We start from the raw sequence: 57530 nt of genomic DNA on the forward strand, positions 1-57530 counted from the left end.
AAGCGTCACGAGTCGTTGATTGCCGCCGAAACGCTGTCGCTTTCGGTCGCGGTTCATGAGGTGGCTGGCGCGGATTTGGGTATTACTCTGTCAGCTAGGCGAGATTAGTTTCTGTGGCGTGAGGCATGTCTATCAGCCCGGTTTTAGCAAAGTGTTTATGTGTCCATGGACATTTAGCGAATCGGGCGAAAGCCTCCAGGTTATGCCTTGAATAGTTCCGAGTGTGTTCCGACCCGGTAGACCATCAAGACCAGCGTGTTACGGTGAATCTCGTAGACTAATAACCAGTCTGGTTCGATGTGGCATTCCCGGGTGCCTTTATATTTCCCGCTGAGTTCGTGGTCTTGGTACTTAGCTTCCAGTGTCTCTCCGTTGGCCAGGCGGTTGATGACCGCGAAGACTTCTTCGAGGTTCCGGTGTTGTTTCTTTGCCAGTTTCAGGTCTTTTTTGAACTGGGTGGTGAACTGGATGTCGTATTTCATACTTCGAGTGCCGCCCGCAGTGCCTCCATGCTGGAATACTTTGGCGTATCAGGGTCGTTTAGCATTGCGCGACCCTCTGCTATAGCTGCTGCTGTGGTCGCATTGGGGTGCTCTAGTTGCAGGCTAAAGGGAATCCCGTTTTCCCTGATAGTAGTGCGCAAAAACAGGTTCACCGCCGTGGTCATGTTCAAGCCGAGCTCGTTGAAAATCGCTTCCGCCTGCGTTTTTACGGCTTTATCCGTCCTGATGTTTAAATTCGTGGAAACCATTTGCTCTCCTTTGCCTCAAATAATATGTGAATCCTCGGTTGTTATCAACACAACAGCTTTATTTTAGCCATACTAAGAGTTGTCATTCCCCGAGTGTGGTCTGACTAGTTCGGTCTGTTACTCGGGTTACGTCCGGTCTGCCTCTCCTTTCGGGGGCATGAGGTGCCAGCCGGGATAGTGGCAGAAATGAGTGAGTATTTCGTTTTTGCGGGAAAAATTCCCTGAAAAACCGCATTTTTCACTTATTTCTGCCAGGCCGGGGATGAGGGGCTTTTCTGGGGTATGGATACATAATCCCCTTATTGAGAATGCTTGATATCGAGGTACTGCGCCGCGCGGCGTTAGCCGTATATCGGCGCAGCCGCTGGTGAAGCCGTTATAAAGTGGCAATGATTTGCCGTTTTAGGCGGAACTCCTTGAGTGGCGAAGCCGCAACCGCGCAGGCGGCGTGTGGCAGCGGTGAATGAAGTGGTCTGGGTTATACTTTCAAAATATAAACCAGATTGCGATTTTGAAAGCAGTTCCGGTTTTCGGCGGTTTCACGAGGATTAGCCCACACTCAGCGGAAGTGGCCGAGGCGGGCTGAACTATTGCCTCCATTATAACGCTAAATCTGGGTTCCTGCGTTTCATCCCGCCCGCGTGCAAAATGGGAGTGCGACATCCTTTAGGGCTGGGATGTAAAGAGAAAACCGTAACCGTATGAAAGGTACGCCGCTCCCGTGGGCCAAGTTTACAGGCATTTGTGTTTTGAAGATTGTGTTGTTATCGAAAAACGTCTAGAAACTGGGGTTCCGGTGGCGGCTCTAGAGGAATCAGAGCGACTGCTGCGCCGTTTGTGGTCGGGTGAAGTCGGGGAAACGTCGCATTCGCACTACAAGCTGATAAAGTCGATAACCCAAGAGAGAACCTGGGCGAGTTCCTCAGGGGTTGCGGTGCCGATGCGTGCTTTTAACCGCTGCTGGGCGATAGTGCGAGGTTGTTCGGTCATCGCCCAAGAGGAACGCGCCAAGTCTGTTAGGCGGATATGATTTGGCCAGCCTCGGTCGGTTGTAGAAATCGGCACCACTATAGCCAAAGCGTCTATAATATCGTGGTATTGCGCGGCGGATATCACCAATACTGGCCGCCGTCCGTTTTGTTCACGCCCTTTGGTGGGGGTCAAGATAAGCCCACCAGATGTCGCCTTGCTGAATCTTGGTTTCGCTAGTCAAGGTGGGCATCCAGCCATTCGTCGCGTTTGCGGGTGTATTGCGCCATAACTGATGCCGGGGTTTGCGCGATGGCTTGACGCAGGGACTCCATCCGGGCGTAGCGTGCGGATTCGCGCAGTAAAGTGTCAATCAGCTCGGCCATAGTTTGACCGTGTTCAGCAGCGCTTCGCTTGAGCCGGTCGCGCAGCTCCACTGGCACCTTGATGGCGGTGCACGGTGGTCGGGTTGCCGGAGCCGCAGTTATGCTAGTCATGCTTACAGTATACCGGGTTCCTTTTCGTGCCGCGTGCCTGATGTGCTGGCCGGGTGCATGAGGTGCCAGCCGGGGTTTTGGACGTTTTTTGAGTTTTTTCTCTGTTTGGCTGCGGAAAAATCGGGTGGGTGTTAGTGTAGTTGCTAAGTTTGTTGGTTTCTGGTCGGGTGCTCTTGGTTTCATGAGGGGCTGGTTGGATTCCGTGATAATTAAGGAGGAATTTGATGGCACGTAGGCGTGCGATAGCTGGCTTGGTTGCCGGGGTTGGCTCGGCGGCGCTGATAGCGGGCGTGGGCGCGGTTCCGGCGGTGGCTGGTGACCTGTCTTTTGAGAGGCTCGCGGGTTCGTCCGGGGTGGAGACCTCAATAGCTGTGGCGAAGCACACTTGGGGCGCGGATTGGAAGGTTGTGTATGTGGCGAGCAACCGTAACCCGGTAGATGCGCTGCCGGCGGCGACTATTGGGGATGGCCCGGTGGTTTTGACGGATGGGAAGAGCCTGAATCTTGGTGGGGTTAAGCCCGGCAAGATAGTCCTGCTCGGTGGTACGGGCGCGGTGCCTCAGGGGATAGAAGACCAGGCGAAAGCCACGGGTGCCGAAGTAATCCGCTTGAAAGGCGCAGACCGTAACGCCACCGCTGCGGAGATTGCCAAGCAATGGGTCAAAGTGAACGGCACCCCGAAGAATGTGTATGTGACCAAGAATGTGGGTTCGGGTTCTCCTGACGCGGTCGCGGCTAGCGTGCTTAGGGACGGTCCGATTGTGACTTTTACTAATGATGTGTCGGCTAATGCCCTGGCGGGGATTGTCTCTGAGTTGAAGGCTGAGAAGGTTACGGCTTTGGGCGGTACCGGAGTCGTCTCGGATGCGGTGGTCAACAGTGCTGCTGCTGGTAAGGCCACGGCACGTTTGGCGGGGGCGAACCGTTATGAGACCGCGTTTGCTATTGCCCAGTATGCTAAAGCCCAAAAGTCGGGCTCGAATGTGTACCTGGCTTCGGGTACCGCGCTCAAGGATGCGATGGTGGCGGGTGCCGCTAAAGACGGCATCATCCTGCTTTCGCCTGCTAATGGTGAGGGTGTGAAGGCCAAGGCCGACACCCTAGGCGCCGCGAAGCTGATTGTTATCGGTGGTACCGGTGTTATGCCCGATCGTACAGTTCGGGCCGCCGCCACTGGAGTAATCCCGCAGCCCGCGCAACCCGCTCAGCCAACACAACCGGCTCAACCTAAACCGCAGCCTAAGCAGCAGCCGCAGCCCAGCGATTTGGGTTCAGCAGGCCAAGAGGAAGCAACTATTCTGCAGGGAATTAATGAACTGCGTGTTATGGGACTGGCAGGTGAGCTTACCCGGGATTCACAGTTAGATGCCTTTGCCCGAGATATCTCTGCCGATATGGCAAAACGGAATGAGGCGAAGCTGACCCCTGAACAGGAAAAGGCTTTCGACGCGATTAGACCTCCTAAATGCCCCTCGCTTACTGGATGGGAGATGACCTGGTCTGGTGACGAGAATCCGGGTAAGAATGGTGTTGGTCACGTTAAGGAAATAATGAAACGTATTTCCCCAAAGCGTCTCTATGATAAACGGCTGAAGACTGTAGGTATCGGTGTGGCATTCCGCACAGATGGTGGTAGTTTTGCCAACTACATCTTTTGTGGCTAGCAAACGCTAGCCTAGCTTGGTTGGACTGGGAGCTTGCCCCAGTCCAACTGCGATTTTTACTTGAAATTGCTGGAGGTTGCCGGGTGGTATTGCAAAGTGGTAAGGTCGAGAGGGAACGACTCAAAGCCTAGCGGATCAGGAAGGTTGCTTCCGAGCGCAGGGCGGCGATGCCTTGGTCGAAGGTTGCCAGTAGTGCCTCGGGGGCATGAGGTGCCTCCCGGGAATCGTGGCATCATTTGCTGGCGCGCGGTATCATGATGTTATGAGTATGACATTGCGGCTGACCTCGGAGCAGGATGCTGCGTTGACGCGGCTGGCGCGTGCCTGGGGTACGTCTAAGCAGCAGGCGGCAGTGCGGGCTATCGAGGATAGTGACCAAAAGCAGCGGCGCGTAAAGTTCGCCGATATTCCTACTTTCAAAAGCGATGTGAGTGTCCAGAAAATGATTGCTGATGAAAGGGGGCGCCTTGAAGACGTATTATCTTGATACGTCGGCTTTGCTCAAAGGATTTTTTCAAGAGCGGGAAACCCAGGCATATAAACAGTTTTTGGATGATTGCGTGTCTCGGGGCGATGAGCTTGTCATCAGCAGGCTGACATTTACCGAGTTCTATTGTGTTTTGAAGCGGCGCTTGCGCCCCGAAGATAGCTGGGATAAGGCGGCTAGAGATACCCTGGCTAATTTTGTGGTTTGTCCCGTGGCGGAAAGCGATTACTTGCAGGCTGCGCATTCCGAGTGGCGGTTGCGCGGAGCCGAAGCGCTGCATCTGGCGGCGGCAGTAAGGTTAAACTGCGATGCCATGCTGGTTTTCGACCAGGAACTCGCCGTTGCCGCCCAGGTTGCGGGTCTGGAAGTTCCCCAGTTCTAACATCTAGGCTGAATTAGTTCTGAACACTGGCGGCATCGGGCACGTCTATCAGGCCGGCCTTAACGAAGTGCTTTTTCAGCAGCCTCAAGGCGAAAACGGAGCCGATAAACGCGGTGAAGGTGGTTAGTGCCACCATAGTCCCGTAAAGTGGCCAGGAGAACAGGCTCAAATAATAGGACAGCATCTCGTCGCTAAGATGCAGCATCTTTTGGCGTGAGCTAAGGTATTGCACACTGGAAAAATACATGGGGAACGTGAAACCGGCGGATTGGATGGTGCAACCTGTCACGTAGGCGGTTACCAGAAATTTCTGGCTGCCGTATCTTCCGGCACTGGCTATTATTTCGGCGATAACCCAACCCAAAACACACAGACCGACCCCGATTAAATTTCCGACCATTAACCCTGGCACTACATTCAGGGTTCCCATCAGGAAGAATACACCCACTTTCTTTACCTTGGCTGCCAACAGCAGATAGGGGACAGCGGTGAAAAGACAGACGATGGGGATATTCGCGATGGTTCCGAAAACTGTCATTCCGGCAATCCCGCCTATGAAGATGAACATCAGTAAAGAGATAGCGGCGAAAATCCCAATAGTAACTAAATCTCTTATACCTACGGTGACCAGCTTCTGGGGATTATGCAGCGTGTCTTTCATGTTTTTACTCCTTTATTTCTGTTAACGGATTTTCTTGTTTAGAAGACTCAAATTTGCAGCCATATCGTGGCGACTATCAGTGCCATCATTGCAGTCGCCAGAGCCAGGTCTGTGACGGTGAACCCGAGAGGATAAATACTGACGGGATTCTTTACCATCCCCAATCCTCGAGTGAGCCCCGCCGCTGCCAGTTCGTCAGAAATTCTGGTCGCGCGCATCAACAGTGGAACCGCCACGATTTCAATCCACTGAAACGGATGAACCAGAAAATGCAGTGGTGTCCGAATAATGCCGCGCGTTTTGAGACTGTCCATCAGCGCGTGAATATCGCTGCGAATAGTGGGCAGGAACCGAAACATGACCATTAACGGCACAGTAATGACATGCGGGGTTTTCATTCGCGCCAAAGCGGCTCCGATGCCTTCCAAAGTGGTGGTTCGGGACATAAACGTGCCGACAAGCACCAAAACCAGCAGTTTTTGAGTCATATAAGCGAGCATGACAAAAGCCACCGAGGCCGACCCGCCCAAAACCCAGGCTGCCTCTGAAAGAAGCTGCGCCAACAGGTAAAACCCCGCACTAGCCAATGCGATACGCCAGGATCCACAGCTCAGCGCCAACAGCGTGGCGAAACCAAAAATCACATGCGCGCAAAGGGGCTTATTGGCTAGGAACGCGATGCTGCCCAGAATACCGGCGATGATAATAACCGTGCGTGGGTCAATATTCTTGGTCATGCTTCCACCTCAGTTTTGTTCCTAGCGGCACCTAAGAGCCGTGCCGCCGTGTGGGTGTCGAAGGAACAATCATCAACCAGTTGTCCGTCCTTCATGAACCAGATTCTGGTGGCGCACAGCGCCAGGAATTCAAGGTCATGGGAAATCAGGATTATCACCCGTCCTTGGCGGGCAATTTCAGTAATCAGCCCCGCCACGAGGCTCATATTGTCCCTGTCCAATCCGCTGGTGGGTTCGTCAAAGCAGATTACGGGTGCCGCACTGGCGAGGGCGCAAGCGATGGTGACACGCTGCTTTTGTCCCCGTGAGAGGGCTTGGGGGTGATGTGACACGAAATCGGATAGCCCCAGTTGCTTCCAGAGGTCATGAGGTGCTTGCTCGGGACATTTGCGTTCCAGAGAAAACTCGGAGGCCACTGAGTCAGAAAATAATTGGTAATCCGAGTCTTGCGCTACCAGCCGAATTGTACCCAGACGCTGTCGAGGACTCAGCAGGATGCCATCTAGCCAGATTTCCCCCGTGCTTTCCTTGTTTAGTCCGCAAAGGATTCGCGCCAAGGTGGTTTTTCCCACCCCGTTTTCCCCCACCACGGCCACCACTTCACCGCTGTGAGCCGTGGCGTTTATTGAAGCAATCTGGAAAACCTGATGGCAATGATGCCGGAGTCGTGACCGGTAATAAAATCCCAGGTTGCGCAATTCTAGGGTGTGTCGGGTCGTATTCGGTTCCGGCAAGACTCTAGCCTTGACCTGGCTTGGTAACTGATGCAAATGCAAGGCACGCAATCCCAAGTCACGCAGTTCAGCCTCGGTAAGACCAATAACCCGGTTACGCGGATAATCGGCACAAATACACCCGTCCTTGAACACGACAAGACGGTCAAGTAAACCAGCCAGATAAAACAGGCGATGTTCAATAACAATCACGGTTTTGCCACATTCCTTAAGGCCGCACAGCAATCCCGCCAATTTCTGGGTAGCTTGGAAATCCAAATTAGCCGAGGGCTCATCAAAGAGATAGATGTCTGGGTTGATGGCAAAGACCGACCCGATAGCGATTTTTTGCAGTTGCCCGCTGGAAAGCTCAAACAGGCTGCGGTTTTGCAGTTCCGTCATGGACAGCGCCGTGTAGGCAGCTTTTATCCGCTGCAAAGTTTCTTTTCGATTCCAGCCTCTGTTGACACAGCCGAAAGCAATTTCGTTGTCGGTATTGGTCATAAAGAATTGTGAACGTGGGTCTTGAAACACAGTGGACAAAATCCCTCCGATTTCCCCAATTTGTTTGCCGTCGATGTTTTCGCCCATCAAGCGAATCTCTCCGCCAAGTTGCCCTTCCCAAAAATGTGGCGCTAATCCGTTGAGACAACGCGCCAAGGTGGTTTTTCCCGAGCCGCTGGGGCCGGAGAGAACTACGAATTCTCCGGCTTTGATTTCAAGGTTCACACCCTCGATGGCATTTGTATTCGCGCCCGCGTAACGAAAATCTAGCTTGGTGCATGCAATGGCTGGCATCTGATTCATAGCGTCCTTTCTTGCGGGGTCGGCATTGGCGTGGTGACAGTCACACCAGTGGCTGCCTGGTTTTGGTTCCACATTTTTCGGTAGCGTCCGTTTTTGTCTCGCAATAATTCCTCATGAGTGCCTTGTTGCACGATATGCCCCTCATGAAACACCAAAATCTGATTCGCCGAACGCACAGTAGACAGATGATGGGCAATTACCATTACTGTGCGGTCTTGCGCCAGGGCAGAAATAGCCTCTTGCATCAGTGCCTCATTGAGGGGATCTACATTTGCGGTGGGCTCATCAAGCACCACGATAGGGGCATCTTTCAAAAATGCTCTGGCTACGGACAGGCGTTGGCGTTGTCCGCCTGAAAGCCCTGTCCCATTTTCGCCGAGCATTGTGTCATAGCCGGCCGGTAGGCTCATGATGAAATCGTGAATCCGTGCCGCCTTGGCGGCTTTTACGATTTCCTCATCACTTGCCCCGGATTTCCCGATACGAATATTTCCCGCTACGGTGTCTGCGAAAAGCTGTACGTTTTGCATAACGATACTGATATGTGCCAGCATCTCGTCATAGGGAATATTGCGGATGTCTTTACCACCGATAGTGATTACTCCGGTATCAACATCCCAAAATCGCAGCAACAGGTTGGCTACAGTGGTTTTGCCGGCACCTGTTTCCCCGACCAAGGCGCACAAGGTTCCTGGTGGAACCGTGAAACTCACGTTTTCAAGTGTCGGTCGTCCTGGTTCATAGGAAAAGGCGACCTGCCTAAATTCTATTCCGTATTCAAGAGGTGCCACTGGAGATGTTGGTTCTATTACCGCTGTGGCCTGGGTAACTTTCAGAATTCTGGTAAAGGAATCCTTGGCTTTAAGATAGTTCATCCAGTGTTCTTCCAAAGCAAAGAAAGGTTTATATAGCTCGGGAGCCAGCACTATGAAAACCAGAAAACGGAAAATATCGAGATTATGATGCATTGTCAACCACAATCCGCTGGTGACAGCAAATAAAAATGATAAGTTTACCACTAAGTTATAGATAGACAAAACAAAAGCGCGGTTACGTGCCGCTTGGGTGCTGGCCGACCCGAAATCTTCAATAGCGTCCGAAAGTAGGATATCTAGACTATGGCATCTGGAAAATGCTTTCAACAGTGGTATTCCTCGCACATATTCTACAAATAGGCTCGCGAGTTGTGCCCCGGCATCGCCCACCTGGGATTCTAAGCGCGTTGCTCGGCGCAAACCTACGGCCAGCCAGGCTACCGCCGCCGGTAATGTCGCAATCATAAACAGTGTTAAACGCCAGTCCAGGCCAGCCAAACCAAGAATCAACAAAGCTGAAACCGTCATATCGGCTGTCATTCGCGTCCACAGGTGTCCGACTATCAACTCCATATTGTCGACATCTTTATGAATAATCTCGCTGATTTCACCCAATCGACTTTTGGTGTAATACCCCAAAGAAAGTGTTTTGAGTTTGGTGACAATCCGGCAGCGAATTTGAAACGTGAGGTCAAAACCGGCGCGGTGTTTTTGCTTATCAGCCAGAATTCCAGCCATAGTTTTAACTGCCAGAACTCCAGCTAAAACTCCGGCAAGCGCCGCCAGATTCAAAGTCCTTTCCAGTCCAGATTTGATGGCGACCAGGGAAATCAACACAATAGCCACACTGCACAGGGCATAGCTAACGAAGCCGATAATACTAAAGATAATCTGTTTTCTGCCGTCCGGGCTGAGGATGTGAAAAATTTGCTTAATCATTGATGGCACCTCATGATGTCCCAGGTATCTACCAGCTGCTGGCTGGCGACCATCTGGCGATATAAATCACAACGTGCCAACAGCACCTCGTGGCTGCCGGTGTCCATTACCTGCCCGGATGCCATAACCACTATCTGGTCGGCGGTAACGACGCTGCTAAGGTGATGCTCAATAGTGATAATTGTCTTGTCCTGAGCCAACTCCGTGATGGCGGCTTGTACTAACGCCTCGTTTTCGGCATCGAGTGCAGAAGTAGCCTCGTCTAAAATCACGAAAGGACAATTTTTCAATATAGCACGTGCGATGGAGAGGCGTTGCTTTTCCCCACCGGAAAAACGGCTGCCGGCCTCGCCAGCTAAAGTCGCATATCCTTGGGGAAGGCTCTCGATGAAATCGTGAATCCGCGCGCGTTTCGCGGCCTGTACCACCTGCGCGAAGGTTGCGTCTTGGTTGCCGATACGCAGGTTTTCTTCCAGGGAAAGATTGAACAGAAATATGTCTTGTTGGACAATAGCGAAAAGCTGTGACCAATCATCTGGATTCACATCGCTCGATTTGACCCCACTCACAGAGATCGTTCCCGTGTCAGGTTCCCAAAAACCCATCATCAGGTGCGCTAGCGTACTTTTCCCGCAACCCGAAGCTCCCACCAGGGCGGTAGTCGAGTTTGGCGCAAACTTTATATTAATGTCATGCACGGCGGGGGAGTCCGCCCCGGGATAAGAAAAACTGACTTTTTCCACCATTAGCTCACCGGGCTCGCTGGGTGTGTTGTTTTGGCTCCGCTTCATGAGTGGCACGTCTAATATCGGGGTAATTCCCTTCATGGCCTGGCTAAACATCACGCGATAGTGCTGCAGTGTCGCGATTTTAGCCATCGAGGCGCTAAAGGCTGCGGCCAAGATAATGGCCACAATCAATATTTCCACGCCGATTTGACGTGATTGCAGCAGCCAAGTGCCGGTTATTACGACAGAAACCATCCCAATTTCCATGCACAGACTAATCAATCCCATCGGCACCGAGATGGTGTTCATGGACTTGGTAACCCATTTCACGTAATCTTTGGCCGTAGCAAGTACGGCTGCGGTTTTGTCCTCGCTTTTGGAAAAAGCCTTGATTACGGGGATAGTGGCCACATACTCCGTCAGCCGCTCTTGCATCGCAGTGTTATAACCGGCCACAATCTCGAAGCCTTTCTCCCATTTGGGTGCCGAGAGTCGCTTGATTGCAAGCATCAGGGGGATTCCCCATACCATGGCGAGTGCCAGTCTCCAATCCAGTATCAACATGGCGATAGTTGTGCTTAGAGGAATCACCACGGCGGAAACAGCCTCGGGACGTCCGTGAGCTAGGTAAACCTCGACTTGTTCCACATCGTTTTTCATGACCGTGACTAAATCTCCAACTTTTCGGGTTTGGAAGAACCCCAGGGGCAAGCACTTGAGGTGTGTCAAAATAGCTTGACGTAAATCAGTTAAAGTGCGGTAAGCCGCGCGGTGTGACTGCCAGGTGGACACGAAGGAAGCACCTGTTTGCATGAATAAAACAGCCAATAGGGTGCCAGTGGCCACCCACACCTCGGCGGGGTAAAGTCGTCCGTGCCACGCTTGGCTGACCAGATGAACCACTGCAATTGGTGTTACCAATCCCAAGAGGTTGCTGAGGCACGTCATCGCGCTGGCAAGGTAGCAAGACGCGCCCACCGTGCGGGGAAGTTTTCTTGGCGAAGTCATGGGCATCTCCGGTCGTAACATGCATGAATAGTGAACCATGATTCAGTTTTCAGAATAAAAATAAAGACGCTCCTGGCTCGCGAAGCTTTCAAAGTGAGTTCACCCCTTCGTAATAGCAACTGATAATCAGCGACAGTAGCTCTTGAGCCTGAGTGATATTTTCATAGTGGCGGGCAACTTCCAGCAGTCCAGACACGAAATTACTGGCCAATATATGTGGCAAAACTTTGGGGTAAGATTTCTTCTTATTTCTGGTCAGCTCGCGTTCAATATGCGCTTGTACTGATTGCACCATCCGGCTTTTCGTGTCCGCATAAGGAGTGCCGTGGCTTTTATCCATCAAAATCACGAATTCGCGGTGATACTTCAAGATATTCTCTATGTACTCGGCCGCAGCGGTTTGGTATTTTTCGAGTGGTGAGCCCGTTTCTAGGGCTTCTTCTGCTTGCGCTATGGCCTCGAAATCAGGTGGCAGAGGCGCAATCACCGCCTGAAACAGCTCCTCTTTGTTTTTAAAATAGGAATACACCAGTCCGGTGGATACGCCGGCGGTATCTGCAATATCAGTCAGTCGTGCCCCGCTAAACCCGCGTTCCATAAAAATCTGGGAAGCGGCTGCAACGAGACTTTCGCGCACTTCCTCCTTCAGTACCTGCGGCATCGTCACCTCCTCAATCCTGAATCAATGTTCAGTATTAAAGTATGGGTCACCTTACCTGTCCTGTCAAGCTAACGGTGCATCCCGAGCTGAAAGTGTTTGTCGAACGGGGGCGGTGGTGCAGGGGCAATCCTGGGTTTAACAGGGTATTTATAACGCGCGGGCGGTTGATATGTTGTCTGCTGTGGTGGTTTTCTCGGTTGTGAACTGGACTTCGTATTTCATGCTTCTAGTGCTGCCCATAGTGCGTCCATGCTGGAATACCTTGGCGCGTTGGGGTTGTCTAGCATCGCGCGACCCTCCGCTATGGCCGCTGCCGTGGTGGCGTTGGGCTCATCCAGTCGCAGGTCAAATTGTGCGCGAAGCCTGGTGAGAAGGATTTCTGCGCCGATTTTTTACAAAAATCTCGATTTTTGTAGAATAGACCTGTTGTAGGCCAGGGTATTGTTGCAACTTACGCTGGTTTTGTGGTTGGCACCTCATGCACCCGCAGGAACCCCAAGGGACTTACCGAGCCCCACGGGAACCTAACGGAACCCGCGAGACCCACGCGCCACCGCATGATACCGCCGCGCCGCACCCGAGAGCGTCGGGCGAAACACACGAAAGTGGCGATATAATGCGCAAAATGTTCATACTGTACGGCCCGCAAGGCGCGGGGAAAACTACTTTTGTGCGTGAAAACCATTTGGAAGACTGCACGGTTAACGCCGATGCCATCCGCCTCGCGTTTTCCCGGTATGTTCCGGCCACCGACGGCCAGAAAGTGCTGGCCGTCGGCGAGCACCTGCAACGTCTAGTGCGGCGTATCGTCCAGGAACAAGCCGAAAGCCTGATGTTTTTGGGGTCGCCCGTGATTATCGACGCGGTCAATGCCTCGCAACGTGCCCGTGCCCAGTGGCACAGTTTGGCCGATTCCTACGGCTACGACGTGTTGACCGTGGATTTTACGGCGGTGCCGCGCGCGGAACTGATTGCCCGCAACCAGGCACGTGGCGGGGACAAGGTGGCTGACATCGAGAGTTTCCTTGACCGGTTTGCGGCGTTGATACCCCCGCAAACCATCACCCCGCAACAGATGCTGGATTGTTTCCAGACCCGTCAGCTTGACCTGGGGAATCGTCCTGTGGTGGTGGTTGGTGATGTCCAGTCCTGCGGCGAAGCGCTGGGGCAGGCCGTGGCGGAGCTGGGCACGCCGGACACCAAATGGGTGTTCGTGGGGGACTTATTTGACCGTGGCCCGAATGCGGGCAAGGTGTGGCAGCTGCTGCAAGGTTTGGATTCGGCAGTGGTGGTTGGAAATCACGAAAGAGCCTTGTTAAATGCGGTTAAAGGAAGGGAAGTCAAGCCTGCTACCAAGACGACTTTGCAACAGTTGCTGGCAGTGGGAGCCACTAAGACTGAGCTGGGGGATTGGTATCGTTCCACGGTGCCGTTCTATGATTTCCGCACTGGCGGGCGGGAATTTTTTGTATCCCACGGTGGGGTGCTGCCCGCGACCATTCGCCAGATTCGCGCTACGGGGCGCTGTGATTTGCCTGATGACTATTTTATTTTCGGGGTGGGAACCCGGGGAAATACCTATCGGTGTCGGCGCGAGTTCAAGAATTTTCCCGAGCTGGGGGATTCTGAAATCGTGCAACTACATGGGCACCGCAATGAAGCCAAAGAGAACTTCGTGCATCCCGGGGTGATAAATCTGGAATCCGGGGTGGAGCGCGACGGCTGGCTCTCGGTTTACGCCATTGACGGTGCGACTGGGGCGGGCGAGATTCATACTTTCCGCGAGCCGCGTGGTGCTTCTGCCTAGTTTCTTTTGGTTTCGCTTGGCGTGTCCCGTCTGGTTCGCTCGGTTTCATGAGGTGCCAGCCCGGGTATGCCCGGCGTAAGCGTCCGCAGTAGCTTCCCGGGATTTCGCGGTGTGAACCGGGTTTTTTGGCGGCATTTTCCCTAAATCTTGGATGGGTGAATAGGCACTTGACACGCTTGGTAAAACGATTTACTATTAGTTCTTGACAGCACTGGTAAATCGTTTTACCAGAGGTGATGCAAGGAATTCATTGCAATGAAGGGATGGATAAGTTCAAACAGAGAAACCTACGGATATCACGGAAAACGCGGTCAAGTAGAGGACTGCTGGGGCTTTAATCAACACAAAACTACTGGAACTACAGGAAAAGAGGAACAATGAAAAAGGCAATTGCTTGTATCAGCATGGTAGCCACGGCATTAGCGTTGTGTTCTTGCGGGGGCAGCGGTGCTTCCCCCGCTGCTAAGAACGCTGCTGGGGCTAGCGGGGTAACCGAAGTTAGCGTGTGGCACTATTGGGATGGCACCAACGCGGATACCTTCGATGCGATGGTGGACAAATTCAACTCTGAGCACAAAGACATCAAGGTGACTACCACCTCGGTGCCCAATGCGGATTATCTGACCAAGTTGCGGGCTTCGGCTTCGTCAAACAGCTTGCCAGATATTTCTATTGGGGATTTAATCTGGGTGCCCCAGATTGCCCAGATGGGCAAGTCAGCGGATATCTCCAAAGTGCTTGACTCAAAGTTACTGGCTGATATCAACCCGGCTTTAACCAGTTTCGGGTCTATTGACGGCAAGCAGGTTTCGGTGCCGGTTTCCGGCAACAACCTGGCCTATATGTACAACAAAACCCTGTTCAAGGACGCGGGTCTGGATCCGAACCAGCCGCCGAAAACCTGGGAAGAACTAAAGACCATGGGCAAGCAGATTCTGGACAAAACCGGGAAACCCGGATACGACCTGTTGACCGAGGCTGGGGACAACGGCGAAGGACTCACCTGGAACTTCCAGGTGAACCTGTGGCAGGCCGGGGGAGAATTCCTGACGGCAGACAATTCCAAAGCGGCGTTTAACACCCCGGAAGGCAAGAAAGCCGCCCAGTTCTGGGTTGACCTGATTAAGGCTGGTATTAGCCCCTATGCTTCTTGGGGCAAGTTTGAAAAAGGACAGGGCGGCTCCGCCCAAGAAGGCTCCTGGATGGTAGGAATCTGGGCAGCCGACCCGCCGTTTGATTTTGACGTAGCCCAACTGCCGGTTCCCGAGGGCGGTAAACAAGTTACTAACCTGGGTGGGGAACAGGCCATGATTTTCGATAACGATGCCAAGAAAGTGGCGGCAGCGGGCAAGTTCCTGTCTTGGTTCCTTGATGATGCGCAAATGATTGATTGGAACGAAAAGACGGGGTTCATTCCCGTACGTAATTCGATTGCTAGTGGCGAGGAATACCGGTCTTGGGTGGAGAAAAACGAAAAGCGCCTCATGCCCTTTGTTGAACAGATGAAGTACGCCAAGGCGCGTCCTAACACCCCGCTGTACCCCCAGATTTCGATGGCCTTTGCCAAAGAAATGGAAAAGGCTTTTGCCGGTGACCTAAGCGTTGAGGAAGCGCTTACCAATGCCGAAAAAGCCGTCAATGATGTTATTGCCAAAGGTAAAAAGTAACAATGACTAGGCAGCAAGCACCGGCACGCCGGCACATGAGCAGCGCCAGCGGCAAAGAACAAGTCATCACCGCGTATGCGATGCTGATTCCAGCATTGGTGATTTTGGGAATCTTCGTGTTCTATCCCATCGTGGCGGCGGCTTATATGAGCCTGACCAGTTGGGATGGGTTCAACCCCGAAATGCCTTTTGTGGGCTTAGATAACTATTTGAACCTGGCTAAAAATCCAGAGTTTTGGAACTCCCTCACAGTTACCGTTATCTATGCCGCCGGCGTGTCGGTGCTTTCTGTCCTCACCGGTTTAGTTTTCGCCATTCTTTTGGACGCGCCCATTAGGGGACGCGGCCTATATCGCACGATTTATTTCCTGCCGGTGGTGACTTCCTCGGTTGCGGTGTCGATTGTATGGAAATACATGTTGGATGATTCGGGCCTGGTCAATAACTGGCTGGGACACTTGGGAATAACCGGCCCAGATTGGCTACAAAACCGCTGGATAGCCCTGGCGGCACTGACCTTGCTGACCGTGTGGAAGAATTTGGGATTCAACATTGTGCTGTATCTGACCGCCCTGCAGGGTCTGCCGCGCTCAGTCTTCGAGGCCGCCGAGATAGACGGTGCCAACAAGTTACAACAGATTCGCTTCATGACAGTACCCCTGTTGCGCCCGATGACATTCTTTGTAGTAGTGCAAGCACTAATCAACAGTTTCCAAGCCTTCGACCTGGTGTATGTCTTTACCGAAGGCGGGCCGCGCGGTGGTACGGATGTGCTGGGCATGATGATGTACCGTCAAGCCTTCCGGCTGGGAAATTTCGGTTACGGCACCGCGATTTCCCTGGTGACCTTGGTGCTGGTGCTGGTAGTGACGCTGGTGCAGTGGAAGTTTAGCGGAACGGAGGAAAAATGAGCCAGAAAACCGAGATTACACCTCATGAAAACCCCCACCGCCACCCGACAAATTTGGTGAGGCACGCGGTACTGATTCTTGGGTCATTCACGATTTTGGTGCCGTTTTTGTGGATGATTACCACTTCTTTGCAGAGCAAGGCCGAAACCTATACCGCCCAGTCGATAATCCCGACTTCCTGGCATTGGGAAAACTACCTGCAGGCCTGGCAAAACGCGCCTTTTGCCCGCTACTATCTCAACTCGATGCTGATGGCGGCGGGAATCGTGGTGGGGCACCTGGTGTTCGACTCATTGGCTGCATTCGCTTTTGCCAGGTTGAAATTCCCCGGCAAGAAAGTCATATTCATCGTCCTGTTGGCAGCGCTGATGGTGCCAAGTTTTGTAACCATCATCCCGGCCTACGCTATCGTGGCTAAACTGGGGTGGATAGACACCTTTGCGGCCTTAATCGTCCCGCGCCTGGCGGATGTGTTCGGGATTATCCTGTTGCGACAGTATTTTTCGACCATTCCGATGGAACTCGACGAGGCCGCCCGGATTGACGGATGTTCCTCGTGGCAAATCTACTACCGCATACTGATGCCGCTAGCGAAACCAGCCCTGGCGACTTTAGCCATATTTTCTTTCCTATTTGCCTGGAATGATTTTCTCTGGCCCCTGCTAGTAACCAATGCGGAAGACATGCGCACTATCCAAATCGGGCTCAACGGCTTCGTCGGCAGATATGGCACCTCGTGGAACTACCTGATGGCCGGAACCCTAACCGCCACGCTACCCAGCGTCATCGTCTTCATATTCTTCCAAAAAGCCCTGGAGCGTGGCATCGCCGCTACGGGGCTAAAAGACTAAAACCGTCGAAAAGACTAAAACTACCAAAAATGAAAGGAAACCTCTCATGAACGCTCCCGCTTGGATAGCCTCTGCCAACTTCTACCAGATTTTCCCCGAACGTTTCGCTAACGGGAACCCGGCCTTGAATCCGCCACAAATTGCCCCCTGGGACACCAAACCCAGCTATGACAATTTCTTGGGTGGGGATTTGCCGGGCATTATTCAACACCTGCCGTACCTGGCGGATATGCACATTAACGCCCTGTACCTGAATCCGATTTTCGCCGCGTGTACCAATCACCGCTACGATGCCGTGGATTACTTCGCCATTGACCCGCAGCTGGGGGATTTGGATACCTTCGCTGCGTTGATTGCCAAGGCTCATGACCTGGGAATTCGGGTGATTCTGGATGGGGTGTTCAACCACTGCGGCAATGGACACAAATATTTCCGCGATGTTATGCGCCACGGTGCCGATTCCAAGTATGTCAACTGGTTTTTCGTGGAAGGCTTCCCGGTGATATCCCAAACCGACGACTGCAACTATAAAACCTGTTCCGGGTGCTACTACCTGCCGAAATGGAACGTCTACAACCCGGAAGTGCGTCAGCATCACCTGGAAGTCGCGAAATACTGGTTGAACCGGGGGATTGACGGGTGGCGCTTGGATGTGCCGTATTATGTTAACATGAGCTTCTGGCGCGAATTCCACGATACTGTCAAGACCTTTGGTGATGACAAATATCTGGTGGCCGAAGACTGGCGAGATCCCGTGCCGTGGCTGGAAACCGATTTGATGGACGGAGTAATGAACTACACGCTGCGTGACCTAATTTTGGCCTTTAGCACGGACGAATCCTTAGATGCCTTCCAGTTCGCCGCCGGGGTCAACAAACTGCACAATCGGATTCCGGAAAGCCACCGCACCAGTATGTTTAACCTGCTCGACAGCCACGACACCGAACGCGTGGCCACGCGAGCCAAGAACCGCCAGTCAGCAATAGCCCAAGCCTTTGCCCTGCTGTATTCCCTGGTGGGAACCCCCGTGCTGTACTATGGGGATGAAAATGGGATGCTTGGCGAAAACGACCCTGGCTGTCGCGCCGGTATGGAGTGGAATACCAACCGCTGGAACACCGACACCAGGAATCTGGTTACCGGGTTACTAAAAGCCCGCAGCCAATCCGATGTGCTACAAAAAGGCAGCCAGCAAGTCAAGGCGATAGATGCCAATACCCTCATGGTCGTAAGGAAATATCGAGACCGGGGTGCGGTGCTGTTGCTGCATCGCGGCAGCGGCAGAAATGTTGCCTTGACTCAAGTACCATTGAAACAAGCCCGTTGTCTGTATGGATTGCCGGGAGTCTTAGGCGAGAGCTACCGTTTGGATGACTCGCATCCGCTGTTATTAGAAGGGATAATCGACGAAACACAATGGAAGGCACTAATCAAAACACCGCAGTTGTGTTGAGGCTAGCTCGTTTTTCAACACCGAGGATTCGTGAATCGCTATGAATAGCAGGGTGACGATAAATGACATTGCGAAAATTGCTGGCGTGTCTAAAACCGCAGTGTCTTTCGCCTACAACAACCCCGCTAAGCTCTCCGAAGCAACTCGTGAACGCATCCTTGAGGTGGCGGCGAACCTGGGCTATGTCAGAAACGCGGCAGCACGCTCCATGCGCACCAACACCACCGGGGCGCTGGGGCTGTTGCTGCCGCAAAACATCGATGTAGCGCTAAAAAATCCCTACTATTCACTGCTAATACAGGGCATAGGTGAGGTTTGCCAGGAACAAGGTTATGCCTTGCTGCTGGTGCCGCCATTTGAAGAATCCACCCTAAAAGCCATTCCTACCGCCGCCGTGGACGGATTCATCATTTCTGGTTTAGAAAAGGAACGTAGCGAGGTGGTAGAGATTGCCAGCAAACACATCCCCTTAGTGGTGATTGACCCCCAGGCTTCCCTGGAAGTTCCTACGGTAGAAATCCAAGACGATGAGGCCATCGCCCAGCTAGTCACCAGGGTTTTAGAACAGGGACACCAGCGATTCGGGATTGCAGCTATCGAAACCAAACTGGGGAAATCATACAAAAACTGGCACGGTGTAATGGGGCAGCGCATGGAAAAAATCGTGGCCGCCTTTGCGTCTCATGCGGTGACATTAGACGAAAACAACCTGGCTGTTTACCAAGCTCCCAGTACCTACGAGGGGGGCATTAAGGCGTTCCACGAGTTACAACGAGCCATAAACCCCACGGTTATTATTGCCTTCAGTGATGTTATAGCCCGAGGAGCAATTCGCGCTGCCCAAGATAGCGGGCTGCTGGTGCCGAGAGATTTATCCGTTACCGGCTACGACGGTATTCCTGATTATGGGTATTCCAGCCCAGTCCTGACCACAATTAGACAGCCCATAGCAGAGAAAGGCCGAATCGCGGCTGATATCCTCGTCAAACTGATTCAGGGTTCCGCCACCGGCCGAGGAACAGAGGATAAGCCAACTCACCACGTGCTCAACGCTGTTTTTGTCCCGCAAGCAACCCTGGGCGGGATACCACGCTGACAGGAGCCAGGAGTTTCACCTAAAACGGCAAATCGTTGCCGTTTTTACGGCGCTACACTACGACTGCGTCGAAGTGCGGCTTGTGCCGCGCGTCGCAGAGGGCTGAAAGTCGGCGGGTGACAGGGTTCCGGCCGTCAGTTTCTCGAAGAAAACCGGGGCTTTTTCCCGATCCAGCAACACCGTGGAGCCCACGCCGTGCCCGGGATTGTAACCAACCGAGGCAATCGGTGGCACCCCTTGCATCCCGTCTCCAGAAGCCCGGCGCATCGCCAACACTAGGCGCGCCACATCCCAGGTTTTCGTCTCGCGGTCAATCGACAAAGCTGTTGCGCCCGCATCCGCCAAGGCCAACTGGCGCGACGGCGAAACAAGCACTTCGCGACTCACAGCCTTCTTTAACACCGCCGAAATCACCAGGCGCTGACGTTTCGTGCGTCCGATGTCCCCGGTGGGATCCGAATACCGCATCCGGGAAAACAACAAAGCCGTACGCCCATCCACATCGTGGCACCCCGCTTGCCAATCCAATGCCGTGAAACGGTCGTGAAATGATTGATCCCAACAGACATTCACCCCACCAACCGCGTCCACAATCCGCGACACGCCACTCATGCCTACCTGAACATAGTGATTCACAGTCAGCCCGGTCAAGCCTTCCACGCTTTGCACCAACAGTGGCGCGCCACCCCAGGAAAACGCGGCATTCAGCTTTGCCGCACCTTTGCCGGGAATCTCGGTATAGGTATCGCGCGGCAGGGAAACCATCGCAGCTTGCCCACCCGGAGCTTGGTGTACCAACAGAATCGAGTCGGAACGCTCGCCCTCGGTGCCATCGTTAATCAAGCCTTCGCGGGAATCTGACCCGGCTATCAACCAAGTCGTGCCGGGGGTGGCCGCCGCCCCACTCAGCGCGTCCACCCGTCCAATTTGGCTCTCAACTCGCTGCACCAAGAACAATCCCCAAAACACTACGGCCAAGGCCGCCACCAGCATCACAGCCAGGAACACCAAGAAAAATCTGCGCCACGGGTGGCACACGCGGGTCTTTGCAACGGGACGCGGCTGGTTCTTTGGGATTGGCGGTTCGTCGGGCGGAAATTCGAGGGATGCCGCTGGAAAACTTGGGGGCAGAGCAGTGGGGATTGCGCCGGGAGCGTGGGTCGGGGCAGGCGGTGTTTCGAGTGGGTTTCGCGGCGGAAACGCTGGGGGCAGAGCGAATTCGGCGTCGCTCGTGTTCTTGTCGGCCGCCGGGTTCGGCGGGTAGTTGCTATCGGTTGGGTTCATGAGGGCTTGGCTTGGGTGCGCCGCCGGGGCGGTCGTGTTGTCCCGGTTCATGAGGGGATTGCCGATTGGGATAGCGTTTCGACGGGAGGGCGCCCCGGCGGAAGCACCTAATGAAGCCGCGCCCGGAACCACCGGCTGATCCGCAGCGCGTTCCCCAACGCGACCCGCAGTTGAGTCGGCGTTTCCGGTTGCTGCGGGAGGGGGAAAACTGGGCGGTCGATTCATCAGCGCGAACCCCTGGAAGTACCGCTGTCGTACCTATTTATGGAAGTATCGGAACCGTTGTGCCTGCTAGTCAAGTCACCGGTATCGCTTAAACTGTTGGATTGCCCAGATTCCACACTGGATCCATCGGAATCACCGCTTGTCCGCGAAGAATTCGACGCATCGGGGTCAGCGCTGGCTTCCGGGGTGGCCTCTACCTGTTTGCCATCCAGGTCTTGATACGAGAAAATCGAAGGAATCGGTGTGTCCGCCCGCAAAGCCTTGAACATATCATCAGCATTATCCGCCACCGCTACCCGTGCCGGGTCGGGGGGATATTCACCGAAAGGCAGGGTATAGAACCGAATATTCTCCGGCTTAATTTTCGCCAAAGACACGGCTAAACCACCCATATTGGTGGCTGAACCAAATTCTTCCGAGGTAGTCAAAGACTTCATCCCCGCTTTCAAGAAAGCGTACAAACTGGGTAAATCCGTTAACAAGTTGCGACTCTTGGCTTCTTTCATCATGGCGCCGACCAGCTGCTGTTGTCGCCCGATACGTCCAATATCCGACCCGTCCCCGATGCCCTTACGCGCCCGGGCAAAAGCCAAGGCCTGTACCGGGTCAAGCGTGTGGCACCCGGCGGGAACATCCAACCCCGCCAAGCGATCCTTTAATGGATTCTCGAAACACATCGGCACCCCACCCAAGGCCGCCACCATGTTTTGGAAACCATCAAAATCCACCACCACGAACTGGTCAATATACACTCCCGTCAACTTCTCGACGGCTTTAATCGTGCAAGCCGTGCCCGGGGCAATAAACTTGTCCTGGCTGAGCAGGGAAAACACCGAGTTGAACTGGACTTTCCGCAGCGAGGCAGGCTCGGTGTGTCCATCTTGGTAGCTGCATTCGGGTCGATCCACCATCAGGTCGCGGGGGATCGACATAATCTCGATTCGCTGGCGATTGGCGCTGATATGCGCCAATAAAGTGGTATCCGAGCGCATACCCACCACCAACTGCCCACGTTCGTCGTATTCCTTATGCGCCCGGTAATCCGTGCCGATAACCAGCACATTCAAATCCCGGTTCGCAAAACTGTCCTGGGGGTCTTTGGGTTTTTCCTTGCGGTGTTCTGTGCCCAGCATGGAACTGATATCAACTTTTTTTGCCCAAGACGACACATCGGCCATCACCATCGTCACAAACGACAGGCCGAAAATCACCAGGAACACGACAATGCTGACCAGAATCCGCCATGGGTGACGTGTCGGGGGCAACGCCAGGGCGTGAGAGGCTATGGGGTGTCGCTTCGTTATCACCTGGCTATTGTAAACTGGTTGGGTGTGATTTGCCCGCTCGGGCAAGCCCAAGCCGGCGGTTTTACCTTATTTTTCCAGCCGGAAACCCCCAAAGGAGGTAAACCAATCATGAGCCCCACCGTGCGCCCTAACCCGGAAATACGGGTGGTCTGTGTGGCGTATCACAGCGCCACCCAAGTGCGCAATCTGCTGGAAAGCCTGCCGGCGGCCACCCATCGACGGGTACAAGCGGTGGTGGTGGATAACTCGGAAGCCCCGGATGCCGAACTGCAGCAAATCTGTAAAACCGCTGGTGCCGCCTATGTTTCCCGTCCGGATAACCCCGGTTTCGGGGTGGCCTCTAACCTGGGGGTCGCGCTGCGGGTAAACGGGGTGGCCAGCGAACCCTGGGTGGTATTAGCTAATCCTGACCTGCGGTTTTTGCCGGATTCATTAGATGCCCTCCTGGACGCAGCTGTTGCCCATCCCCAGGCGGCGGTGGTAGGTCCGGCGTTGGTTGACCAGTCTGGCACGCGCTATCCCACCGGCCGGTCTTTCCCGTATTTCTCGGTGGGAATCGGTCATGCGCTGTTTGGCTGGTGGTGGCCGGGTAATCCCTGGACTCAGGCGTATTGGGGGCGAGCGTGGCGCGGAAATGAAAACTGCACGGTGGACTGGGTTTCCGGGGCTTGCCAGGTGTGGCGCCGCGCGGATTGGCGGGTCTTGCACGGTTTCGACCCCAGTTTCTTCATGTACTTCGAGGACGCGGATTTATGCCTTAAGGCGCGGCGACGCTTGGGGAAAACGGCCTTGTTGGCGGCTGGCGTGGCTGTGATTCACGACCAGGGTGCTTCGACGGGGAACGTCACGGCTGGGACTGGCACCTCATGCATCCGCCGCAACGCGATCGACGCGCAAACGCCACTCGACGGTTCCAACTCCCGCAACACTTTCAGCACGCCGAACCCGTCCGTCCGCAGCACGCCGAACCCGCGAGCGCTGCGTGCCCACCACGAGTCGACGCTGATATTTCTACGGCACCTCTATCCTCAAATCTATTGGAGGCCACTCTTGGCGTTGATAGGGTTGGGCTTGAAATTGCGCCTCGCCATTTTGCGGCGGAAGTAGTTTACGCGTGAATTTTCTCCAAGCGACTCATGAATCCGCGCCGCCAGTTCCGTTGGGTGAAGAATCGTTGGGCGGTAACGGGTCGCGGTGGTTGGGGTCGGATTCACGAGGTGCCATCGGATATTCCGGATTAGCCAAGGCTAGCGAGCGGGTCAATTCAGTAATCCGCGCCTGAACCGCAATGTTGTAGCGCCACTGCACCAGCCAAGTCGCGACCACCACCACGACCAGGGAATATAACAGCAAATCCGTGCCGCGACCCACCCCTAGGAACCGTGCCACCGCCGAGATGAGGTTTGGGAAAATAATCGCCAAAGCCGCCCCAACCGCGAATAAAGCCGCCAAGATACGCCGCATCGCTAGGTTTCGGGCTCCCTTAAGACGCGACACATAGACCAACCCGAAAACCACCGCTACCAGCAAAACCACCTTTATCCCCAAGTGGGAAATCGAAGCCAGGTTCCAGGCGGGCGTGACGACCCAACTGAGTGAAAACACTTTAACGCACCCCCATAATCAAGTCAGCCACAATGTTTATGGAATTCCACAGGGACTGGCCTTTGGCCTTGGAATACGCCGTGTAACGGATATTTACCGGCGCCTCGGCCCAGGGCAGTCCGGAGCGACCCAGCTGCGCCACAATCTCGGAGGCATGCGCCATCCGATTTTGATGCAAATGCAGCGAAGCGGCGGCACGACGGCTGAGCAGACGCAACCCATTGTGGGCATCTGTCAAGCGCATCTTGGTGCTTTTAGCGGTCACCCAGGCGGCTGTTTTTAAAACAATCTTCTTGGGTAAACCCATTTCTTGGTGGGTCGAGAGGAACCGCGAACCAAAAACAATGTCCAAGTCGTCACGCTTGGCTTGTTCCCACATTGCCACCACATCGGTCGGGTCGTGTTGCCCATCGGAATCGAAAGTCGCCAGGTAGGGAAAATCAGTGTGTTGCAAGAAGAAACTGATACCGGTTTGCAAGGCGGCGCCCTGTCCCAGATTAACCGCGTGGTGCAGTACCGTCGCCCCTGCCCGGTGAGCCAGGGCGGCCGAGTCGTCGGTGCAACCATCATCCACCGCGATGATATGGGGGAAAGTCGCACGGGTAGCGTTGATTACTTCCGCTATCACCGCGCCTTCGTTGTAAACCGGCACGACGAGGGCGACTTCCTCGCCGGCACCGCCGTCACGGTGGACAGACACGTTTTCACTCACGGTTTCATTGTGTCACGTTCGCGGGCTTTTTTAGAAACACGCGGCTTTTTGGCATAGCGCAGCTGGGGGAATCGTAGTAAGTTTCAAAAGAGTGTTTTATTTATAAGGAAGGCATGTTTGTATGGGGAAGCTGAGAATATTTTTGGCTGGAATTGGGGTCTCGCGGCAGGCCGGGACAGGTAGAAAATGGAGTGTTTCTGTGTCCGTAGCCGCGATGCTGGGTTTGGCCGCTACCGGTCAAGCGGTGGCGGTGCCCGACGCCATGATTGATCGTCCCGGCAGCGACACCCTGAGCTATAGTTTCAAAACTGTGAAATCCTTGCCGGGGCTGTCCACAGCGGAACTGAGCGCGAAAGTAAACGAGTTTAACGCTGCGGAAGGCGAAGTTAGCTATGCCCCTGACGGGCGGCGCATCACCACAAAATTCGCTGCTGGGTATGCCAATCTCGGAGAGACCGCGAAACTTAGCGCCACAGCAAATCTGACTTCCCCCGTGGCGCTGGTGGCCGCGCGGTGGCCAGCGCAGGGAGCACAACCTGTGGCGGTGTTGGGGCGGACTTTTAAAGGCGGAAAATGGACCAAGTGGCAGAATGTTGGTGACGAGGTTGACACGGCCAAGGACGGGGTCACCAGTGCTACCGATGCTTGGGTGGTAACCAACTCGGCCAAAGCTGAAATCGCCTTGATTATGGCAGAAGCCACCACAAAGGTTCGCCCGCAACTGCAGATTATTGACCCGGGAACCCGCGTGGCGGATCGTAAATTCGCCCTGCCCGCCAAAGGAGAAACTGCCGCTGGAACCAAGCCGTCCAAAACTGTCCCTGGACAAGCCGGTGGGAAGGACGGCGAAAAAGCCAATGACAACGACAGCATTGATGACTCGGGGCAAAACGTGACTCCCCCCAGTCCCACTAGCCTCTGGGCGCAGGTTCCCGAGGTACCCGGACCGGTGGAACTGTTGAGCCGCGAGGCTTGGGGCGCTGATCCTAGCTGGATGCGTTGGCAGGTGGAACCTGGAAATGTTCAGGCCGCAGTGATTCACCACACCGCCGGACAAAACGACTACCCCGCAGAAGCAGTACCGGGAATTTTGCGTTCCATCTACCGCTATCATGCGGTGAGCCTGGGGTGGGGCGATATTGGATACAACGTGCTGGTAGATAACTACGGGCGTGCCTGGCAAGGACGCGCCGGGGATTTCTGGTCGTATAACAGTGTGGGCGGACACGCCTTGGGGGTGAATAAATCCACCTTCGGGATTTCCGTTTTGGGAAACTACTCGGATTTCCGACCTTCTGATGCCGCCATTGCCACGGTAGCAAAGGTGATTACGTATAAATTGCCAGTGGGATTGAATCCCCTGAATCTTTCCACCCCGATTGTCAACGACAAAGGCAATGTGATTTACGCGCCCGTGGTTTCGGGACACCGCGACTTGGTTGCCACCAGCTGTCCTGGCCAAGCCTTTTATGACTATCTGCCGGAAGTTCGCAAGAAAATCGCAGAATATATTGCCGCTCCGGGCTACACCATGAAGAATCCACAAGAGAACCCGGCAGAGCGTGAACAGCTGGCGCGGGGTATCCCCACCCAACTGGCTGGGGCGAATCGCGTGGAAACCTCTATTTCTATTGCCTCTTATGCTTTCCCTAAAGGAAGTAAAACTGTCTATGTGGCACGCGCTGACAACACTGCTGATGCTTTGGCCGGGGGTGCCCTGACTGACGGGCCGATTGTGCTGGTCAGTCACAATAGCAAGGCGCTAAACCAGGTTTCGAACTACATTGCTTCGGCCGGAGCTAAACAAGTGATAGCCTTGGGTGGCCCGGGGGCGATTGCTGACTCTACGCTGTCCGCCGTGTCTGGCAATGCCGTCACTTCCCGTCTAGCGGGTGCTGACCGGGGGGCAACAGCAGCGGAAATCGCAAAGGCCGTTGTAAAGGCTAACCCGCAGATGAAAACCGTCTATTTGGCGGAACAGAGCCAGGGGATTGATGCTTTGGCGGCGGGCTCTTTAACGGATGGACCGGTGTTGCTGGTACCAACCCGAGGGACCCTTCCAGCCGCTGTTAAAACCGCGATTAACATCATCAACCCCGCACGGGTAGTTGCTTTAGGTGGGAATAACGCGGTTTCTTCTCAGATACTGCAAGAAGCTGGGGAGGGACGCACTACCGAACGGATTGCCGGGGCGGATCGTTACCATACTTCCCGGCAAATTAGCCGATACGGGTATCCTAATGGTGCTGAACATGTTTTTTTGGCTTCCGGGAAAAACCCAGTGGATGCTGTGGCTGGTGGGATTCTGACTGGCGGGCCGATTTTGCTGCTGCCCAACGCCACTAGCGCTACCCTTGACAGCAGGGTCGGCGAGGAAGTCAGTCGTCTGAAAGCCATGAATGTCACCGCCCTGGGGGGTGTGGCGGCGGTGTCTGCGAACCAGACCCGTCAAGCCTTGACATACACCACAAGGTAGATACGAAAGAACCATAAAGGCTGAGAGCAGTGCCCGATATTCAGATTGTCTCGCGGATTTTCGCCCCTGAACCAGCCGCCGCGTCTTTCCGGTTGGCCGCGCTAACAAAAGCCCTGCACGCGCACGGGGTAACAGTGGATGTGTTGACCACGATTCCCGCCCCGGGGCATGACCGGCAGGCTCACTGTGACATGGACGACCTTTCCGGGGTGCGGATTCGCCGGGTGCAAGCCAAACGGGACAAAACCGGGTATATTCGCGGGTATCTTTCCTATCTGTCCTTCGACATTCCCGCGTTTTTCCGCTTGCTGTTTATGCCTGCGCCCCGAGTGTACGTGGTGGAGCCCCCACCCACCACCGGCCTGGTGGTACGGGTGCTCAGCTGGTTGCGTCGACGTCCCTATGTGTTCTATGCGGCGGATATCTGGTCGGATGCGGCTGCAGCCATGGCGGTGCCCGCAGTGGTGGTGCAAGCCTTACGTGGGGTGGAATCCTGGGTTTTGCGCGGCGCGGCTGTGGTGTTAACCCCTACCGAAGACGGGGCGTGCCGCGTCCGCGCCCTGGGGGCGCGTCACGTTGTGGTGGTACCCAACGGCATCGACACCGAGGTTTTCACTGACCAAGGCGCGGTTCCGGAGCCCCTAGCGGGCGCTAATCCGGGGGATGGCGACTGGCTGGTCTATGCTGGCACGGCCTCCGAGTGGCAGGGAGCCGAAGTGTTCCTAGAAGCATTCGACCAGGTCAGACAGGATTTTCCGCAGGCAAGGTTGCTGTTCCTGGGACAGGGCTCGGCCTGGCCGGCCTTGCAAGCCCGCGCCGCACGGTTGCCCCGGGGATTGGTGTTTTTTGCGCAAACAGACCCGGCTTCGGCCGCCGCGTGGCAGCGTCAAGCGGCGGCTGCCCTGGTGTCCCTGAAGCCCGACACTGGCTATGACAGCGCCTATCCCACTAAGGTTTATGCCGCTTTGGCTTGCGGCACGCCGGTGCTTTTCGCCGGGGTGGGACCGGCCGCCCGGGATATCGCCACGCACCGGTTGGGGCTCGCTCTGCCGTGGCGGGTGGACGCGGTTGTTCGCGGGATGCGTCGGGTACTGTCGGGTAATCTGGACACGGTTGATTTGCGGGCGTGGGCTTTGCGGCACTGTTCATTAGGCGCCACCGGGGATAAAGCGGCTCGCGTCGTGATGAAAGCCGCCAATATTTCGGGTCAGACCCCTGGGAAAGGACAGCCAGGCAAGGCATAAAGCCTGGATTAACGGATAGCACCTCATGAAAAGGAAGGAAAAGTGAAAGTAACCGCCGTAGCGACCTGGTTCCCCACCGAGAAAGCCCCCGCCTCGGGGTCGTTTATCGTCAAAGATTTGCACGCCATCGCCAAAGCCGGGGCGAAAGTACGGCTGATACACCTGGTGGCACCCCGGCTCTATGACGGTTCACGGCGGGTGAACCACGAGGGTATCGAGGTGGTGCGCATTCCCTTTGACCCGTTTTCTCCCCTCGACTTGGCGCGCGCCGGGCGACTGCTGCCGACCTACCTGCGGGGCTCTGACCTGGTGCATTCCATGGCCATGTCCGCGTTGGCGCCCGTGGTGGTGGGGAAACCCGCCGGGCTGCCGTGGGTACACACCGAACACTGGTCAGGGCTGACAAATCCCGACACGCTTGGGCTGGGGTTGCGCGCCGCCAGGCCGGTGATTTTAGGGCTGGAACGCTTGCCCGACGTGGTTACGGCGGTGTGCCCGTATCTGTCGGCGCCGCTGCGGATGGTGCGCCCGCATAAGCCCACGGTCGAGATTCCCTGCGTAGTGGAACCGGTGGCGAACCTGGTGGAACGCCGCGTGTTGAGCGCCCCGTCCGCGCCGTGGCGGCTGGTGTCGGTGGGGGGACTGGTGGAACGCAAAGACCCACTGTTCGCGCTGCGGGTGGTGCAAGAGTTACAACGACGCGGCCGGGAAACCAACCTGACCTGGGTGGGAACCGGACCGCTGGAATCCGCGTGTCGGGATTACGCGGCGGAACACGGACTGGATTTGCGGCTGACCGGAGCCTTGCCCTACGAAGGCGTGTCGCGGGAGCTCGCGGCCGCCGACGTGTTTATCGGGCCGACACATGGGGATAATTTCTATGTTTCCTGTGCGGAGGCGATTTTGCACGGCCGACCCGTGGTGGTGGGGGATGCGGGGGGACACCCGGATTACATGCGCCCGGCGGTCGGCGAGGCCTTGCCACACCACGACCCGGGGGATTACGCCGATGCGGTGGAAGCCCAGATTCTGGATAACCAACATTGCGCGGGGGACATTGCCGCTACTATCGGCACAGCCTTTTCAGAGGACACGGTTGGCGCCAGTTATGTCGCGGTGTATCGCGCCATGCTAGACGGGAAGGTGGATTCTTTGCGGGAGACACTGCCTTCGTGGCGCGGTTGGTAGCGGGTGGTAGCCTTGGGTTCTTCGTCATGAGGTGCCAGCCGCGTGTGGCGCCCACTGCGCCCAGATCGCGCCTAAATATTCACGGGTGACAAATTACCAACTAAAATCACACTATGGCCACGAATACTACTGCCGGGGGGCAAGACCCCAACTCGGGGAAGCGTTTTACCCGGTGGCGGCGCTTCGCCTCGGCGCATCCCGTGCTGAGTAATATTGGGATTCTGGCTACCGGCACCGCCGCCGGCCAGGCCATCGCTATCGCGGTTTCGGTGGTAACCGCCAGGTTGTTTACACCTGAAGCCTTCGGGGAGTTCGCCCTGTTTTCCTCGATTGCGGGGATTTTTGCCGTGCTAGCGACCCTGCGCTACGACCTGGCGATTGTCCTGCCGGAATCTGATGATGAAGCCAGGCAGTTGGCGCGCCTCGCCACCCGCGCCAATATTGTGGTTTCGCTCACGGCGGCTCTGCTGGCCTGGGGGTATCACGATGTGGTGGCGGAAATCTGGGGCAGTGAAACCTTGGCGACCTGGCTGCCTTTGGTGGGCTTGTCTGTGTTTTGCTCGGCGCAAATCGCGATTTGGCAGTACTGGTTTAACCGCCGCCGGCTTTACCGGGTGATTGCCTGGAATCGTTTCACTCAATCCGTGGGTACCAGCGGGGGGCAACTGGGCTTCGGCCTGGGGGGAATGCGGTCTTTCCTGGGTTTGCTTTGTGGTAACTTTGTCGGCTTGCTGTGGGCTTTGTTTAATCTGGGTCGGCAAAGTGGCGAGTTGCGCCGCCGTCCCGGCGCGGATGCCCCCACCCTGCGTGAAGCCGCCCGGCGGCATCGCAAGATGCCCCTGTTGAATCTGCCCAATGCCTTGGTGGATGCGGTGCGTAACAATGGCATCCAGATGCTGATAGGGGTGATTGCCCTGGGTTCGTTGGGACAGTTCAATTTGGCGTGGCGTGTGTTGCAAGCCCCGATTGCCTTGTTGAATGGGGCTATCGCCCAGGTGTTTCTGGAGCGCATGAGCCGGGTGCAACGCGGGGAGCTGACGGGTCTGGTGCGCGCCGTAATGAAACGCGCAATACTGTTTGCCGTGTTGCCGTTTGGCTTGCTGTGGTTGTTGGCGCCGTGGTTGATTCCCCTGGTTTTTGGTTCGCAGTGGGTCGAGGCCGGGCTGATTACCCGTGCCCTGGTGCCATGGCTGGCGATGAATCTGGTGACGTCCCCGATTTCCAATGTGTTCGTGGTGACTTCACGCCAACAGTGGGTGCTGATTCACGCTATCGTGTTCACGGTTATCCCCTTGGCGTGGTTGTTTTTTTCGCCGCTGGAGTTCCTCGAGACCCTGCAGGTGTTGAGTTTGATGATGGCGCTAATGTTGGGGATATTGTTGGTTTTGGCCGATATGGCCGCGCGGGCTTACGATCATGAGGTGCCATCCCGGGGGGCGGGCGAAACGCCGGATGCCGCCCCGGACACTAATCAGGAAAACGGGGCGGACACGGTTGAAACTAAGCCTGAAATCGAGGGAGGCACCTCATGAACCCGAAACCCGCCCCACCCAGCGCCACCGTGGTAATCGCGTGTCACGACCCTAAGCGTCCCCTGCGGCGAGCGGTGACTTCCGTGTTGCAAAGCCGGGCGGCAAAAGTCCTGGTGGTGGCGCATAACCTGGAGGCGGCGCAATTGGCGGCGGTTTTGGATAAAGATGTCTCGGGCAGTGGCAGGGGAGCCGGGGCGGGGAGGCTTTCGACGCATCCCCGCGTGGAAATCCTCGAGTTGCGCGACGGTTTGCATTCCCCCGCCGGGCCTTTCAACTACGGTCTAAGCCGGGTACAGACCCGGTTTGCGGCGATTATGGGCTCCGATGATTTTTTGGATCCCGGGGCGGTGGATGTCTGGGTGGCTTTAGCCAAGCGATATCACGCGGATATGGTGATTACCCGGTTGCAACGCGGGGGACGTGACGCGCGGCGGCCGGTGCACACTCCGCCAGTACGACCGTGGTTGCGTGGTTTAGCGGATTTTCGCCGCGATCGGCTCTATTATCGCAGCGCTCCCTTGGGGTTGATGCGAGTTTCTCGGTTGCGGGAACTGGGGTTGGAAATGACTCCGGGTTTGGCGGTGGGTGAGGATATCGCGTTTTCGATGCGGCTGTATGCGTCTTCTCGGGTGGTGGTGCAGCGTCGAGGATTGGGCTATGTGGTTGGCGAGGACGGCCCGGCACGGGTCACCTTGCAGTCTCGTCCGATTGCCGAGGAGCTGGGCCATGTCACGGACTTGTTGGGACGTGCCTGGGCGAAAGCCTGGCCGGTGGCGGTTCGCCGGGCGGTGGCCGCGAAGACCTTGCGGATTCACGTGTTCGGGGTGGTGTTGAATCGGGAGCGTGACTGGTGGGATGTCGAACAACGCCAGGCTTTGGCTGCGATTACCCGGGAATTGCTGGATTTCGCCCCGGGTTGCGAGCGGGTGTTTAGCCGGGCGGACACGGCTTTGTTAGCGGCTATCTTGAATCCCACGATTCCCGTGGACGTGTTGCGCCAACGCGCCCAGGCGCGCCGCCGTTTCCTGTCTTTTGGGGCACTCATGCCCGCGCACCGCGAGGGCTGGTTCGCGGCGGAAGGCCCGTGGCGCTTCGCCGCCGCTTCCTTCCTGGTGCAATAGACATAGGCACCACTTCCAAGATTCCTACAATTCTCGATTTTCATAAAGTCCCAGGTTAGACCGGGGTATCGCCTGGCTGAAACCCACTGACCAGGCTAAATATTTGTGCTAACATTTAGGATTTAGGTATTGACTTCTGCCGTATATGACTGCTAAAAAAGATTCAAGCCTTCCAAGTGTGGGATTTAACGTCCTTGGTGTTGGCGCGGAATTGATTACTTTCTAAATTTGTCGAGGAGGACATGATGGGCAAGAAGGCTTAAAATACGCTCTTTCCCCCGACACCACAATGCACGACGAAGCCCTCTACGGCGGGGGGAAAATCTCGTATGATGCAGGATATAAGGGAATTGGGACATGCACCACGGCCTTTGCAACAGAGAATGAGTACTATCCACATGCGCTATTTACTGCGGGACATTGCTTAAAACACGGTGCAACAGTGTACGGGAAATGGGGTTCCGGAATATTCTTAGACAAGATATTTACATATAAAGAATACAACGGTGATGTGGGTGTGGTTGTGCCGAGCGGAGAAGCTGTAACTGAAGGTAAATTTTGGAGTGAAAAAACTGGGGGGTTAACCCCTGTTACCTGGCGTATCGAAGAACCCTCCTATGGACAGTGGCTTGCAGTTAAAGGTGAATTATCCGGTAGGCAATATGCAATTGTGCAAGGAGATGTTTGCTACCGTGACGCTGAAAGAAAGTTTGATTGAAATCTCGTGTACGTAAATGACCATGTTACGCAGAGGGGCGATTCTGGTGGACCATGGTTCTCCAGTGGTGGTGCCGCCGGTATACACAAAGGCCAAATATATGTTGATGGACAAGCGAGTTCAGTTTTCACTAAAATCACCAAAGCTGAATCGGTGTCAGGTTTCAAGCTAAAAATGGAGTAATCCATGTATAAAAAGACGTTAACTATGTTATTTTACCTATTATTGGTAGCTAGTTTTAGCGTAGCTGGTTGCTCAAGGGTGATTTCTGCTAAGCAAACAACGCCTAATTCCCCTCCTACAGTTACAAATGAACCTACCGCAAGTAATTCCTCACCACAAAAGCGATTTGCGACGCTTTTCGAGCCTGAAACAGAATGGGTGAAGCTTGCGAAGACTGATAAGTTCAAATACTGGCAAATACCTGAGGAGAATACTAAGTATGCGATTTATAACGAACTTTTGCTGAATGGGATAGGTGAGTTACAGGTAGTGGGAGGGCAGCTTTGCTTTAAAGAAGGTATCCACATGGTTCCTGCTGTGCTATCCTCAACGTATAAGGTTTCAGGGTCTAAAATTCAAATAGGTAAAGATGAATTCGTGCAAATTGGTGAAAAATTTGAATTCGACAATGGGGTTAATAAAGGAAATGTATCTGAGATTGGGATGTACAGCCCGGAAGAGAAATTTCCAAAGGAATTTATTAACTCCCCGTGTTTTGAAGGAAAGAAATTTACAGGTGGTAGCATAGACATTTTTTACGATTCTTCAAGTGATTAAGGAGATGTGATGGGTAGGAAGGCTGTGCTTGCTACTGTCCTGTGTCTTGCGGTTTCGCTTGGCGTAGCCGCTTGCGGCAGCCCGAAGGCTCCAGATTCCGGCTCTGATGAGGTCAGTAAACAACCGGTGCCGCACGCGACGCTTTTCGAGCCTGAAACCGAATGGGTGAAGCTTGCGAAGACTGATAAGTTCAAATACTGGCAAATACCAAGGGAAAATGCTGATAAAGCTGTACACTTGGAACGAGCTATGGGAGGGACGGGAGAATTCGTTGTTCGGGAGGGGCAGCTCTGCTTTAATGCGAAACACGAGCAAGTTCCTGCGGTTCTATTGTCGGATTACCAGGTGTCCAGTGAAAAAATTCAAATCAGCAAAAACGACTTTGTGAGATTGGGCGAAAAATTTAAATATGACAATGGGAACTATATAGGAAATATATCGCTGATTGGACTGCATGGTTCGAAAGAAAAGATTCCCCAGGAATTCACCGACTCTCCATGCTTTACTGGAGAGAAATACGATAGATATGTGATAATTTTTGAAAATTCCTTATCCAACTAAAATTATTCAACCCACCTGATTTAGAGTGATGGTTTCACCAGTGCGACAGGACTCCACTATGCCATCCAGCACCCGCAGGGTGCCCAGAGCATCACCTAGGCTGACAATACGACTGGTATCCCCGGCTATCGCCGCCAAGAAATTCTCGTGCTCCACCCGCAAGGGTTCACGCTGATCCAGGGCGTATTGGCGCACCTCGCCCACCGATACGCCCCGGACATTAGCAACCTGATCCCATTCGACTTCCTTGGTTCCATTCTCAAAGAAGGTCAAGGTAGAGTTCATCGTATCCGCCACCAGTGCGCCGCGTTCGCCCGTAACTGTGGTGACACGTTCCTTAAACGGACTAAACCAGTTCACCACGTGATTCACAATCACCCCGTTTTCCAACACCCCGGTTGCCAACACCAGGTCTTCCTGGTCGCGCCCGGATTTCCGTGCCGCCCGCGCCGCGATACTGCGATACGGCGCGCCCGCCAGCCAAGCCGTCAAGTCCACGTCATGAGTCGCCAGGTCTTGAATCACCCCCACGTCGGCAATCCGCACCGGGAAAGGTCCTTGCCGCCGGGTCGCAATCTGAAAAATCTCGCCCAGCTCCCCGGCTTTCACTCGCCGCGATAGTTCCATTAAAGCCGGGTTGCAACGCTCCACGTAGCCACACGCTCCGACCACCCCGGCTGCCTCGAATGCCGCCACAATCTCGCGCCCTTCGGCCACGCTGGGAGCCAGAGGTTTTTCAATCAAAGTATGCACCCCCGCCGCAGCCAACTGCAGTGCCACTTCACGGTGAAAGGCAGTGGGCACCGCCACAATCGCAGCCTCGATTCCCGCCGCAATCAAGGCTTCCACATCCGGCAGGACTTCCAAATCCCCGGCGACCCCGAATTTGTCGCCGCCCGGGTCAGCCACCGCCACCAGGGTCTCGCCCGGGGTTTCCCGCACATTGCGCACGTGGTGGCGACCCATAGAACCGATTCCGATGACTCCGACTTTGATTTCTTCCATAACTTTCCTAACTTTCCGTGGTTGCGTTACGTTTTTTACGGTTCATGAGGTGCTAGCCGCAAACCCGGGCTATCACCTCATGAACCGGCAAAGAAGCGAAACTACGCACCCGCCCCCGCCAAAGCATTCACCGCCGTAACAATCCGCTCCAAGTCTTCCGAGTCCAACGAAGGATGCACCGGCAGCGAAACGACCTCGCGGGCGGCAGCCTCGGTGGCGGGCAAATCCAGACCCGGCGCGAAACGCGCCAAGGACGGCAGCCGGTGGTTGGGAATCGGGTAGTACACCCCCGAACCTATCTGGTATTCCTCGCGCAAAGCCTTGACAAACCCGTCGCGGTCGTCCGCCACGCGAATCGTGTACTGGTGGAACACATGGGTGGCCTCCGGGGCAATCGCGGGCACTTTCACTCCCCGCAGATTCGCTGACAGGAACGCGGCGTTTTCACGGCGCTGCTTAGTCCAGCCCGCAACCTTTTTTAACTGTTCGCGCCCAATCGCGGCGTGAATATTCGTCATCCGCAAGTTGTATCCCACAACCTCGTTTTCGTATTGCTTTTCCATACCCTGGTTGCGATACAGGCGGCATTTGCGCGCCAACTCCGAGGTTTCGCAAGTAATCATCCCCCCTTCACCGGAAGTCATGTTCTTGGTGGGATAAAGCGAAAACGCCCCGAAAACCCCGAAAGTCCCCACCGGCTGTCCACTCCAAGTCGCCCCGTGAGCCTGAGCCGCATCCTCGAAAATCGTCAGGCCGTTTTCCCGCGCAATCTCGCCCAAGGCGGTCATATTGGCGGGGTGACCGTAAAGATGTACTGGCAAAATCGCCTTGGTACGCTCGGTGACCGCCGCCGCCACAGCTTGCGGATCCAGACAGAAATACTTGGGCTCTATATCGGCAAACACGGGGGTCGCTCCGGTCAGCGCCACCGAGTTCGCGGTAGCCGCAAAAGTAAAGGAGGGCACAATAACTTCGTCGCCTGCTCCGATGCCGGCCGCCAACAGTCCGCACAACAGTGCGGAAGTTCCCGAATTTACCGCCACGGTTTCACGCCCGGCGGCAAGCACGTCCGCGAATTCGGTTTCAAAGGCTGCGACTTCGCTGCCCTGCGCCAGCATCCCGGATTGCAGCACGCCGTCCACCGCCGTCCGTTCCTCCGCACCGATAATTGGCTTCGCGGCGGGAATAAAGTCCTTACTCATTTACTTCTCCTTGCAATTTGGGTTTTTGTCGGCCGGTCGCCCGGTCAAGTTTGCCACGGTTAACGCTACTCTCACTGGGGGTCTAAGACCAGGGTTTCACCGTGTTGCGTGTAGGTTTCCCCGGTGGCGGGGCACTCCCAGTGGGTGACGGGTTCATGAGGGGCTTGCTCTGGATTTTCGGCTAACTCCTCATGCGTGGGACATGGAATCAAACGCACCCCGGCGCGACCAACCCACCCAATCCGCCGGGCGGGAACCCCCACCATCAGCGCATACTCGGGCACATCCGTGGTGACCACCGCCCCGGCTGCTACCGTGGCCCAGGCACCGATGGCGACTGGCGCAACGCACACCGCGCGCGCCCCAATCGCCGCGCCGCGACCTACGGTGACTCCCACGGCCTCCCAATCCGAGGCCGTTTTCAGCGTCCCATCGGGGTTTATAGCTCGCGGCCAGTGGTCATTGGTCAACACGGCGGCCGGACCAATGAACACCCCATCGGCGAGCTGTGCCGGCTCATAGACCAGTGCATAGTTTTGTACCTTGCAGTTGTCCCCCAAGGTCACACCCGCATCAATATACGCTCCGCGTCCGATGATGCAGTTATCACCCAGGGTGGCGCCTTCGCGGATTTGGGCATAATCCCAGATAGAACAAGCTTGACCAATGGTGGCATTCGGTGCGACCTGCGCGGTTTCAATTATGCGTGACATGCGTTCCTTTCCGTCTGGCACCAAATCCGGCGCGTGGCAGACTTAAGAATTATTCTATATCGGGGTTCCACCGGCAGAAATCGGGGAGAAAATGGGGGTGAGGCTCTGTATATTTGAGCCTCACCCCCAAAAAATCCCCGATTTGTGTCATCAAAGGGTGGCGCGCCGGTAGTCCGCCAACAATCCGGGAATATAGGCATCCGCGAGGTGATGCGCCACCACCCACTGGCGTCCGCCCAGGTCAGTGGCGGTTTCCTGGGGGTTTTCCAGCGCCGCCGCGATGGCTTCCACCACATCTTCCAGGGTGCCTTCCAGGGCGGGGGGCGTGGAGTGGTCATCCAGGCGGGGCAGGCGCGAGCCCAACGCGGCCAGCGGCAAGCCGATATACATGGCTTCGAACTCGGAGATGGCGAGGATACGGTTGGCCTGACCGATGGCCAAATCCGCCCCGGCCAGCCAGTCCAGGAATTTGGAGTGGGGCATCTTGGGATGCAGCTTGACCCCCAGCCGGGCGGCTTCCGGTGCCCCCGGGCCCCAATCCAAGCCTTCTAGAGACAGAGCCGGGAAGGCTTGGCGCAGCCGGGCGACCAGTTGTAGCTGGCGGGCAACGCCTTTGTCCTCGTCCCACCGCGAAACGAAGACCACCCGGCGTTGCCTGATGTCCCTCCCGGGTTGGCCTCCGCGCCAGGCGGGTAACAGTTCCGGTTCGACAAAGGCGGGCATGTACTGGGCATCCGCCCGGGCTGCGGTAGCTTCCTCAACCGTGTCCAAATTGGTGTAATACACCTTTTGCGCCCCGTCGATGGCGTGTTGCACCAGGTCGTGCCACTGGGGTTCCTTCCAGCGGCGGCGAATATCGCTGCCGTGCAGGTGCAGGAAATACGGGCGTTTGGGTAGGGGACGCTGGTGGATTAGCGGCACCGAGGTTGCGTAGTGGACGTGCACGATTGTGTTACGGTTCATGAGGTGCCAGCGCCTCATGAAGTACGGTAACCAACGCACCCGGCCGATTCCCTGGGGGGTATGCGCGGGACGCACCTTGTCCGGCGGCAGGTAATCCCAGTGGTAACCGGCCCGCGCCGCCGCCCGCACCAAAAAAAGCCCTACATTAGCACAGTCATTGAAGTGCAGTACCCGCAGGTTTTCCGCCATCCGCCCCGCCCTTTTCTTTAGGATTGACATCGCTCATTTTACCGTGGACAGCTCAGGGTGCAGACGGGTCTGTGGCGACAATCGCCGCCACGGCATCGCGCCAGGTGCCCACGACGGTTTCGCTGGACAGCTCGCGGGCGCAAGCGGCGGCGTTTTGTTTCCACTGCCAGACCTCCTCGCGGGTGGTTTGCTCTAGTGCCACCCGCAGCGCCCCGGCGGTGAAATCGGTGGCTACCCGCCCCAGGCGGTACTTATCCAGGCGTGAAACCATCTCGGGGCTAGGGCCAACCACCATGCCTAGACGAGCCTGGACAAAGTCAAAGAACTTGTTCGGCAGCGCGTAGCGGTTATTAAAATTCACCGGCGGGAGATTGTGAATCCCCAGGTCATAGCGATTTAAGGTGGGAATCAGCTCGTGGTAAGGTACCCCGGGCAGCACCCGCACATTCGGCGTCCGCGCCGCGTATTCACCTAGTTGCGCGACGTAAGCCGCGTTATTAGCTGTCAAATACATATCCAAGGTGTAGCGACCTGGCAGCGCCGCCACCGCGTCAATCATGGTTTCCAGGTAGCGGTCCTCGCGACCCGCCCCGGCGTGAACCAGGCGCAGCGGCTGACCCGGCTCCGGCAGGGGAGTGGGATTCAAATCCGCATAGGGCGAAGCGTTGACCACCAACTTCGCGTCCACCCCGAAGTTGTGCCGGTATTCTTCGCAAAACTTGGTGGCCGTGGAAGTGACCGAGTCGGCGCGGGTTACAAAGTGGCGCACCTGCCATTCCATGTATGGTTTCACAAACACCCGCCACCGCCACACGTCTTCCTTTTCGCGGGGGGAATATTCATGCAAATCAGCGTGAACCCCGCAGCGGGGTCGCAGCCACAAGGCCAGCCCAATCGTGTCAATGTCATCGGCGAAGCACACCTCGAAAGTCCCCCGTGGCAGGTTAGCGCGGCACCACGCCGAGGCTGGGGAAGACCAGTACGCCCGGGTATAAAGCCGCAAAATCGTCTCTACCCGGTTGCGTCGCCAATAGGCTGCCTCGTCGGGAATTTGGTAGTGCGCCGCTGCTCCCGTTGGAGCCGGGCCGTATCCGCAGGTGGTCAGTTCGTAATCGTCTTTGAACAGGTTGATTTGCTTCAAAATTCGCGCATCAGACACCAAGCGCGAATACGACACCAACAGCATTTTCAACTTTTCCACCCCTACAGTCTAATGCGGCTAATCGCGCTAGACTGGATACATGAGCGAAAAACCCCACATCCTTGTGGTTTACGGCACCCGCCCCGAAGCCATTAAAGTTGCCCCCGTTATCCTGGCTTTGCGTGACTCGAAGTTGCGGGTCACGACACTGACCACCGGGCAACATCCCGAGATGGTCGCCTCGGTCAATCAGGTTTTCGGTATTACCCCCGATGAAAGCCTGTCGGTGATGCGCCCGGGACAGTCTTTGAATGTTTTGGCGGCGCGAGTTTTGGCAGATCTGGACGAAAAACTTGAGCAAATCCGACCCGATGCGGTGCTGGTGCAGGGGGATACGACCACGGTGATGGCGGCGGCACTGGCGGCTTTCAACCGGGGGATAAAGGTGGCGCATCTGGAGGCCGGTTTGCGTTCGGGGAACCTGGCGCTGCCGTTCCCGGAGGAAGGCAATCGCCGTCTGGCTGGCGCGGTCACTTCCCTGCATTTGGCTCCCACTGCGGGGGCGCGGGATAACCTATTGCGTGAGAACGTTGACCCGGGCGCGATTGCGGTCACCGGTAATACGGTAATTGATGCTCTGCATCACGTGATTGCTTCTGGTCACGCGGGGGAGGGGTTGGATGCCGGGTTCATGAGGGGCTTGTCGAATCCCGGGCTAAAAGTCTTGGTTACGGTGCATCGCCGGGAATCCTGGGGGGAACCCATGCACCAGATGGCGCTGGCGATTCGCGATTGCGCCCAGGCGCACCCCGAAGTCACGTTCTTGCTGCCAGCCCACGCTAACCCGCAGGTGCGAGCCACCCTAACCGAAGTTTTAGGCGGGGTGGAAAACGTGATTATTGGCGATCCCCAGCCCTATGCGCCTTTTGCGGGTTTGTTGCAGGGGTGTGACGTGGTGCTCACGGATTCTGGCGGGATTCAAGAGGAAGCTCCCGCCTTGGGCAAGCCGGTATTGGTGATGCGCGACACTACGGAGCGCCCCGAGGCGATTGCCGCCGGTACCGCGCGACTGGTAGGTGTCGCTTTTGACTCGGTGCACGAGCAGCTGGAACACTTGGTGACTTCCGCCCCGGCACGAGCGGAAATGGCTCACGCGGTTAATCCTTACGGGGACGGCCGGGCAGCGGCGCGGGTGGTAGCTGCTTTGGAGGAGCTTTTCGGGGTGGGTAAACGTCTCCCTGATTTTTCGGTGCTGTAGTGCAGCCCCAGCTTCCCTATCACGCTGCGGGCAGTGAGCCCAGGTGTCACACCCGGTAATAGAGCCGATTCAGGTCGGGATTCAAGGGGCACGGTGCCTGGAAAGGAGCCAGAATCGAAAAACGCGGCCGCGCTACCGGGGTGCGTGCCACTCCGGCACCCTCGCGTTTTTGTCGGCAGATATACCCAGCATTATTGGGGGTCAAATACATGTCCAAGATGTAACGCTCGGGCAAAGCCGCTACCGCCTCGATTATGCGCTCTAGGTAGCGATTTTCGCGACCCGGTCCGGCGTGCACCACCCGGCGGCATACAAAACTGTGACTTGCCGCAGCGCGTGGTGGTTCTAAAAACGCGCTAGAATCTATCGGTGTGAAAACAGCGACACAACTTCCCATGAAGCCACGTGCGAACCAGATTATGACAAGGAAAGAAATCCTGGTAGCGGTGCTTTGTGTGCTGGTGGTGGCGATATTGTGTATCGGGGTTGTCCACGTGACGCATAGCGAAGCGCCGCGCCAAATGCACCTGTTTCTGACCCCGCATCCTGACGATGAACTGCAAGGTTTGACTGCGCTATCCACTGATAATTCCACTTATATGCTGATAGTTACCGCCACCTCTGGCGAGGCCACCGGCAACTGTCGAGTTGCAGGTCCCCCTGGTTTGCAAGGCGACTTGGGGGAATATCCCCCACTTGCGCCCCAGGCAGTGGCGCACACCCCGGAATGTGGGGGAAACCGGATTCATTCCTGGAACCAGTTTTGGAACCGGGTCGCTGCCCGGTATCCCAGCCTGGCTTTGGATCTCGAAGCGACTCATGAAACGGTTAATGTTGACGGCCGACCCGTCGACACCTGGTTGGGCAAAAATAGCGGTCGTATTGCTTTGAACCTGGGCGACGGCACCTTGACCAGCGAGAAAGTCGTGGCTGGGGTAGAAAAAATCCTGGCGTGGCGCGGTTCGAAACTGCCCGATTTACCGCTGGTGGCTGTTACTGCGGCCGGGTATTACAACGACCCCGAGGTCGACCCGAAACATAGCTCCGAGGCGGCTTTGCTGTACAAGCATCACGACCACTTGGCGGTGACGAATGCGGGAATTAAACTGGCTGATAAAGCTAAAAACGGGGCGTGGATTGTGGTGAACCCCTTTGATCCGAGAGCGAATGAAAAGCGGGTTCTATCGATAGACGAATACGAGGACTATATGGGTTTGCAACATAACGGTTCGTCGTGGCAGGGGTGGCATGACGAATTCCAAGGGGTTGAAATTCAACCTGGGGATAAGCCCCGCAAATACCCTCAGTTCAGTTGGATAGACACCGAGTTTCGCGAGGGCATATCAAAGCATTCCGTGTTGTTTCCAGCCAAGCGTCTTGGTGCCTACCAGCAGTTTTACGGGTGGCTGGCTTTCCCTGATCCGTGGATTCCGGGGGAATATCAGTTGGCTCATTCCGATGTTTTATTCGCACGTCAACAGTTTTTCTTGCATACCTTGACTGCTCGGGGTGTCAGTTTGGCTCCTGAAACCGTTTTGAAACAGGGGTGAATTTGTGAATTTCTGGCAGCATCGAAATCTTCCGGGAGGTCCGCATCACGCGGCTCCTGCGGGTTACGTGGGGGTGAGGTTTGATACTTCGGTTTCACGAGGTGCCATTTCCGATTCAAGCGAAGTTTCCGGGATGGCACCTCGTGAAACGGGAAACCCCAGCGCGGCGACCCAATCCGAGGCGGCAACAACCCGACAGACCGAGCCTAACACTGGCGAGACAAACCAAGCCGAAACGAAACCGGCGAAGCCCGGGCGTATCACCTCGCTGGACGTGGGGCGTGGCTGGTTCCTGATTATGTCGGTGACCTCGGCGGCGTGGCTGCTGCCGCGTCCCGACTGGCTGATTCACGCGCCTTGGATAGGGATTCGCTATTATGATATGATATTTCCGCTGTTCGTGACCCTGTCAGGTATCGGCTTGGCCTTCGCCTATCACAACCGGGTGTCCTTCAAAGTCACCCTGCGTCGTATCGTGGTGTTGGTTGTGGTCGGCCTGCTGTACAACGGGGTTTCCAGCGGGCAATGGGATCCAGCCACCTTCCGTTTCACCGGGCCACTCCAGGTGTATGCGGTGATTGTGACGATAATCGCGACTTGTCACCTGTTCGCTCGCAATTGGATGGCCTGGGCGGGAATTACCGCCGGGGTGGCAGTGCTACAGACCGGGCTGTTGACGTGGTGGGCGGGGACTTGCCCTTCCGGAGTGCTTTCGCCAAGCTGTAACCCCTCCGGGATGTGGGATCGGGCGCTGTTGGGAGCGCATATGTACTATGGGGGCTTTTTAGGCCACGACCCCGAAGGCCTCGTAGCGATTACCGGGGCTTTACTCACGGCCGCAGCCGGCACCACCGCCGGACACCTGGCCTTGTCTTCGAGGCGTCTGGGATGGAAAACTGGGCCGGTGAAACTCTTGGCTTTAGCCGCAGCGATGAGTGTGTTCGGGCTGATATTGAACATTTGGGTGCCGGCTTTCAAACGCTTGTGGACTCCATCATTTTCCTTGATAGCCGGGGCGGTTGGGGTATTGATTTTCGCGGTGGCGTTTTTGTGCTTCGATGTCCCGCTGCGCTCCGGAAATTCGCGAATTCGCGAGCGGATAGCCTGGCCTTTTACGGCTTTAGGTCGGAATTCGCTGCTGGTCTACTTCGGGTCACACCTGGCGATAGATGTGTTGAACCGTCTGGGCCCCGAACCGGGACTGGCCTGGCGTATCGCCGCTAAACTGGGTGATACGCTCGGGGCTCCCTATCGGTTTATTTTCTTGAATATGGTGGCGTGGTGGGCATTAGCGCTGCTGTTACACTGGCGCAAGATTTATATTCATGCCTAGCGTGCCTGTTGAAAGAACCTTCGCCCTTCGAGGTGGCACCTCGAGAACCTGGCGAAAAAGCCGGGGTATTCAAAAAACGCCGGGAAAAGCGGGCGGCACCTCGTGAAGCCGCTTTCCCCGCAACCAACGTGAGCTAGCGCCAAATCCCGCACGCGTCCAAAACCGGAACTGTGAGGGAATCGCGGGAAAGCGCTCGGAACTGGCGGTGTGCCACCAAACCCACCACCAAATCCGCGTCTTGCAACCCTTCAGCTAGCTCGACCTTCCGAATATTGGAACGCCCGGTCAAAATCGGGGGTAAAGTGGCGGTATTTGGCTCGCAAACCAGCAACTCTACTTTGTCCAAACCGGCCAGTTTATCCGCTACCGTAATCGCAGGGGAGGAACGCAGATCGTCAACATCCGGTTTGAACGCCAAACCCAAGACTGCGATTTTTGTGGGCTGACCCGCATTTTCGGCGCGCACCTCATGAATCAGAGTCTGTGCCTGGGCAACCACATCGTCAGGACGCGAATCATTTACCTCGCGAGCCGTGTGAATCAGACGTGCCAGGCTAGGCGCCACATCCACAATGAACCACGGGTCGACCGCGATGCAGTGCCCGCCCACTCCGGGACCGGGACGCAGAATATTCACTCGCGGATGCAGATTAGCAAGATCTATCAACTCCCACACATCAATGCCCAAATAGTCACAAATTTTGGCCAACTCATTGGCAAAAGCAATGTTCACATCCCGGAAAGAATTTTCCGCCAGCTTCGACAACTCAGCGGTTTTCGCGTCCGTCAAGCGAATCTGGCCGCGACAGAAACTGGCGTAAAGTTCCTGGGCGGCCTGGGCTGCTTCCGGAGTGAGGCCGCCGACAATCCGGTCATTAGTGAACATTTCCACCATAATCTTGCCCGGCAGCACCCGTTCGGGACAGTGCGCGAACAAGAGACTCCCGGCCAGGTCGGGGCGGTTGTGCTCGATGCGTTCACTCATGGCTTCGGTGGTGCCCGGGGGGGAAGTCGATTCCAAAATCACCAGCGCGCCCTTGGACACGTAGGGGGAAATCTCGTCGGCGGCGGCCATCACGAAAGACAAATCCGCGTGGTGGTCGCCCTGGAATGGTGTGGGAACCGAGACAATATAGACATCAGCCGGGGCGGCTTGTTCCGAGGCGGTAATCAGCCCCGCCGCGTGGACTTTTTGCAAGGCCTCGCCTAAGCCTGGTTCCAAGAAGGGCACTTGACCGGCGTTTACGGCCTGGACGTGGCTGGGATTGGTGTCCACTCCGAGGATGCGGTGCCCTGCTCCGGCCAACGCCACCGCCGTGGGGAGGCCAATGTATCCCAGGCCGATAACAGCCACGGTCTTCGTGTTCATTACGTATTCCTTCCTTTGGGGATTGACTGTGGAATATTCTGCGATTTATGCCGCGAACTTTCCGTAAGCTTCTGAGATAAATCATAGCGTTTCCGCCCAGATGGGGGGAAGTTCTGGTGTGGGCGGCGGGGCAGCTTGTGCCTTGGCGGGGCGTTCCTTGGTTTCGCACCCGCAGTTCTGTATCATTTTCCTGGAAAGACACTAAAAGCGCTACAACCGCTCTAAATACGTTAAATTCACTCAATACGTAAAAACACTACGGATGCGACACGAAGGGTTCAAGCCTTGGGAACAGTATTGCTTATCGCCGGCCTGACAGCTGCCCTAGGAGCCGCCGTAGTGGCTTTGATTATTCCCGGCTGGATGGTGGCGTGGGGTTTGGGAATCCAAGGTGCCTTGCGTCTGGTTACCGCCCCAGCTTTGAGCCTGGGGGTGTGGGCGGCGGTGACCTGGATTGCGATTGGTTTGCACTTGCCGTGGCGGGTATGGCTGGTGTCGCCACTGATGGGGCTGGTGTTGCTGCCTTTCGTATTGGGGCGTTTACTGACCTTGCGGCCAGGGGCGAAGGCGCGATGGCCCCAGGTGCCCCAGACTCGACTGACTCGCGGCTGGTGGCTGGCCGGGTGGCTCTGTGTTTTCATTAGTGGCTTGCCGTATTTGGTGGCAACCCGCGCGGGGGGACGCGTGGCGCAAACCTGGGATGTGGTTTTTCATCTTTCGGCGATTCGCTATACCCGCGAACGCGCCTCGGCTTCGCCGTGGGTGGCTTTTGCGCCGCTGTACAACGGGGAGGAAGTCTATTATCCCAATATTTTTCACAATATTGTCTCTTTGCTGCCTGGATCGCCGGTGACGGTTTATACCGCGATTACTTTGGTTTTTTTGGGGCTGTGGCCACTGATGATAGGGGTGTTTACGCTGCTGACGGTGGTTTCTTTGCGTGGGTCGACTCCGGATTCCTATTTCATGAGTGGTCTTGCGATGCTGGGCGCGGCGGTGGGAATAAACTTTCCTACCCTGGCGGTAGCGAACTATGCAACCCCGCCCTATAACTTGTCTCTGGTGGCTACCCCCGGGGTGATAATCCTGGGGTTGATGATTTATCGGCTGCGACCCCAGCCCGGCCTCGGTCTTGGGGCGGGCGCTTCGTGCGGTGGCAAATCGGGTGGGGCAAGCCTATGCGATTCTTCGCGTGCTGACGCCAGTTCTCGCGATTCTCGCGATTCCCGCGATTCTCGCGATTCCCGCGATTCTCGCGCCATCGGGCATATCCCTCCGAGTATCGAGTATCTTAAGTCCACTTGGCACCGCTGGCACCAGGTGTTATCCCAAGCTCTCTATTCCTCACAGCTCTTCGCCTGGCTCGGTCTAGGGTTTTTTGTGGCGGTCTGTGGTCTGGCCTGCACCCACCCCAGTGCCATGTTTAACCTTTTACTGCTGTTGGGGATTCCCTTTGCGGCGTGGCTTGGGTGGCTTCTCGTGAAGTGGCGGCGCGCTCGCCGTACGAAAATCCTGGTGGGTGGCGGTTTCGCGATGTTGGCGTTCGGGATGTTTGCGGTGGTGTTGCTGCCTCGGCTGATTGGTATGACTAAGTTTGCTAATCACCGCAACAACCTGGTCGCCAATGCTTTGTGGATGTTTGCCGACTGGCCTTCCGGCTGGGCACGCCCGGATTTCGGTATCACCGGGATAATAACCACTGTGGCGGCTCTGGGAGCCAGTGTGTCTCTGTGGCGGGCGCGGCGCTTGGGATGGCTGGTATGGGGTTTCCTAATCTCTTGGGTGTTTTATCTTTTAGCGGCCGGCCCCGTGTGGCCGGGGTACTTCTTGGCGGCTCCGTGGTATCTCCAGGCTTCCCGTTTGGCATCGTTGGTATTAATGTACAGTCTTCCTCTGGCTGCTTACGGGTTCATGAGGTGCTTGCAGAGTCTCGAGGCGTTTTGCCTGACTCGTAACCTGGACGTATCCATGAAATCCTTGCAGTTAGCTTTGGTGGGAGTGCTGCTGGTGGCCAGTTCCGGAGCCACTTTGTGGGGGCGCCAAGCCGTGATAGCCCGTTCTTATGATCCCCAGGAAATAGTGCGTGGAACCATGTTAACTGCGGCGGAACAGGATTTTATAAGGCATCAAGCCCCGCATTTGCCGCCCCAGGCCGTGATTTGGGGGGCACCTCAGGAGGGGACAGCCTACTGGTGGATACTGGAGGGAAAACGGGTCGTGTTCCCCAGTCTGTCTTGGCCGCGCGGAGACGCTTTGCGGGTGATGCGTGACTTGAATGACGGCACCCTCAGCGCCGTGAGCTGTAGGTACCTAAAACAGCTGGGGGTGACACATTACTACGTGGATACTGACCGCAGCGCGGCGGGATCGCGGTTTGGCGCCTACCGGTGGTTGTGGCACGAAAACGACGTAACATTTCGGCTGCCCGATTCGATACTGACCAAGGTGGCGGAACATCCTAGCGGCAGCATTAACGGCAGCGAATTTTCAGGCCAACGGCTCTATCGAGTGGACTTGCAGACTTGTTCGGGGCGATATTCAGGCGTTTAATAGCACGAGCTGAAGACGTTTTAACGGCATAATAAAAGCATGAAGGTTGCTATCGTCTCTAATGATTACCCCACTGAAGCCTCACCACACGTGGGACAGTTCGTACGGATTACCGCCCAGGCTATCGGCCAAATTCATGATGTTACCGTGATTCATCTGCGCAGCGAAGCAGCTGGGGCAGAGGAAAGCCGTTACCAAGACGGGGCGGTAGAGGTACGGGGCTTCCCTAATGTCTTGAGAACCCCGGAAGACTACGAGCGTGCCGCCCAGATTGTGTACTCTATTGCGCCGGGATTCCAGATTATGCACACCATGAATCTATGGTCGCTGATTCCCTTTGGGCTGCCAGAGCGGCAAGACGAACAGCTGGCCTGCCCGTGGGTGCACACCGAACCGTGGCAGCTGACCAGCCCGCAAGGCTGGCCCAGTGAGATTCTGCCGGTGGAAGAGATTCTGTTGAATCCCGACGGTTTAACCGCCCCGTCCGTAAAAATGCTTGAGGATATTGCCGAACGTCGTTACGGGAAGTACACGGCGGCGGTGCCCTATATTGTGCTTAAACCCGAGGCTTTTGTGGAACGGCCGCGGGAAAAAGGCAAGCTGCGGCTGGTTTCGGTGGGGGCAGTTACGTCGCGCCATCAACCCGAGATTGCGATTCGTACTGTGAAAACTTTGCGGGCAGCGGGGGTGGATGCGACTTTGACCTGGGTGGGCGAAGGTACCGCCAAGATTCGCTCCCAGGAGAAGGTCAAGGAATTAGGCTTGGGAGAGTGGGTTGAGTTCGTGTCTTCGGCCGAGGCTGGGGGGGTGGACGCGGCGCTGGCTGCGGCGGACTTGTTTATCGGTCCGACCAAGTCGGAGAATTTCTATCTGTCTTTGGCGCAGGCCTTGTTGGCGGGACGACCCGCCGTGGTGGGAGAGGGCGCGAAGGATTTGGAATATATCAACGAAGACACCGCCAAAGTAGTCACGGTAGTAACCGAAAAGAACTCGAAATTCTGGGCCGAGGCTTGCCAGCAGTTGCAGGCTAAAACCCTCGGTCTGTCCGCTGCCGAGGTTTCCGCGACGATTGGTGACCGCTATTCCCCGGCGGCTATTGCCGAAGAATACGACGAAGTGTACCGTGAAACCCTGGCGGTCAGCGGCTGGGAGGTCGACTAGCCTTGTGGCTCGGTTCAGGTTCGGAATCTGGTGTCGAACGTGATGAATTCAGGAGAAAACCGGCACTCCAGGCAATATATTGGCCTTCTGTATGCGAATTTTCCTGGTTTTGTCACATAATCCGCCGCCTCGTCCCTGAATTCTCCTGATTCTGTCCCGCAGTGGTTTACTGTCAAAATCGAGGCACGGCTGTGGGTATTTTCGTGGCAGGCATGCAACGTAAGTGCAACGAAAGTGGAATCGTTGCATTTACGTTGCAGTATTTTTCGGGTTCATGAGGTGCCATCCGGGATTCTTGGCGTGGGCGCTTACGCGGCGGCTTATTTTGAATCGGGAAAGGGGGCAGGCTGGGGGGGAGAGCGCTCGCCGTCCGGGTTGGCACCTCATGAAACGGGAACGTCAAGGGGCACGAACGGTAATGCCAACGTGGGTGTGAACGCAACCTGGCGAACTATAATTGAACGGGTAACTGCAACGACTGTGAGAGAAAGAAGTATCAATGGAATACCGCGAACTGAAAGTGCCCGGCGCGTGGGAGATTACCCCCAAGCAGTTTCCCGACGAACGCGGGGCGTTTATGGAAATGTACAAGCTGGGCGAATTTGCCAAGGTCGTGGGGCATCCGCTGAGCCTGGTACAGGCCAACTGTTCTATTTCTAAAGCCGGGGTGGTACGCGGGATTCACTTCGCGGAGGTACCCCCCAGCCAGGCCAAATACGTGATGTGTCCACGCGGGGCGGTGCTGGATTTCGCGGTGGATATTCGCGTGGGTTCCCCGACTTTCGGAGCTTGGGATTCGGTGTTGCTGGAAGGCGAACATCGCCGGGCGATTTACCTGTCCGAAGGCTTGGGACATTGTTTCGTGGCTCTGGAAGATGATTCCACCGTGGTTTACCTGTGCTCCGAGGGCTACAATCCGGGGCGTGAGCACGGCGTGTCGCCGGTTGACCCCGAGGTCGGGCTGGTGTTCCCGGACAAAGACCTCGCGGGGCGGCCGCTAAAGGTGCTTTTGAGCGAGAAAGACACCGCCGCGCCGAGCCTGGCCGAGGCACGCGAACAGGGGTTGCTGCCCGAATACCAGGCGACCTTGGATTACATTGCTTCGCTGGGCTAGTTGAATCGGGCAGGTCTATCTTTTGGATAGTTCAACGCGATAGACCAATCCGGGTTTAGGACAACCGAGTCGGTGTTTGACGTATTCTGTCGCGCAAAACGCGTCGTGCAACTTAGCGCAATTTTGGGTTTCCGGTACCGGTTAGACTGGGTGTTATGAAAGTAAACGAGGCAAAAGTCTGGGCTATCGGGGTGGCGTTTCAACCCGACACCGCACGGTTGGATGCTACCATAGAGTCCCTGTTGCCGCAGGTCACCGGGGTAATTGTGGTGGATAACACCCCGAGTCCTTCTGCCGAGCTGTTGCGGTATTGGCGGGGGTGGACGCGGCGCGGGGTGGTGGTGTTGGCGCTGGGGCGCAACCTCGGGATTGCCGCCGCCCAGAATATCGGGGCGCGCCACGCCTTGCGTCGGCTCGGGTTTTCTCCGTTGCATGAGGTGCCATCCGGGAATCCCCGCGAAACTTCCGGGATGGCACCTCGTGAAAAATCCCGCGAAACCCCGCCCAACGAAGACACCTGTCGCGCGGGCGACGTGCCCGGCGTAACCGCAGTAAAAACCGGGGAAATCCCCGGGGCGGGAGGCAAAGACAGTCCCGGAGCGAGGGAAGCACGTCGGGCGAGAGCATGTGGCAACGAGCCGACCGGGGGCGATGCGGCGTTACTGTTCTTTGACCAGGATTCGGTTTTTGCCCCGGACTATGTCTCGCAAATCCAAGCGGCGGAAATGGTGGAATACCAGCGTTTGGTCGGGGATGTCACGGGGGAAATCTCGATTTTCGGCGGTTTGGCTTTTGACCACCGGGAAACCGATCCGGCTAAACGCGATGTCCTGGCCTACCGGGACACTCCGCGCGGGCCGCGGCGCTACCCGGATGGGGAATTGCGGGAAAACAAGGTGCTACCGGCGGCTTTCCTGATTGCCTCGGGGCTGTACGTGCCGGTGACGGTCTGGCGAACAGTGGGACCGATGAATGCCGACATGTTTATAGACCATGTGGATTTGGAATGGTCGGTGCGGGCACGGGCGGTGGGAATGCAAACTCTGCTGGTCACCGGGGCTACTATCGACCACCAGCTGGGTGACCGGGTGGTGAAATTGCCGGGGCGAACCCAGGTGGTGCATGTCCACAGCCCATTTCGCGTGTATTACCTGGTGCGCAACACCTGCTGGTTGATTCGCGGCCTGGCACCGATTCCGACCGGCTGGCGGTGGGGATACGTGCTGTGGTTGGCGAAATTCGTGGCCTTCAACCTGGTGTTTGCCCCGGGACGTCGGCAGAGATTCACCAAGATTCTGCGCGGGTTGCTTGACGGGTGCCGTTTCCGGCGCAAACCCCGGGAAATGTTTCAGCTAAAACGTTCAGAGTCTGGTTGCCGGGCACCTGGTCGAGGAATTCTTGCAAAAGAGATGACGGGAGGGTTATTCACCGGTAAGTCCGGCCGAAAGGGACAGGGGTGTTAGGTCTTTTTGCCGCCATAGCCGTCGTGACGGGATTCTTGATTTTACCCGGTGCGTTGCTAGCTGTTTGCGCACGGTTTCGCCCGCTGGCATCCTTGGCGTTGGGAGCTCCCATCACTGCTGGGTTGTTGGCGGTTTTGGCGCAGGTTTTCGCCTGGGTGCATATTCCTTGGACACGGATTCCGGTGGGAGTGACCTTGGTGTTCCTCGTGGCGTTGGTTTGTGTTTTGAGCTGGTGGTTTCGGGCGTACCGTCCGAAGGTGGCGCACGCGAGAAACACTGCAACCACACCGGATGTGTCCGGGGGGCAATTTAGTTCAACTAGTGAGGGGGTAGGGCTTTTTGGCGCAGCCGAAATGGCGCCTGATGAAACTGCGAGCCTCAAAACCAAGGCCAGTAGTAAAGCCAGCGTAGTCATGGTGCCATCGGGATGCATACCGACAAAACCGTTCCTGGCCCTGACCTTGGCCGCTTTTGTGCTGGCCGGGAGCACACAGCTGGTGCCGTTTATACAAACCATCCCGGTTGTTTTTGCCCCCGCCCAGTCATTTGACGCTATGTTCCATTATTCTTCGATTCGGGCGATTGCCGATTCGGGTGCTGCGGGCTGGCGCGGCTCCTTGGATGCGCTGTATCCCGGGAAAACCGGGGTTTACTATCCTAACCAGTGGGCGGCGATTTTAGCTTTGTTTTTACCCCTGGTTTCACCCACATTGATTTCTAATGCGATATTAATGTCGCTGACTTTATTTGTGTGGCCCCTAGGCGTGGCATTGCTGGCGGAACAGGTGTGGGGGAGGCGCTCCCCGGCTATTCCCTTAGCCGTACTGTTCAGTCCCATGCCGTTAGTGTTCCCCTATTTTTTAGGAGTATTGCAGGCGCTGTATCCCTATGTTTTGGCGGTCATGTGGTGGCCGGCTGGTTTGTGGGTAGTCCTTCGGGGCGCTGATGTCCTAGCGATTCGGCGGCTGGCTCACAGTAGCATATCGCTAAATGGTGTTAGGGCACCGCAATCTGCACTGTTGTCGGATGCGACTGCGGGGTCGGCGCTGGTTGGTGTTAATCAAAGATCTTGGGGGCGACTGGTTTTAGGCGTGCTGGTGCTGGTCGCAGTGGTCCACGCGCATCCATCAGCTTTCGGATTTATTGCCATTGCAGCCTTTATGGCATTGGTCAATCTGGTGTTGAATCGCCTACTGTCCCCCTGGTGGTGGGTTTTTATCGCGATTGTAGCCGTGTGCGGGGGAATCGCGGTGCCCTGGGGCTTGAATCGCCTGGGAGTTAGTGCCCGAGCCGGTTTAGCCGGTGACAGTATAGAAATCTGGCGTTCTGTGGCTTCGATGCTGGGGTTGTGTCAGATTTCTTCTGAGCCCTGGTGGGTGCTGTTGTCTTTCGGTCTCGCCGTACTGCTGGGCTTGGTTTGGCACGCGTTGACCGCGCGAGATTGGCGTTTTCTGGGGATTTTTGTAGCCATATCGCTGTTGGTGTTGGCCACGAAGCTGCCGCTTGGCCCGATTTCTACTTTGACCGCCCTGTGGTATGGAGCCTATGACCGGGTGGGGACAGGTCTTGCCGTGCTACTGCCGGTTTTCGCGGCTGGTTTCGTGGCTCGCCTGGCAATGCTGGTCGCCAGGCGAGTCTCGAAACCTGCGTGGCGCCTCTTGAGCGCTGTAGTGGCAGGTTTGCTGCTGGTTGGTTTCACGAGTGGCATGTACCTTCCCCAGCTGCTGGCTGACCGCCGGGGTTTGACTCAAATCGCATTCGTCCCCGGCTCACAATTCCACCCGCCGTGGGTCAGTATTGCGGAATACCAGGCTCTGGTGGAACTCCGACTGCCGCCTCATGCGAAACTACTCGGTGACCCGTCATCCGGCGCCGGTTTGGCTTACGCAGCTGGCGGTACGCAACTGTTTATTAAACAGCTCAACCCCACCGGGTTTAGTCCTGTGCAAAAATACCTGGCACAGCATTTCCGCGAAATTCACGAAAACCCGCGCATTTGCCAGCTTGTTCGCCGCGAGAGAATCACCCATTTCTATGATGACGCTACCGGGGTGGGGTCGAGTGAAAAATTCACCTACCCCGGTTTGCATGACGTTGACGTCAGCACGGGTTTCACCGAAGTTGCCCGCGTGGATCGGGCGCGCGTCTACCGCATTGATGCCTGCTGGTAGCCACGGGACACAATCACTGTTTGCAAATTCGCTTCCAGACGAGGCGGCAATCAGTGGGTTCGCCGTTTCTTCGGTAGCAGGCACCGCTTTTCGCGAACTCTTCAGCGGTTTTGGCGCACATGGGAGCATCACTGTTTTGCTGAGAAGAGTACTGCGGAGCTGGCTCTTCAAAGTTTTGTTCCGTGTCTGGAACCCCGTCGGTGCTTTTCCCGTAGCTTCCCGGTTTGGTGGGTTCCTGCTTGATGGGTATATCGATACCGTTGGGGTCAGGGACACATCTGCCGGTACGAATTGCCAGCCCCTCGTGTTCAGCGTAACTAGCCGAAGAAGGAGCAATTTTTTCCGGATAGTTATCCCCGTGGGATTCCCGTAGGGTTTCATGGATAATCCGAATGTAATTGGAACCGGATTCCGTTAAAAACCCCATATGCGGTGGCGAGGACAAGAAATTCTCGGGATTCCAGACAGAAGACCACACGGATCCGTCGCCCTGATAGGTGTGACCGCCCCAGTTACCGGCGTTGATTAAAAACTTGCCGTGGCAGCTTTTCAGGGTTTCCACCCCACGCTGGGCACGAATTAACGCGGCTTTACGCCAGGCATAGTTCACGTTTTGGGTGGTACTGGATCCCAAGTAGGCCGAAGACCACCCCCAGCTTTTGTCGTTGTGCGTTGTCGGGTCGAAAACCCAAGCGTTGTAGTCCAGGGGCAGCTCTAGTACGGAAGCGATGTTCTTTTCCAAGAACAGGGGCTTGCCATTAGCCCCAGCCGCCGGAGCTAATTGTAGCACATTGGCCCATTGTCCGGTGGCCATCCCCACGTCCCAGGGCCAGGACTGCGCAGCAGAATTTTGCAATCCTACGAAAACATCCTTTTGTTTGGGAAAGAAAGTCTCGGCCAACCGGTGTGAGGTGGCGTAACGATCTGCCCCGTAGACGCGCTCTGTCCCGGCAATCCCCGCCAGTGAGGCTGCTTGGCTAGCCACTACGTCGTTGATGGCTCCGGAGCCGCCGGCCACGATAATGCGCTTCGGATGCAGTTTTTGGATGGCTGCTATCGTAGCGGCTGGCATGGAACCGGGCTGTGTCAGCAGTATGGGAGCGTTCAATTTGGTTCCTACCGGGCCGGCTGCGAGAGCATCAGCGGGGTTATCACCCCTGGCCAAAATAACGGCAGGAGCGCCATTGGGCCAGTAGTTTTGAGCAATACTGGCGGCAGTGGCATACCTGTCAGCGCCACTAATACGACTGACCTTCTTGCCTAGGTTGCGCCAAGCAGTGGCATTTCCTTCCGGTACGGCACCAACGCCGCCCAGGATAATCACGTTCTTTGCTTGCCGGAGAATTGTTTGACCGTCGGCATCTGGAATCGCTGCGCCTTGACGGTTAATAAACAGGGGAGATTTATTTTTTCCGGCCACAGGACCTATCGCCAGGGCATCCGGCCAGGAAGCGTCCGAGTATCCAGCCAGGAACACAGTCTCTTTGTTGGATAAAAACAGGTTAGCTACCTTGGAACCGAAATCGGGATTGGTAAAATCCCCGGATGCTATAGAGTGAACCCCCAGGCCATGGATCTCATCAGATGAGGGAGTAGCCGTGGCACTAGCTCCGGTCAGGCCGCTGAAGCCTAAAGCCAGCGTGAAAACAGAAATCCCGGCAGTTAGACAAAATCTAGCGCGTCGCACATCTACCTCCTAAATTTTCGGTGAACTATAGTTCACCTCATATATTGCCTCTCACGAGCGCTTTAAGTGTTTCTACTCACAGTCTAGGACAAGTTTAGTCTTTTCGGACAGTTCGGCGGAGGGAAAGATTTCGTAACCGGCATCGTTGACCTTAGGTAGTAGCATGGTACCTATGGAGAAACATATTCTGGTGACAGGAGCCGGTGGCTACATCGGCAGACACGTAGTCTCGGCGCTGTTGGAACTGGGGCAGCGCGTCAGCGTAGTAGATCGGCGCACTGAGGGCATTGATCCCAGGGCGGAAATTGTGGCGGCGGATATATTCGGCGGGGACAAGGACATTTACCAAAAGTTGGGTTGTCCCGAAGTAGTGGTTCACATGGCGTGGCGTGACGGTTTCAAGCATAACTCTCCGGCACACATTGATGACTTGGCGAAGCACATGCATTTCATTGAAAATTTGTACCAGGGCGGTTTGAAGCAACTGGTCGTGATGGGTACCATGCACGAGGTCGGATATTGGGAAGGCGCGATAGACGAAAATTCGCCGTGCAACCCGCAGTCACTGTATGGAATTTCTAAAAATGCGTTGCGCCAGTTTGCTTTTCTGGCGGCAAAACAAAACCATGCGATATTACAGTGGGTTCGCGCCTATTACATTGTAGGTGACGATCTCAAAGGGGACTCGATTTTTTCCAAGATTGCCCGCGCCGCTCTGGAGGGCAAAACCCGTTTCCCATTTACTACCGGTAAGAACCGCTATGACTTCATTTCCATTTCGGAATTGGCTCGCCAAATCGCTCTGATTGCCAGTCAAACCGCAGTGGATGGCATTATCAATGCTTGCAGTGGCCAGCCGCAGACCCTAGCTCAACGTGTGGAGGCCTACATTAAGGAAAACGGCTACCATATCAGCCTCGATTATGGGGCTTTTCCGGATCGTCCCTATGATTCCCCTGGAGTGTGGGGGGATTGCCATAAACTCAATCTGGTGTTAAAAGCCGAATCCGGGTGCTAAGCGAGCAGCTGACTGCGGATTGACCGCATTATTTTGCGAACAATACCCTTAACGGTGGCAGGGCAGGTTCAAAACCTGAGCGTGCGTGACGGGTGAGACAAAAGCAAATCCTTCTGGGGATGGTACCAGGAGTGGTATCAGCGTGACAAGCCCAGCGGACACCTTGTGGCGCCGGACGGGGTAATCATGCGATACGGTAGTCACGATATGGTCACGCGCAGTCTTGCAGTCCTTGCTTACCGGGCTTTTTTAGTCCCGTGATGTCAGGATTCTTTCATGCATTTGGCATTAGCATCAGCCTTTTCGCCGGGCTGGTACTGCCAGGTCATTACCACCGCGCCCACCAGGGTCGTGTCCCAGTCCTTACCATCCGGAACCCCTTGGGCGGTGCCATGAATTTCAAAGTGCCCTTTACCATCCCAAACCGTGTTAATACCATAGTTTTTCACGCTATCCCACAGGGGGAAGAATCCACAATCCCTGGTTTCCTTATACCCCACTCGTGCTTCCACATGGTCAAAATAGGCGTGAACCACGTCGCCGTTATGCGCAGCGTTTCCTTCCACGGAAGCGTAGAGGCGACCCTTTAAATGAGCGCGCATATTCGCTACCGGTTTGCCGTCAAGCCAAATCACAGCCCAGCCGGAGTCTTTCCACCATTCTACGCGTACATTGTGCGTCCGGTAGTCGGCTGGTTGAATGTAGTCATAGTCAAAAATTCCATCCTGCATCCGCCCCGAAATCAGGTAGGGCCTGCCCCAGGTTTCGTGTGCGGTTAAAGCCGTTTGGATTCCCCCGGAAATCGCCGAGCCGTACCCGTCATGAAATTTAATGTAGGCGCTAAATCCGGTTCCCCAACCGTTGCTCATCATGTCGGCGCTGATGGAAGCATACGGCTTGCCGTCGGGAATGAACACGGCGCGTCCAGTGACCCCGCCAGCCGTATAATTAATGTTTGTAAACTTGGCATTGATTGCATTACCAGGGTGCTTACCCGCTCCTTGGAAGGAAACTTGCACCCCGTTAGTGGGCCAGGCAAATTTGTATTTTCCAAAAATGCGGGTGTTGTCTACTACGAACATAATGAAGTTGCGTGTCCATTGCGCTTTGATTAGATGCCTGTGGCTGCGCACGAAGTGTTGCTGATCAATGTCGAGGTGAGTACCGTCGCGCATTTTTTCCACAATAGAAGCGTTGTTAACCTGTTGAGCCATCGTCACCAGGGGAGTAATGGTTTGGAACATGTTTCCTTTATCTGTACCGCGTACCACAATCTGTGGCCCGTA

52 protein-coding genes (1 of these 52 cut by a window edge) are annotated in these 57530 nt (G+C 55.9%); 29 read left to right on the forward strand and 23 right to left on the reverse strand.

Annotated elements, in window-relative coordinates; all coding sequences use genetic code 11:
* Positions 1-200: 200 nt before the first annotated feature.
* From HMPREF0577_RS02580 to HMPREF0577_RS02595, 4 genes are all read right to left on the reverse strand, one after another.
* Positions 201-482: a type II toxin-antitoxin system YafQ family toxin gene (locus HMPREF0577_RS02580; protein WP_004012093.1), complete on the reverse strand. Its 282-nt coding sequence runs from the start codon at positions 480-482 to the stop codon at positions 201-203.
* Positions 479-751: a type II toxin-antitoxin system RelB/DinJ family antitoxin gene (locus HMPREF0577_RS02585; RefSeq protein WP_004012094.1), complete on the reverse strand. Its 273-nt coding sequence runs from the start codon at positions 749-751 to the stop codon at positions 479-481. Before HMPREF0577_RS02585 ends, HMPREF0577_RS02580 begins: the two co-directional genes overlap by 4 nt.
* An 873-nt stretch (positions 752-1624) precedes the next feature.
* Positions 1625-1915 carry a type II toxin-antitoxin system PemK/MazF family toxin gene (locus HMPREF0577_RS02590; RefSeq protein ID WP_081443316.1) on the reverse strand — a complete coding sequence of 97 codons (291 nt, stop codon included), beginning with the start codon at positions 1913-1915 and terminating at the stop codon, positions 1625-1627.
* A 41-nt stretch (positions 1916-1956) separates the two neighbouring features.
* Entirely contained in the window at positions 1957-2217 is a 261-nt protein-coding gene (locus tag HMPREF0577_RS02595; protein WP_004012097.1) for a ribbon-helix-helix protein, read from the reverse strand.
* Positions 2218-2441: 224 nt separating this feature from the next.
* On the opposite strand from HMPREF0577_RS02595, the gene HMPREF0577_RS02600 reads away from it, so the two are divergent.
* The 3 genes from HMPREF0577_RS02600 (at position 2442) to HMPREF0577_RS02610 (ending at position 4750) form a co-directional block, all read left to right on the forward strand.
* A complete protein-coding gene (locus HMPREF0577_RS02600; RefSeq protein ID WP_004012098.1) occupies positions 2442-3881 on the forward strand; it encodes a cell wall-binding repeat-containing protein in 1440 nt (479 codons plus the stop codon).
* A 262-nt stretch (positions 3882-4143) separates the two neighbouring features.
* A complete protein-coding gene (locus tag HMPREF0577_RS02605) occupies positions 4144-4368 on the forward strand; it encodes a hypothetical protein (RefSeq protein WP_248613641.1) in 225 nt (74 codons plus the stop codon).
* Entirely contained in the window at positions 4349-4750 is a 402-nt protein-coding gene (locus HMPREF0577_RS02610; RefSeq protein ID WP_248613642.1) for a type II toxin-antitoxin system VapC family toxin, read from the forward strand. Before HMPREF0577_RS02605 ends, HMPREF0577_RS02610 begins: the two co-directional genes overlap by 20 nt.
* A 13-nt stretch (positions 4751-4763) precedes the next feature.
* Here the strand turns inward: HMPREF0577_RS02610 and HMPREF0577_RS02615 are convergent, their stop codons facing one another.
* The 6 genes from HMPREF0577_RS02615 to HMPREF0577_RS02640 all read right to left on the reverse strand — a co-directional run bounded on the left by HMPREF0577_RS02615 (position 4764) and on the right by HMPREF0577_RS02640 (position 11819).
* A complete protein-coding gene (locus tag HMPREF0577_RS02615; protein WP_004012101.1) occupies positions 4764-5411 on the reverse strand; it encodes an MptD family putative ECF transporter S component in 648 nt (215 codons plus the stop codon).
* Positions 5412-5458: 47 nt separating this feature from the next.
* Positions 5459-6148: an energy-coupling factor transporter transmembrane component T family protein gene (locus HMPREF0577_RS02620; protein WP_004012102.1), complete on the reverse strand. Its 690-nt coding sequence runs from the start codon at positions 6146-6148 to the stop codon at positions 5459-5461.
* Positions 6145-7668 (reverse strand): ABC transporter ATP-binding protein, encoded by a 1524-nt coding sequence (locus tag HMPREF0577_RS02625; protein ID WP_004012103.1) that lies wholly within the window; start codon positions 7666-7668, stop codon positions 6145-6147. The genes HMPREF0577_RS02620 and HMPREF0577_RS02625 overlap by 4 nt, the downstream gene beginning before the upstream one ends.
* Entirely contained in the window at positions 7665-9422 is a 1758-nt protein-coding gene (locus HMPREF0577_RS02630; RefSeq protein ID WP_004012104.1) for an ABC transporter ATP-binding protein, read from the reverse strand. The genes HMPREF0577_RS02625 and HMPREF0577_RS02630 overlap by 4 nt, the downstream gene beginning before the upstream one ends.
* On the reverse strand, positions 9419-11158 hold the full coding sequence (locus HMPREF0577_RS02635; RefSeq protein ID WP_004012105.1) for an ABC transporter ATP-binding protein: 1740 nt from the start codon (positions 11156-11158) through the stop codon (positions 9419-9421). Before HMPREF0577_RS02635 ends, HMPREF0577_RS02630 begins: the two co-directional genes overlap by 4 nt.
* An 88-nt stretch (positions 11159-11246) precedes the next feature.
* Positions 11247-11819, reverse strand: a complete 573-nt coding sequence (locus tag HMPREF0577_RS02640; RefSeq protein WP_004012106.1) for a TetR/AcrR family transcriptional regulator — start codon at positions 11817-11819, stop codon at positions 11247-11249.
* A gap of 625 nt (positions 11820-12444) precedes the next feature.
* Here HMPREF0577_RS02640 and HMPREF0577_RS02645 point away from each other — a divergent pair.
* From HMPREF0577_RS02645 to HMPREF0577_RS02670, 6 genes are all read left to right on the forward strand, one after another.
* Entirely contained in the window at positions 12445-13626 is a 1182-nt protein-coding gene (locus tag HMPREF0577_RS02645) for an AAA family ATPase (RefSeq protein ID WP_248613643.1), read from the forward strand.
* Positions 13627-14003: 377 nt separating this feature from the next.
* Complete coding sequence (locus HMPREF0577_RS02650; RefSeq protein ID WP_004012109.1) at positions 14004-15293, forward strand: ABC transporter substrate-binding protein; 1290 nt, start codon at positions 14004-14006, stop codon at positions 15291-15293.
* A gap of 2 nt (positions 15294-15295) precedes the next feature.
* Positions 15296-16204 carry a carbohydrate ABC transporter permease gene (locus HMPREF0577_RS02655; protein WP_004016606.1) on the forward strand — a complete coding sequence of 303 codons (909 nt, stop codon included), beginning with the start codon at positions 15296-15298 and terminating at the stop codon, positions 16202-16204.
* Positions 16201-17055 (forward strand): carbohydrate ABC transporter permease, encoded by an 855-nt coding sequence (locus tag HMPREF0577_RS02660; RefSeq protein WP_004012111.1) that lies wholly within the window; start codon positions 16201-16203, stop codon positions 17053-17055. The genes HMPREF0577_RS02655 and HMPREF0577_RS02660 overlap by 4 nt, the downstream gene beginning before the upstream one ends.
* 46 nt (positions 17056-17101) lie before the next feature.
* Positions 17102-18508, forward strand: coding sequence for a glycoside hydrolase family 13 protein (locus tag HMPREF0577_RS02665; protein ID WP_004012112.1), 1407 nt, complete (start codon positions 17102-17104; stop codon positions 18506-18508).
* A gap of 52 nt (positions 18509-18560) precedes the next feature.
* Positions 18561-19604: a LacI family DNA-binding transcriptional regulator gene (locus HMPREF0577_RS02670; protein ID WP_004015632.1), complete on the forward strand. Its 1044-nt coding sequence runs from the start codon at positions 18561-18563 to the stop codon at positions 19602-19604.
* Positions 19605-19661: 57 nt separating this feature from the next.
* Here the strand turns inward: HMPREF0577_RS02670 and HMPREF0577_RS02675 are convergent, their stop codons facing one another.
* Together HMPREF0577_RS02675 and HMPREF0577_RS02680 are read right to left on the reverse strand one after the other, a co-directional pair.
* Positions 19662-21113, reverse strand: coding sequence for an LCP family protein (locus tag HMPREF0577_RS02675; protein WP_004012114.1), 1452 nt, complete (start codon positions 21111-21113; stop codon positions 19662-19664).
* Entirely contained in the window at positions 21113-22420 is a 1308-nt protein-coding gene (locus HMPREF0577_RS02680) for an LCP family protein (RefSeq protein WP_004018013.1), read from the reverse strand. The genes HMPREF0577_RS02675 and HMPREF0577_RS02680 overlap by 1 nt, the downstream gene beginning before the upstream one ends.
* Positions 22421-22528: 108 nt before the next feature.
* Between HMPREF0577_RS02680 and HMPREF0577_RS02685 the strand changes: the two genes are divergently transcribed.
* Positions 22529-23527: a glycosyltransferase gene (locus tag HMPREF0577_RS02685; RefSeq protein WP_248613644.1), complete on the forward strand. Its 999-nt coding sequence runs from the start codon at positions 22529-22531 to the stop codon at positions 23525-23527.
* A gap of 27 nt (positions 23528-23554) precedes the next feature.
* On the opposite strand, the gene HMPREF0577_RS02690 is transcribed toward HMPREF0577_RS02685, so the two are convergent.
* Entirely contained in the window at positions 23555-24025 is a 471-nt protein-coding gene (locus tag HMPREF0577_RS02690; RefSeq protein WP_004012117.1) for a DUF2304 domain-containing protein, read from the reverse strand.
* Between the two features lies 1 nt (position 24026).
* Entirely contained in the window at positions 24027-24737 is a 711-nt protein-coding gene (locus HMPREF0577_RS02695; RefSeq protein WP_004012118.1) for a glycosyltransferase family 2 protein, read from the reverse strand.
* A 121-nt stretch (positions 24738-24858) separates the two neighbouring features.
* On the opposite strand from HMPREF0577_RS02695, the gene HMPREF0577_RS02700 reads away from it, so the two are divergent.
* From HMPREF0577_RS02700 to HMPREF0577_RS02735, 9 genes are all read left to right on the forward strand, one after another.
* On the forward strand, positions 24859-27213 hold the full coding sequence (locus tag HMPREF0577_RS02700; protein ID WP_004012119.1) for a cell wall-binding repeat-containing protein: 2355 nt from the start codon (positions 24859-24861) through the stop codon (positions 27211-27213).
* A 29-nt stretch (positions 27214-27242) separates the two neighbouring features.
* Complete coding sequence (locus tag HMPREF0577_RS02705) at positions 27243-28457, forward strand: glycosyltransferase family 4 protein (protein WP_004012121.1); 1215 nt, start codon at positions 27243-27245, stop codon at positions 28455-28457.
* Positions 28458-28499: 42 nt separating this feature from the next.
* Positions 28500-29645 (forward strand): glycosyltransferase, encoded by a 1146-nt coding sequence (locus HMPREF0577_RS02710; protein WP_004012122.1) that lies wholly within the window; start codon positions 28500-28502, stop codon positions 29643-29645.
* A 113-nt stretch (positions 29646-29758) separates the two neighbouring features.
* Positions 29759-31177, forward strand: a complete 1419-nt coding sequence (locus HMPREF0577_RS02715) for a lipopolysaccharide biosynthesis protein (RefSeq protein WP_004012123.1) — start codon at positions 29759-29761, stop codon at positions 31175-31177.
* Positions 31174-32298 (forward strand): glycosyltransferase, encoded by a 1125-nt coding sequence (locus HMPREF0577_RS02720; RefSeq protein WP_004012124.1) that lies wholly within the window; start codon positions 31174-31176, stop codon positions 32296-32298. Before HMPREF0577_RS02715 ends, HMPREF0577_RS02720 begins: the two co-directional genes overlap by 4 nt.
* Before the next feature lie 289 nt (positions 32299-32587).
* On the forward strand, positions 32588-33016 hold the full coding sequence (locus HMPREF0577_RS02725) for a chymotrypsin family serine protease (protein WP_004012125.1): 429 nt from the start codon (positions 32588-32590) through the stop codon (positions 33014-33016).
* A 6-nt stretch (positions 33017-33022) separates the two neighbouring features.
* Positions 33023-33199 (forward strand): trypsin-like serine protease, encoded by a 177-nt coding sequence (locus HMPREF0577_RS12045; protein ID WP_112664868.1) that lies wholly within the window; start codon positions 33023-33025, stop codon positions 33197-33199.
* 3 nt (positions 33200-33202) lie between these two features.
* A complete protein-coding gene (locus tag HMPREF0577_RS02730; protein ID WP_231282872.1) occupies positions 33203-33796 on the forward strand; it encodes a hypothetical protein in 594 nt (197 codons plus the stop codon).
* Between the two features lie 9 nt (positions 33797-33805).
* Complete coding sequence (locus HMPREF0577_RS02735) at positions 33806-34357, forward strand: hypothetical protein (protein ID WP_004012127.1); 552 nt, start codon at positions 33806-33808, stop codon at positions 34355-34357.
* 6 nt (positions 34358-34363) lie between these two features.
* Here the strand turns inward: HMPREF0577_RS02735 and HMPREF0577_RS02740 are convergent, their stop codons facing one another.
* From HMPREF0577_RS02740 to HMPREF0577_RS02760, 5 genes are all read right to left on the reverse strand, one after another.
* Complete coding sequence (locus HMPREF0577_RS02740) at positions 34364-35362, reverse strand: Gfo/Idh/MocA family protein (protein WP_004012128.1); 999 nt, start codon at positions 35360-35362, stop codon at positions 34364-34366.
* A 101-nt stretch (positions 35363-35463) separates the two neighbouring features.
* Positions 35464-36564: a DegT/DnrJ/EryC1/StrS family aminotransferase gene (locus HMPREF0577_RS02745; RefSeq protein ID WP_004012129.1), complete on the reverse strand. Its 1101-nt coding sequence runs from the start codon at positions 36562-36564 to the stop codon at positions 35464-35466.
* Between the two features lie 71 nt (positions 36565-36635).
* A complete protein-coding gene (locus tag HMPREF0577_RS02750; protein WP_004012130.1) occupies positions 36636-37277 on the reverse strand; it encodes an acyltransferase in 642 nt (213 codons plus the stop codon).
* Positions 37278-37427: 150 nt separating this feature from the next.
* Entirely contained in the window at positions 37428-38459 is a 1032-nt protein-coding gene (locus HMPREF0577_RS02755) for a glycosyltransferase family protein (RefSeq protein ID WP_004012131.1), read from the reverse strand.
* A 22-nt stretch (positions 38460-38481) separates the two neighbouring features.
* On the reverse strand, positions 38482-39615 hold the full coding sequence (locus tag HMPREF0577_RS02760; RefSeq protein ID WP_004012132.1) for a glycosyltransferase family protein: 1134 nt from the start codon (positions 39613-39615) through the stop codon (positions 38482-38484).
* 55 nt (positions 39616-39670) lie between these two features.
* On the opposite strand from HMPREF0577_RS02760, the gene wecB reads away from it, so the two are divergent.
* Positions 39671-40828, forward strand: coding sequence for a non-hydrolyzing UDP-N-acetylglucosamine 2-epimerase (wecB, locus tag HMPREF0577_RS02765; RefSeq protein ID WP_004012133.1), 1158 nt, complete (start codon positions 39671-39673; stop codon positions 40826-40828).
* Between the two features lie 46 nt (positions 40829-40874).
* Here the strand turns inward: wecB and HMPREF0577_RS02770 are convergent, their stop codons facing one another.
* Positions 40875-41129, reverse strand: a complete 255-nt coding sequence (locus tag HMPREF0577_RS02770; protein WP_248613645.1) for a hypothetical protein — start codon at positions 41127-41129, stop codon at positions 40875-40877.
* A gap of 70 nt (positions 41130-41199) precedes the next feature.
* On the opposite strand from HMPREF0577_RS02770, the gene HMPREF0577_RS02775 reads away from it, so the two are divergent.
* The 3 genes from HMPREF0577_RS02775 (at position 41200) to HMPREF0577_RS11965 (ending at position 43848) form a co-directional block, all read left to right on the forward strand.
* On the forward strand, positions 41200-42378 hold the full coding sequence (locus HMPREF0577_RS02775; protein WP_248613647.1) for a hypothetical protein: 1179 nt from the start codon (positions 41200-41202) through the stop codon (positions 42376-42378).
* Between the two features lie 73 nt (positions 42379-42451).
* Positions 42452-43711, forward strand: coding sequence for a heparan-alpha-glucosaminide N-acetyltransferase domain-containing protein (locus HMPREF0577_RS02780; RefSeq protein ID WP_248613649.1), 1260 nt, complete (start codon positions 42452-42454; stop codon positions 43709-43711).
* Positions 43712-43719: 8 nt separating this feature from the next.
* Positions 43720-43848 (forward strand): hypothetical protein, encoded by a 129-nt coding sequence (locus HMPREF0577_RS11965; RefSeq protein WP_004012137.1) that lies wholly within the window; start codon positions 43720-43722, stop codon positions 43846-43848.
* Here the strand turns inward: HMPREF0577_RS11965 and wecC are convergent.
* The gene (wecC, locus tag HMPREF0577_RS02785; RefSeq protein ID WP_004012138.1) at positions 43845-45080 is read right to left on the reverse strand and encodes a UDP-N-acetyl-D-mannosamine dehydrogenase; all 1236 of its coding nucleotides are present in this window, start codon (positions 45078-45080) and stop codon (positions 43845-43847) included. The genes HMPREF0577_RS11965 and wecC overlap by 4 nt on opposite strands.
* Positions 45081-45377: 297 nt before the next feature.
* Between wecC and HMPREF0577_RS02790 the strand changes: the two genes are divergently transcribed.
* The 5 genes from HMPREF0577_RS02790 to HMPREF0577_RS02810 all read left to right on the forward strand — a co-directional run bounded on the left by HMPREF0577_RS02790 (position 45378) and on the right by HMPREF0577_RS02810 (position 53539).
* Positions 45378-47630, forward strand: coding sequence for a DUF6541 family protein (locus tag HMPREF0577_RS02790; protein ID WP_004012139.1), 2253 nt, complete (start codon positions 45378-45380; stop codon positions 47628-47630).
* A gap of 39 nt (positions 47631-47669) precedes the next feature.
* Complete coding sequence (locus tag HMPREF0577_RS02795) at positions 47670-48791, forward strand: glycosyltransferase family 4 protein (RefSeq protein ID WP_004012140.1); 1122 nt, start codon at positions 47670-47672, stop codon at positions 48789-48791.
* 499 nt (positions 48792-49290) lie between these two features.
* A complete protein-coding gene (locus HMPREF0577_RS02800) occupies positions 49291-49905 on the forward strand; it encodes a dTDP-4-dehydrorhamnose 3,5-epimerase family protein (protein ID WP_004012141.1) in 615 nt (204 codons plus the stop codon).
* 155 nt (positions 49906-50060) lie between these two features.
* The gene (locus HMPREF0577_RS02805) at positions 50061-51368 is read left to right on the forward strand and encodes a glycosyltransferase family protein (protein WP_004012142.1); all 1308 of its coding nucleotides are present in this window, start codon (positions 50061-50063) and stop codon (positions 51366-51368) included.
* Entirely contained in the window at positions 51362-53539 is a 2178-nt protein-coding gene (locus tag HMPREF0577_RS02810; protein WP_004012143.1) for a DUF6541 family protein, read from the forward strand. The genes HMPREF0577_RS02805 and HMPREF0577_RS02810 overlap by 7 nt, the downstream gene beginning before the upstream one ends.
* A gap of 13 nt (positions 53540-53552) precedes the next feature.
* Here the strand turns inward: HMPREF0577_RS02810 and HMPREF0577_RS02815 are convergent, their stop codons facing one another.
* On the reverse strand, positions 53553-55226 hold the full coding sequence (locus tag HMPREF0577_RS02815) for a cell wall-binding repeat-containing protein (RefSeq protein WP_004012144.1): 1674 nt from the start codon (positions 55224-55226) through the stop codon (positions 53553-53555).
* A gap of 172 nt (positions 55227-55398) precedes the next feature.
* On the opposite strand from HMPREF0577_RS02815, the gene HMPREF0577_RS02820 reads away from it, so the two are divergent.
* On the forward strand, positions 55399-56244 hold the full coding sequence (locus HMPREF0577_RS02820; protein WP_004012145.1) for an NAD-dependent epimerase/dehydratase family protein: 846 nt from the start codon (positions 55399-55401) through the stop codon (positions 56242-56244).
* Positions 56245-56507: 263 nt separating this feature from the next.
* Here HMPREF0577_RS02820 and HMPREF0577_RS02825 read toward each other — a convergent pair whose 3' ends face one another.
* Positions 56508-57530, reverse strand: partial view of a hypothetical protein gene (locus tag HMPREF0577_RS02825; RefSeq protein WP_004012146.1) — the 3' portion only. It continues 417 nt past the right edge of the window; only the last 1023 of its 1440 coding nucleotides appear in the window; its start codon lies beyond the right edge, outside the window; the stop codon is at positions 56508-56510.

Source organism: Mobiluncus mulieris ATCC 35243 (genome assembly GCF_000160615.1).
Lineage (GTDB): Bacteria > Actinomycetota > Actinomycetes > Actinomycetales > Actinomycetaceae > Mobiluncus > Mobiluncus mulieris.

What these genes read in the sequence shown, in the direction of transcription:
- HMPREF0577_RS02580 (WP_004012093.1), bottom strand. Translation starts at nt 482, where the DNA reads ATGAAATACGACATCCAGTTCACCACCCAGTTCAAAAAAGACCTGAAA.
- HMPREF0577_RS02585 (WP_004012094.1), bottom strand. Translation starts at nt 751, where the DNA reads ATGGTTTCCACGAATTTAAACATCAGGACGGATAAAGCCGTAAAAACG.
- HMPREF0577_RS02595 (WP_004012097.1), bottom strand. Translation starts at nt 2,217, where the DNA reads ATGACTAGCATAACTGCGGCTCCGGCAACCCGACCACCGTGCACCGCC.
- HMPREF0577_RS02600 (WP_004012098.1), top strand. Translation starts at nt 2,442, where the DNA reads ATGGCACGTAGGCGTGCGATAGCTGGCTTGGTTGCCGGGGTTGGCTCG.
- HMPREF0577_RS02605 (WP_248613641.1), top strand. Translation starts at nt 4,144, where the DNA reads ATGAGTATGACATTGCGGCTGACCTCGGAGCAGGATGCTGCGTTGACG.
- HMPREF0577_RS02615 (WP_004012101.1), bottom strand. Translation starts at nt 5,411, where the DNA reads ATGAAAGACACGCTGCATAATCCCCAGAAGCTGGTCACCGTAGGTATA.
- HMPREF0577_RS02620 (WP_004012102.1), bottom strand. Translation starts at nt 6,148, where the DNA reads ATGACCAAGAATATTGACCCACGCACGGTTATTATCATCGCCGGTATT.
- HMPREF0577_RS02625 (WP_004012103.1), bottom strand. Translation starts at nt 7,668, where the DNA reads ATGAATCAGATGCCAGCCATTGCATGCACCAAGCTAGATTTTCGTTAC.
- HMPREF0577_RS02630 (WP_004012104.1), bottom strand. Translation starts at nt 9,422, where the DNA reads ATGATTAAGCAAATTTTTCACATCCTCAGCCCGGACGGCAGAAAACAG.
- HMPREF0577_RS02635 (WP_004012105.1), bottom strand. Translation starts at nt 11,158, where the DNA reads ATGACTTCGCCAAGAAAACTTCCCCGCACGGTGGGCGCGTCTTGCTAC.
- HMPREF0577_RS02640 (WP_004012106.1), bottom strand. Translation starts at nt 11,819, where the DNA reads ATGCCGCAGGTACTGAAGGAGGAAGTGCGCGAAAGTCTCGTTGCAGCC.
- HMPREF0577_RS02645 (WP_248613643.1), top strand. Translation starts at nt 12,445, where the DNA reads ATGTTCATACTGTACGGCCCGCAAGGCGCGGGGAAAACTACTTTTGTG.
- HMPREF0577_RS02650 (WP_004012109.1), top strand. Translation starts at nt 14,004, where the DNA reads ATGAAAAAGGCAATTGCTTGTATCAGCATGGTAGCCACGGCATTAGCG.
- HMPREF0577_RS02655 (WP_004016606.1), top strand. Translation starts at nt 15,296, where the DNA reads ATGACTAGGCAGCAAGCACCGGCACGCCGGCACATGAGCAGCGCCAGC.
- HMPREF0577_RS02660 (WP_004012111.1), top strand. Translation starts at nt 16,201, where the DNA reads ATGAGCCAGAAAACCGAGATTACACCTCATGAAAACCCCCACCGCCAC.
- HMPREF0577_RS02665 (WP_004012112.1), top strand. Translation starts at nt 17,102, where the DNA reads ATGAACGCTCCCGCTTGGATAGCCTCTGCCAACTTCTACCAGATTTTC.
- HMPREF0577_RS02675 (WP_004012114.1), bottom strand. Translation starts at nt 21,113, where the DNA reads ATGAATCGACCGCCCAGTTTTCCCCCTCCCGCAGCAACCGGAAACGCC.
- HMPREF0577_RS02685 (WP_248613644.1), top strand. Translation starts at nt 22,529, where the DNA reads ATGAGCCCCACCGTGCGCCCTAACCCGGAAATACGGGTGGTCTGTGTG.
- HMPREF0577_RS02700 (WP_004012119.1), top strand. Translation starts at nt 24,859, where the DNA reads ATGGGGAAGCTGAGAATATTTTTGGCTGGAATTGGGGTCTCGCGGCAG.
- HMPREF0577_RS02715 (WP_004012123.1), top strand. Translation starts at nt 29,759, where the DNA reads ATGGCCACGAATACTACTGCCGGGGGGCAAGACCCCAACTCGGGGAAG.
- HMPREF0577_RS02720 (WP_004012124.1), top strand. Translation starts at nt 31,174, where the DNA reads ATGAACCCGAAACCCGCCCCACCCAGCGCCACCGTGGTAATCGCGTGT.
- HMPREF0577_RS02725 (WP_004012125.1), top strand. Translation starts at nt 32,588, where the DNA reads ATGCACGACGAAGCCCTCTACGGCGGGGGGAAAATCTCGTATGATGCA.
- HMPREF0577_RS02730 (WP_231282872.1), top strand. Translation starts at nt 33,203, where the DNA reads ATGTATAAAAAGACGTTAACTATGTTATTTTACCTATTATTGGTAGCT.
- HMPREF0577_RS02735 (WP_004012127.1), top strand. Translation starts at nt 33,806, where the DNA reads ATGGGTAGGAAGGCTGTGCTTGCTACTGTCCTGTGTCTTGCGGTTTCG.
- HMPREF0577_RS02740 (WP_004012128.1), bottom strand. Translation starts at nt 35,362, where the DNA reads ATGGAAGAAATCAAAGTCGGAGTCATCGGAATCGGTTCTATGGGTCGC.
- HMPREF0577_RS02745 (WP_004012129.1), bottom strand. Translation starts at nt 36,564, where the DNA reads ATGAGTAAGGACTTTATTCCCGCCGCGAAGCCAATTATCGGTGCGGAG.
- HMPREF0577_RS02750 (WP_004012130.1), bottom strand. Translation starts at nt 37,277, where the DNA reads ATGTCACGCATAATTGAAACCGCGCAGGTCGCACCGAATGCCACCATT.
- HMPREF0577_RS02755 (WP_004012131.1), bottom strand. Translation starts at nt 38,459, where the DNA reads ATGTCAATCCTAAAGAAAAGGGCGGGGCGGATGGCGGAAAACCTGCGG.
- HMPREF0577_RS02760 (WP_004012132.1), bottom strand. Translation starts at nt 39,615, where the DNA reads ATGCTGTTGGTGTCGTATTCGCGCTTGGTGTCTGATGCGCGAATTTTG.
- wecB (WP_004012133.1), top strand. Translation starts at nt 39,671, where the DNA reads ATGAGCGAAAAACCCCACATCCTTGTGGTTTACGGCACCCGCCCCGAA.
- wecC (WP_004012138.1), bottom strand. Translation starts at nt 45,080, where the DNA reads ATGAACACGAAGACCGTGGCTGTTATCGGCCTGGGATACATTGGCCTC.
- HMPREF0577_RS02795 (WP_004012140.1), top strand. Translation starts at nt 47,670, where the DNA reads ATGAAGGTTGCTATCGTCTCTAATGATTACCCCACTGAAGCCTCACCA.
- HMPREF0577_RS02800 (WP_004012141.1), top strand. Translation starts at nt 49,291, where the DNA reads ATGGAATACCGCGAACTGAAAGTGCCCGGCGCGTGGGAGATTACCCCC.
- HMPREF0577_RS02805 (WP_004012142.1), top strand. Translation starts at nt 50,061, where the DNA reads ATGAAAGTAAACGAGGCAAAAGTCTGGGCTATCGGGGTGGCGTTTCAA.
- HMPREF0577_RS02820 (WP_004012145.1), top strand. Translation starts at nt 55,399, where the DNA reads ATGGAGAAACATATTCTGGTGACAGGAGCCGGTGGCTACATCGGCAGA.